The sequence below is a fragment of the Clostridium sp. USBA 49 genome (assembly GCF_900167505.1).
Taxonomy (GTDB): Bacteria; Bacillota; Clostridia; order Clostridiales; family Clostridiaceae; genus Clostridium_AT; species Clostridium_AT prolinivorans.
In genome coordinates, this window is record NZ_FUYD01000001.1 from 230687 (window position 1) to 288357 (window position 57671).

At 27.8% G+C, this 57671-nt stretch carries 50 protein-coding genes, 2 riboswitches and 1 other annotated feature (2 of these 53 running past the window's edge); of the genes, 4 read left to right on the plus strand and 46 right to left on the minus strand.

Going from position 1 to position 57671, the window contains the following annotated elements:
- The 14 genes from B5D11_RS01035 to B5D11_RS01100 all read right to left on the minus strand — a co-directional run.
- On the minus strand, nt 1-707 hold the 5' portion of the coding sequence (locus B5D11_RS01035) for an aldo/keto reductase (protein WP_078681186.1). Its footprint begins 208 nt before the window's first position; the window shows 707 of its 915 coding nt (coding positions 1-707); it begins with the start codon at nt 705-707; the stop codon falls past the left edge of the window.
- 63 nt (nt 708-770) lie between these two features.
- Nucleotides 771-953: an MBL fold metallo-hydrolase gene (locus tag B5D11_RS12790; RefSeq protein ID WP_347476664.1), complete on the minus strand. Its 183-nt coding sequence runs from the start codon at nt 951-953 to the stop codon at nt 771-773.
- A 175-nt stretch (nt 954-1128) separates the two neighbouring features.
- A complete protein-coding gene (locus tag B5D11_RS01045; RefSeq protein WP_078681187.1) occupies nt 1129-1743 on the minus strand; it encodes a V-type ATP synthase subunit D in 615 nt (204 codons plus the stop codon).
- Between the two features lies 1 nt (nt 1744).
- Nucleotides 1745-3127 carry a V-type ATP synthase subunit B gene (locus B5D11_RS01050; protein ID WP_078681188.1) on the minus strand — a complete coding sequence of 461 codons (1383 nt, stop codon included), beginning with the start codon at nt 3125-3127 and terminating at the stop codon, nt 1745-1747.
- A gap of 5 nt (nt 3128-3132) precedes the next feature.
- On the minus strand, nt 3133-4893 hold the full coding sequence (locus tag B5D11_RS01055) for a V-type ATP synthase subunit A (protein WP_078681189.1): 1761 nt from the start codon (nt 4891-4893) through the stop codon (nt 3133-3135).
- 12 nt (nt 4894-4905) lie between these two features.
- Complete coding sequence (locus B5D11_RS01060; RefSeq protein ID WP_078681190.1) at nt 4906-5517, minus strand: V-type ATP synthase subunit E; 612 nt, start codon at nt 5515-5517, stop codon at nt 4906-4908.
- Nucleotides 5518-5584: 67 nt separating this feature from the next.
- A complete protein-coding gene (locus B5D11_RS01065; protein ID WP_078681191.1) occupies nt 5585-5893 on the minus strand; it encodes a V-type ATP synthase subunit F in 309 nt (102 codons plus the stop codon).
- An 18-nt stretch (nt 5894-5911) separates the two neighbouring features.
- Nucleotides 5912-6337 carry an ATP synthase subunit C gene (locus tag B5D11_RS01070; RefSeq protein WP_078681192.1) on the minus strand — a complete coding sequence of 142 codons (426 nt, stop codon included), beginning with the start codon at nt 6335-6337 and terminating at the stop codon, nt 5912-5914.
- A gap of 25 nt (nt 6338-6362) precedes the next feature.
- The gene (locus B5D11_RS01075; protein ID WP_078681193.1) at nt 6363-8330 is read right to left on the minus strand and encodes a V-type ATP synthase subunit I; all 1968 of its coding nucleotides are present in this window, start codon (nt 8328-8330) and stop codon (nt 6363-6365) included.
- A 24-nt stretch (nt 8331-8354) separates the two neighbouring features.
- Nucleotides 8355-9377, minus strand: coding sequence for a V-type ATPase subunit (locus tag B5D11_RS01080; protein ID WP_078681194.1), 1023 nt, complete (start codon nt 9375-9377; stop codon nt 8355-8357).
- A 12-nt stretch (nt 9378-9389) separates the two neighbouring features.
- Nucleotides 9390-9704 carry a hypothetical protein gene (locus tag B5D11_RS01085; RefSeq protein ID WP_078681195.1) on the minus strand — a complete coding sequence of 105 codons (315 nt, stop codon included), beginning with the start codon at nt 9702-9704 and terminating at the stop codon, nt 9390-9392.
- A gap of 233 nt (nt 9705-9937) precedes the next feature.
- Nucleotides 9938-11740, minus strand: a complete 1803-nt coding sequence (locus tag B5D11_RS01090) for an ABC transporter ATP-binding protein (protein WP_242942241.1) — start codon at nt 11738-11740, stop codon at nt 9938-9940.
- Between the two features lie 37 nt (nt 11741-11777).
- On the minus strand, nt 11778-13505 hold the full coding sequence (locus B5D11_RS01095) for an ABC transporter ATP-binding protein (RefSeq protein ID WP_078681197.1): 1728 nt from the start codon (nt 13503-13505) through the stop codon (nt 11778-11780).
- Nucleotides 13506-13673: 168 nt separating this feature from the next.
- Entirely contained in the window at nt 13674-14240 is a 567-nt protein-coding gene (locus B5D11_RS01100) for a DUF4231 domain-containing protein (protein WP_078681198.1), read from the minus strand.
- Nucleotides 14241-14394: 154 nt separating this feature from the next.
- Here B5D11_RS01100 and cax point away from each other — a divergent pair, with 154 nt between their 5' ends.
- On the plus strand, nt 14395-15441 hold the full coding sequence (cax, locus tag B5D11_RS01105; RefSeq protein ID WP_078681199.1) for a calcium/proton exchanger: 1047 nt from the start codon (nt 14395-14397) through the stop codon (nt 15439-15441).
- 212 nt (nt 15442-15653) lie between these two features.
- Here cax and zupT read toward each other — a convergent pair whose 3' ends face one another.
- The 6 genes from zupT to B5D11_RS01135 form a co-directional block, all read right to left on the minus strand.
- Nucleotides 15654-16454, minus strand: coding sequence for a zinc transporter ZupT (gene zupT / locus B5D11_RS01110; protein ID WP_078681200.1), 801 nt, complete (start codon nt 16452-16454; stop codon nt 15654-15656).
- 217 nt (nt 16455-16671) lie between these two features.
- A complete protein-coding gene (locus B5D11_RS01115) occupies nt 16672-17883 on the minus strand; it encodes an MFS transporter (RefSeq protein WP_078681201.1) in 1212 nt (403 codons plus the stop codon).
- A gap of 86 nt (nt 17884-17969) precedes the next feature.
- Nucleotides 17970-18827, minus strand: a complete 858-nt coding sequence (locus B5D11_RS01120) for a DUF368 domain-containing protein (protein ID WP_078681202.1) — start codon at nt 18825-18827, stop codon at nt 17970-17972.
- Nucleotides 18828-19107: 280 nt separating this feature from the next.
- On the minus strand, nt 19108-20757 hold the full coding sequence (hcp, locus tag B5D11_RS01125; RefSeq protein ID WP_078681203.1) for a hydroxylamine reductase: 1650 nt from the start codon (nt 20755-20757) through the stop codon (nt 19108-19110).
- A gap of 336 nt (nt 20758-21093) precedes the next feature.
- A complete protein-coding gene (gene lysA, locus B5D11_RS01130; protein WP_078681204.1) occupies nt 21094-22389 on the minus strand; it encodes a diaminopimelate decarboxylase in 1296 nt (431 codons plus the stop codon).
- A gap of 234 nt (nt 22390-22623) precedes the next feature.
- Nucleotides 22624-22794: riboswitch (Lysine riboswitch) on the minus strand.
- Between the two features lie 66 nt (nt 22795-22860).
- Nucleotides 22861-24162, minus strand: a complete 1302-nt coding sequence (locus B5D11_RS01135) for a M18 family aminopeptidase (RefSeq protein ID WP_078681205.1) — start codon at nt 24160-24162, stop codon at nt 22861-22863.
- Nucleotides 24163-24500: 338 nt separating this feature from the next.
- On the opposite strand from B5D11_RS01135, the gene B5D11_RS01140 reads away from it, so the two are divergent.
- Complete coding sequence (locus B5D11_RS01140) at nt 24501-25685, plus strand: cation diffusion facilitator family transporter (protein ID WP_078681206.1); 1185 nt, start codon at nt 24501-24503, stop codon at nt 25683-25685.
- Between the two features lie 117 nt (nt 25686-25802).
- Here B5D11_RS01140 and xylB read toward each other — a convergent pair whose 3' ends face one another.
- The 4 genes from xylB to B5D11_RS01160 all read right to left on the minus strand — a co-directional run bounded on the left by xylB (nt 25803) and on the right by B5D11_RS01160 (nt 31286).
- On the minus strand, nt 25803-27302 hold the full coding sequence (gene xylB / locus B5D11_RS01145) for a xylulokinase (RefSeq protein WP_078681207.1): 1500 nt from the start codon (nt 27300-27302) through the stop codon (nt 25803-25805).
- A gap of 33 nt (nt 27303-27335) precedes the next feature.
- Complete coding sequence (locus B5D11_RS01150; protein WP_078681208.1) at nt 27336-28487, minus strand: ROK family transcriptional regulator; 1152 nt, start codon at nt 28485-28487, stop codon at nt 27336-27338.
- Nucleotides 28488-28549: 62 nt separating this feature from the next.
- Nucleotides 28550-29869 (minus strand): xylose isomerase, encoded by a 1320-nt coding sequence (gene xylA, locus B5D11_RS01155; RefSeq protein ID WP_078681209.1) that lies wholly within the window; start codon nt 29867-29869, stop codon nt 28550-28552.
- Nucleotides 29870-30107: 238 nt separating this feature from the next.
- A complete protein-coding gene (locus B5D11_RS01160) occupies nt 30108-31286 on the minus strand; it encodes an iron-containing alcohol dehydrogenase (protein ID WP_078681210.1) in 1179 nt (392 codons plus the stop codon).
- A gap of 268 nt (nt 31287-31554) precedes the next feature.
- Here B5D11_RS01160 and B5D11_RS01165 point away from each other — a divergent pair, with 268 nt between their 5' ends.
- Entirely contained in the window at nt 31555-32655 is a 1101-nt protein-coding gene (locus B5D11_RS01165; protein WP_078681211.1) for a PRK06851 family protein, read from the plus strand.
- Nucleotides 32656-32826: 171 nt separating this feature from the next.
- Here the strand turns inward: B5D11_RS01165 and B5D11_RS01170 are convergent, their stop codons facing one another.
- The 5 genes from B5D11_RS01170 to B5D11_RS01190 form a co-directional block, all read right to left on the minus strand.
- Nucleotides 32827-34611: a methyl-accepting chemotaxis protein gene (locus B5D11_RS01170; RefSeq protein ID WP_078681212.1), complete on the minus strand. Its 1785-nt coding sequence runs from the start codon at nt 34609-34611 to the stop codon at nt 32827-32829.
- A 408-nt stretch (nt 34612-35019) separates the two neighbouring features.
- Nucleotides 35020-35250 (minus strand): hypothetical protein, encoded by a 231-nt coding sequence (locus B5D11_RS01175; RefSeq protein ID WP_143327664.1) that lies wholly within the window; start codon nt 35248-35250, stop codon nt 35020-35022.
- Nucleotides 35243-35419 (minus strand): YjfB family protein, encoded by a 177-nt coding sequence (locus B5D11_RS01180; RefSeq protein WP_078681214.1) that lies wholly within the window; start codon nt 35417-35419, stop codon nt 35243-35245. Before B5D11_RS01180 ends, B5D11_RS01175 begins: the two co-directional genes overlap by 8 nt.
- 177 nt (nt 35420-35596) lie before the next feature.
- A complete protein-coding gene (locus B5D11_RS01185; RefSeq protein ID WP_078681215.1) occupies nt 35597-35773 on the minus strand; it encodes a DUF3606 domain-containing protein in 177 nt (58 codons plus the stop codon).
- Between the two features lie 225 nt (nt 35774-35998).
- The gene (locus tag B5D11_RS01190; RefSeq protein WP_078681216.1) at nt 35999-37603 is read right to left on the minus strand and encodes a flagellin N-terminal helical domain-containing protein; all 1605 of its coding nucleotides are present in this window, start codon (nt 37601-37603) and stop codon (nt 35999-36001) included.
- Between the two features lie 244 nt (nt 37604-37847).
- A riboswitch (cyclic di-AMP (ydaO/yuaA leader) is annotated at nt 37848-37970 on the plus strand.
- A 3-nt stretch (nt 37971-37973) separates the two neighbouring features.
- Here B5D11_RS01190 and B5D11_RS01195 point away from each other — a divergent pair.
- Complete coding sequence (locus B5D11_RS01195) at nt 37974-39029, plus strand: M23 family metallopeptidase (RefSeq protein WP_078681217.1); 1056 nt, start codon at nt 37974-37976, stop codon at nt 39027-39029.
- 107 nt (nt 39030-39136) lie between these two features.
- Here B5D11_RS01195 and B5D11_RS01200 read toward each other — a convergent pair whose 3' ends face one another.
- The 17 genes from B5D11_RS01200 to B5D11_RS01275 form a co-directional block, all read right to left on the minus strand.
- Complete coding sequence (locus B5D11_RS01200; RefSeq protein ID WP_078681218.1) at nt 39137-39841, minus strand: ABC transporter ATP-binding protein; 705 nt, start codon at nt 39839-39841, stop codon at nt 39137-39139.
- Nucleotides 39842-39891: 50 nt separating this feature from the next.
- Nucleotides 39892-40707 (minus strand): ABC transporter ATP-binding protein, encoded by an 816-nt coding sequence (locus B5D11_RS01205; protein WP_078681219.1) that lies wholly within the window; start codon nt 40705-40707, stop codon nt 39892-39894.
- Nucleotides 40685-41638, minus strand: a complete 954-nt coding sequence (locus B5D11_RS01210; RefSeq protein ID WP_078681220.1) for a branched-chain amino acid ABC transporter permease — start codon at nt 41636-41638, stop codon at nt 40685-40687. Before B5D11_RS01210 ends, B5D11_RS01205 begins: the two co-directional genes overlap by 23 nt.
- Nucleotides 41639-41649: 11 nt before the next feature.
- A complete protein-coding gene (locus tag B5D11_RS01215; protein ID WP_078681221.1) occupies nt 41650-42534 on the minus strand; it encodes a branched-chain amino acid ABC transporter permease in 885 nt (294 codons plus the stop codon).
- Nucleotides 42535-42629: 95 nt separating this feature from the next.
- Entirely contained in the window at nt 42630-43784 is a 1155-nt protein-coding gene (locus tag B5D11_RS01220) for an ABC transporter substrate-binding protein (protein ID WP_078681222.1), read from the minus strand.
- A gap of 147 nt (nt 43785-43931) precedes the next feature.
- Nucleotides 43932-44190: a binding site (T-box leader), on the minus strand.
- Between the two features lie 206 nt (nt 44191-44396).
- Nucleotides 44397-45248, minus strand: coding sequence for a 4-hydroxy-3-methylbut-2-enyl diphosphate reductase (gene ispH, locus B5D11_RS01225; protein ID WP_078681223.1), 852 nt, complete (start codon nt 45246-45248; stop codon nt 44397-44399).
- A gap of 108 nt (nt 45249-45356) precedes the next feature.
- On the minus strand, nt 45357-45938 hold the full coding sequence (locus tag B5D11_RS01230; protein WP_078681224.1) for a 5-formyltetrahydrofolate cyclo-ligase: 582 nt from the start codon (nt 45936-45938) through the stop codon (nt 45357-45359).
- 66 nt (nt 45939-46004) lie between these two features.
- Complete coding sequence (locus B5D11_RS01235; protein ID WP_078681225.1) at nt 46005-47021, minus strand: SDR family oxidoreductase; 1017 nt, start codon at nt 47019-47021, stop codon at nt 46005-46007.
- 189 nt (nt 47022-47210) lie between these two features.
- Nucleotides 47211-47363 (minus strand): hypothetical protein, encoded by a 153-nt coding sequence (locus B5D11_RS12605; protein WP_164850165.1) that lies wholly within the window; start codon nt 47361-47363, stop codon nt 47211-47213.
- A 41-nt stretch (nt 47364-47404) separates the two neighbouring features.
- Complete coding sequence (gene purD / locus B5D11_RS01240) at nt 47405-48664, minus strand: phosphoribosylamine--glycine ligase (RefSeq protein WP_078681226.1); 1260 nt, start codon at nt 48662-48664, stop codon at nt 47405-47407.
- A gap of 24 nt (nt 48665-48688) precedes the next feature.
- Nucleotides 48689-50188, minus strand: coding sequence for a bifunctional phosphoribosylaminoimidazolecarboxamide formyltransferase/IMP cyclohydrolase (gene purH / locus B5D11_RS01245; RefSeq protein WP_078681227.1), 1500 nt, complete (start codon nt 50186-50188; stop codon nt 48689-48691).
- Nucleotides 50189-50350: 162 nt separating this feature from the next.
- Nucleotides 50351-50959 (minus strand): phosphoribosylglycinamide formyltransferase, encoded by a 609-nt coding sequence (gene purN, locus B5D11_RS01250; protein WP_078681228.1) that lies wholly within the window; start codon nt 50957-50959, stop codon nt 50351-50353.
- Nucleotides 50947-51942 carry a phosphoribosylformylglycinamidine cyclo-ligase gene (gene purM / locus B5D11_RS01255; RefSeq protein ID WP_078681229.1) on the minus strand — a complete coding sequence of 332 codons (996 nt, stop codon included), beginning with the start codon at nt 51940-51942 and terminating at the stop codon, nt 50947-50949. Before purM ends, purN begins: the two co-directional genes overlap by 13 nt.
- A gap of 65 nt (nt 51943-52007) precedes the next feature.
- Nucleotides 52008-53429, minus strand: coding sequence for an amidophosphoribosyltransferase (gene purF / locus B5D11_RS01260; protein WP_347476661.1), 1422 nt, complete (start codon nt 53427-53429; stop codon nt 52008-52010).
- 26 nt (nt 53430-53455) lie between these two features.
- Nucleotides 53456-54169, minus strand: a complete 714-nt coding sequence (gene purC, locus B5D11_RS01265) for a phosphoribosylaminoimidazolesuccinocarboxamide synthase (protein ID WP_078681231.1) — start codon at nt 54167-54169, stop codon at nt 53456-53458.
- Complete coding sequence (gene purE, locus B5D11_RS01270) at nt 54169-54648, minus strand: 5-(carboxyamino)imidazole ribonucleotide mutase (protein WP_078681232.1); 480 nt, start codon at nt 54646-54648, stop codon at nt 54169-54171. The genes purC and purE overlap by 1 nt, the downstream gene beginning before the upstream one ends.
- Nucleotides 54649-54659: 11 nt before the next feature.
- Nucleotides 54660-57671, minus strand: partial view of a phosphoribosylformylglycinamidine synthase gene (locus B5D11_RS01275; protein ID WP_078681233.1) — the 3' portion only. Its footprint extends 753 nt past the window's final position; only the last 3012 of its 3765 coding nucleotides appear in the window; the start codon falls outside the window, past its right edge — the gene reads right to left on this strand; the stop codon is at nt 54660-54662.

The following is a 57671-nucleotide window of genomic DNA, read 5'->3' on the forward strand; positions in this document are numbered from 1 at the left end:
TTATTAAGCTCTGAAAATTTTTCATTATCTAAAAATACACCTTCAAAGAATCCATACTGAAAAGGCGACCAAGCTTGAATTGTTATATCTTTTAATCTGCAGTATTCTAATACACTTCCATCTCTATCTATAGAAGAATCTACTTTCATATTTACATTAATTCCAGAATCTATCATGCCAGTATGCATTATACCAAATTGAAGCTGATTTATTATAATTTTTTGATTTAAATATTTACTTAAAAGTTCAATTTGCATTGGATTTTGATTGCTCACTCCAAAATATTTAACCTTACCACTTCTATGCAATAAATCAAAAGCTTCTGCTACTTCTTCTGGTTCCATTAATGTATCTGGTCTATGAAGAAGTAATATATCTATATAATCAGTTTTTAATCTTTTTAAACTTCCATCTACAGAATTTAATATATGTTCCTTTGAAAAATCATAAAATCCCTTTCTTATCCCGCATTTCGTTTGAATTATAAGTTTTTCTCTTATATTTGAATTCATGCCTAAAGCATCAGCAAAAATTTCTTCTGATTTGCCACCACCATAAATATCTGCATGATCAAAAAAATTTATTCCTTCCTCTAAAGCAGTATTAATAAGTTTAGCTGCTTCATTTTTAGAAAGCTCTGCAATTCTCATACATCCTAATGAAATTTCTGGAGCCTTTAATATTCCTCCAATATTTATATTTTTCATATAGCCACCTCTTTTTATGTATTTATATATTTATTTTACCATATTAATTTATAACCGGTTAACTTATGGAATTCTTTTTTTATTTTTTAATATTTCTTCATTTAAAATCTTTGGAAGTGCTCCACTATGAGCCATATGAGCATGACTTAGTATAATTGCATCTAATCCGCCAATTTCTTGAATAGTCCTAAAATCGGGAAGTATATCCTTAGAATTTCCTTGTCTTATACCACAATCTAAAATTATTTTTTATCTTGAATTTTTAAAAGTATACAACTTGCTCCTACTTCTTTTGCCCCTCCTAAAAAGCTTATGTTCATTTAATTCACCTAATTTCTGTATTTCTGTTATATAAACATATCAAAATATTAATTCTTATAATAAATAATTTGCAATAACTTATTATAGCACAAAATATTAATTATTTTTTATATTTCTTCTTTACTACTTTTAACCTGAAAAAATCTTCTCTTTCCTTTTCTTCAAGAACTTCAGTAACAAATTTTACTATTTCCTCAAATTTAGGTATTTGAATATTTGAAAGTGCATTAGTTCTTTTTTGAGTTTTCTTAACTTCCATAGCAAGTCTATATACTGCATTTTCTACTTCTGCCAATTCATAAGTTAAATATTTTACTTTATTAAATTCAACCATAGCCTCATCTATAGCAGCATTAGTCCTATAAAAGCCATATCTAGGCTCTATTTCTTTTTCTTTAAAAATTACTTTTGGTACTTCTACCCCCATAACGCTTTTAAATAAAATATCATAATCATTACTTTCTTCTATAGTCATAGCTATATCTTCTACATTAATAATTCCCGTAGTTATATTAGCATTTTCTAAAGCCTTATAAGCTTTAGAAAAAGTTACAAAAATTTCTTCCTGAAGCTTATGTGCCTTTGATACATAAGACATCATCTCTTTTATAAGAACATTTCTTTTTTTATCTAAAAGTTCATATCCTTTTTTAGAAAATTCTAAAGAACTTTTCGCTGATAATAAAGTAGATTTGGTTGGTGCTATATTATCCATATCATTTCACCACTTCATTATAATATTTATCTAATGTTTCTTTAGATATTCTATCTAACTCATTTTTAGGCAATATACTTAAAACATCCCAAGCTAAATCTAAAGTTTCATTTATGGTTCTATTTTCATCATAAGACTGTTTTAAAAATTTTTCATCAAACGCTCTTCCAAATTCTAAATATATTTTATCTATATTTGATAGTTCATCTTCACCTATAACTTGAGAAAGTGCCAATACTTCTTGTACTCTAGAATATGCAGCAAATATTTGATTTGAAACTTCAGCATGATCTTCTCTTGTAAAACCTTTACCAATTCCATCTTTCATAAGTCTTGAAAGAGAAGGAAGTATATTTACTGGAGGATAAATTCCTTTTTGTTCTATTCCCCTGCTTAAAACTATCTGTCCCTCTGTTATAAAACCTGTTAAATCTGGCACAGGATGGGTTATATCATCATTAGGCATAGTAAGTATAGGCATTTGAGTTATACTGCCTTCTTTTTTATGCATCATTCCTGCTCTTTCATAAAGAGAAGCTAAATCTGAATATAAATATCCTGGATATCCTTTTCTGCTTGGAACCTCTTCTTTTAATGAAGATAATTCTCTTAATGCTTCACAATAGCTTGTCATATCAGTAAGTATAACTAACACATGCATTCCTTCTTCAAAGGCTAAATATTCTGCAGCAGTCAATGCACATCTTGGAGTTATAATTCTTTCAACTATTGGATCATCTGCCAAATTTGTAAACATTACAACCTTTTCTAATGCACCTGCTTCTTCAAAGCTCTTTTTAAAAAAGTTATAATCATCATATTTAATTCCCATAGCTCCAAATACTATGCAAAACTTTCCTTCTTCATCTCCTGAAATTTTTGCTTGCCTTATAATTTGTGCAGTTAATTCATTATGGGACATACCGCTTCCAGAAAATATAGGAAGTTTTTGTCCTCTAATTAATGTAGAAAGACAATCTATAGAAGATATCCCTGTTTGTATATAGTTCCTTGGATATTTTCTAGCTACAGGATTTATTGGTCTTCCATTTACATCATATTTCTTTAGAGAATAAACTTCTCCTCCATTATCTCTTGGTTCACCTATACCATTAAATTCTCTTCCTAAAATATCTTTACAAAGAGGTATTTTAAAAGGTTCTCCTCTAAATTGTACAGAAGTATTATTTACAGACATTCCAGTAGTAGATTCAAAAACCTGAATTATAGCCTTATCTTTATATATTTGAACAACTTTACCCTTTTTTCTTATATTTTCATCTACAATTATATCTACAATTTCATCATAAGCAGCATTTTCAACATCAGAAAGTATAATTAAAGGTCCTTGTATTTTATCTAGCATTAAATATTCTTTTTTCATTTAAATCACTTCCTATATTTTTCTATAAGCTTGTCAAAAAACTCTGCTATATCTTTCTTTAAATCATCTATAAGAGAAAAATCATTATTAGGAACGTTATATTTCATTTTATAAATTTTTTCTAATATATCTTTGTTAGCTACAACTGAAATTGGAACACCAATCTTTACAGCTTCACTTCCTTTATCATAAAAGCTTTCAATAACTTTAAGCATTTTATATTGTTTATTTAAAGGTACATAAGTATCCAAATCATTATAAGCATTTTGCTGAAGAAAAGCTGATTTTAAACATTTAGCTGTTTCTATAATAAGTCTTTGATCATCTGGTAAAACATCTTCTCCTACAAGCTTAACTATTTCTAAAAGTTCGTTTTCTTCATATAAAAGCTTTAACATTTTTTCTCTTAAAATAATTACATCTTCAGCCACATTTTCTTCATACCACTCTTTTAAAAGAGGCAAATAGCCGCTATAACTTGAAAGCCAATTTATAGCAGGATAGTGCCTTGCATAAGCTAAATTTTTATCTAATCCTAAAAATGCAGAAACAAATCTTTTAGTATTTTGAGTAACAGGTTCTGAAAAATCGCCTCCTGCTGGAGAAACTGCACCAATTACAGTAACAGAGCCTTCTGTACCATTTAAATTTGTAGAGTAACCTGCTCTTTCATAAAATTCAGCAATTCTTGAAGGAAGATACGCAGGATATCCTTCTTCTGCTGGCATTTCTTCAAGTCTTCCCGAAATTTCTCTAAGTGCTTCTGCCCATCTTGAAGTTGAATCTGCCATTATAGCCACATGATATCCCATATCTCTAAAATATTCAGCAATAGTTATACCTGTATAAATACTTGCTTCTCTTGCAGCAACTGGCATATTTGATGTATTAGCTATAAGAACAGTTCTGTTCATAAGAGGCAGATTAGTTCTAGGATCTATAAGTTTAGGAAAATCTTCAAGAACTTCTGTCATTTCATTTCCTCTTTCTCCACATCCTATGTAAACTATAATATCCGCATCAGACCATTTTGCAAGTTGATGCTGAGTCATTGTCTTTCCTGTGCCAAATCCCCCTGGAATGGCACAAGTTCCACCTTTAGCTAATGGAAAAAATATATCTATTATTCTTTGTCCAGTAACAAGAGGCTTAAATATAGTTTTCTTTTCTTTTACAGGTCTTGGATTTCTTACAGGCCAATATTGATAAAGCTTAAGCTCATAAATTTTATTTTCTTGTTTTAAAGTAACTATTGTTGTTTCTATATTATAAAAACCATTTTCTTTTACATCAATTACAGTACCAAATACATTTGGAGGAACCATTATTTTATGGACTATTGCATCAGTCTCTTGAACACTTGCATAAATATCCCCTTCTTTAAGTTCATCTCCAATATTAACTTTAATTTCTACATTCCAAAGTTTTTCTTCATCTAAAGAAATAAGGCCTATACCTTCAGGTATGAAGCCATAAGATATTTCATTAATTTTTTTTAGAGGTCTTTCAATTCCATCAAATATTCCTCCAAGTATTCCAGGACCAAGTTTTAAGGAAAGAGGACTACCCGTAGAAACTATAGGTTCTCCTATTTTAAGCCCACTCGTTTCTTCATAAACTTGAATTGTGGCAAAATCGCCTTCTAATATTATTATTTCTCCTATGAGTTTTTTAAAGCCAACCATAACCATTTCCCTCATCTTAAAGCCCTCCATGTGCAGAGCTTTAATAACAGGACCGTTTATTAAAACTATTTTTCCTTCCATGCTTCTATCCCCCTAAGCAAGCATTTCCATAACTCTAATACCAAATAATTCTTCGCTTTCTTTTAATTTTTTCGCTATACTGCAATCTATTTTAAATTTACCTTCTGCATCTTTTAAAATTATTCCACCAATAAAATCCTCTTCAGATATAACTACATTTATTTTTTTATTTTTGTAATTAGAAATTATATCTTCAATGTTATTTTTAAATTTTTCATAATCATCTTTTAAAACCGTAATATAATAGCTTCCATCTTCAATATCTTCTAAAACTCTTTCTAAAGTATCAAAAAGATAATTTTTATATTCTTCTTTTGTTGTATAAATCTTTAACTTTTTCTTAACTTCTCCCATAGTAAATTTTACAAGATTGTCTTTAAGAGTTAAAATTTCTCTTTGTTTATTAATTTTCTCTTTTGCAATTATTTCGTTTGCTTTTATATTAGCTTTTTTAGTAGTCTCTATTATAGTATTTTTCTTAAGTTCTTCTAATTTTTCTTTTTCTTTATTTATTTTATCTAATGCCTCATTTTCATAAGTTTTAAGTTTTTCTTCTTTTTCTTCATTTAATTTATCATATATTATCTTAGAAAATAAGTTTATCTTATCTTCAATGGTTGTCATATAAACCTCTCCTTATATAATAAGTTTATAGTTAAATTGCCTCTATAAACTTAAAATTTATTTATTCCTAAATTTTAAGACCTATGGATTCTTTAACATACTTAACTATATAGTCCCCTTCTTTTATTGAGCCATGTCTATCTGGTATTTCAACTAAAAGAGGTCTTTCCTTAGAAAGCTTAATTTGCCTTACTTCATCTTCTATTAAAAGTCCTATTTTTTCTGTAATTATTATTATTCCTATATTTTTATCTTTTTTTAATTCATCTATTTTTTTTAACACATCTTCCTTTTTATGAAGAACTATTCCATTAATTCCTGCCATCTTCATACCTACATAAGTATCTATATTATCACTTATCAAGTAACTAACCATAAATTTTCTCCTTTTATTTTAAATTCTTGAAAGTATCATTATAGATATTATAAGACCATATATAGCAATTCCTTCTCCAAGTCCAACAAATATAAGTGTTTTTCCAAGTATTTTAGAATCTTCAGATACAGCTCCTAAAGCTGCCGAACCAACAGCACCAACAGCATATCCTGCTCCAATAGTTGCAAGACCAGTTGAAAGTCCTGCTGCTATATATCCAAGTCCTGCTGCTGGATTAGAAACAGCTTCTCCTGCAGCTTTTGCCACAGTTGGAATATTCATTATTAACCCTATTGTTATAACAGGCACAAATGTTCCTAAATTTATCTTTAAAGCTTTTTTTACCTTCTCTTTCCCTAATATTTCTTCTTTTGCTCTTTGAGTAAATCCATAAGTTAAAGTAATTATAACAATACAAAAAGTTAACGCTAAAATTATAATCATATTAACACTCCTCTATTTTAATTTATTAATAAATGTTGATTTTTACGGGTTCAAAAGGGATACCCATTCCTTCATAATATTTGCTGAATAATTCATAATATTGAAGTCTTAATCCTTGAATAAAAACTATTAATCCTTCAAGTCCTATAATTATCAAATTACCAAGTATTAATATAAAAACTGAAGCACTCTCATTTTGGCTCATATTTGCCATAGCTGAAAAAGCAACAAATAACCCAACATGATTTAAAGCAAAGGCTCCTACTCTTATAAAAGAAAGAGTATTTGAAAACATAGATAATATAGTTTCTACTACTTCAAAACCAGACTCTATAAAATAATCTTTAGGGCCTTCATCAAAAAGAACTTTTTTACCTAATATAATATTAGCTAAAGGCTGTTTTAAAAGAATAATAATTAAAAAGAAAATTAAATATATTATCCATAAACTTACAGGCATTATTTTTTTGTCAAAAGCTATAGAAGCTACTAAAGTTAATGCTCCAATGTAGAACATAAATCCTGCCAAACCTTCTTTTCCAAAAAGTCCTCTCTCTAAATCTTTTCTTCTTAAACTATTTATAATTCCAAGTATAAATCCTAAAATCATAAATACACAACCAAAAACTACAGCTCCAATTAATACATCATTTATATCTTCCATAGGTCTTATAAGTATGGCTCCTATTAAATCTTCAAATCCAAATACACTCCCATATAAAAATCCAAATATTACAGAACTTATGCCTAATCTTTCTAATACTCCCCCTAAATTAATTCTACGCATTTTATGATTTAATAAAAAACCAGCTAAGAAAAGTACAGCTCCTTGTCCTACATCACCAAACATAGCACCAAACATTAATGTATAAGTTATAGCTAAAAAAGCTGTAGGATCTATTTCGTTATAACTTGGTATACCATACATCCCAACCAAACTTTGAAATGGTTTAAAAAGTTTATTATTTTTTAAAAGCGTTGGTGGAACTATAGATTTATTTACTATTTCATCTGGATTTTTATAAATAAAAATAATTCTATCTTCAAAATTTTTAATAATTTTTTCAAGCTTTTTAATAAAATTTTGAGGGACCCACCCTGAAATATAAAAAAAATCATTAGTATACGCTGCTGTCTTTTTAATTTCTTCTGCTTTTTCTTCTAATTTATAACTATTATATAGTATTTGTATAGATTTAGAATTTTTTATTAAAAAATCTTTAATTTCTACAGTAACTTTTTCAATAGAATTATGTATTTTATCAATTTCTTCTTTAATAAATTTTAAAACTTCTTTTGGAGTACCTTTATAATTATTAGGAAGATTTACATATTCACAATTTGCAGATTTAAAAATTTTTTCTGTTTCTCCAATTAAAAGCACAGGCGTAAAAGATATAAATATTACAAAATCTTTTTCTTTATATACGATTTGTATAACTGAAGGTATATTTTCATAATTAGCCTTTAATTTAATCATATTTTCTTTAGATACTTTATAAATTTCTGATTTAAAATTTTTCATACATTGTATATCTTCTATATTAATAGATATATCTTTTATAAATTGCAAAGCTTCATAAGCATTTTTTAGCTGCATTTTTGTTTCATTTAAATTTTCAAGATTTTTGTTTAAAGTTTTATATTCTTTATAAATTAAAGATAAATTTTCTTCCATTATATTAAAATCAAAAATTATATCTTTTATATTTTCTTTAGGTATTTCAAAACTTTTTTGAGCTTTTATAAGCTTTTCAATGTGCTTTATACTTAAACTATAATCTCTATTTGAAGTATAAGGTCTTATAAAATTTACATCCATTAAAGCTTCAATATTATCTTTAGATGTTTTTAACATAAAATTTGAAGAATTTATTTCCTGCAGAGCACTCACAGGCTGCATAATTCCCTCTAATGCTATAAGTTTTGTAAGCTTATCAAAATCATAAAAATCTCCAACTAAATTAACCATATTCATTTTTTCTATGGCCACATCGTCACCCCCATAAAGTATAGATTAAACTATACTTTTACTCATATCTATAATGTATCTTTTTTGCTCTAATATAGATATGATATCTTTTATTTCTATACCATATAAAATAAAATAACTCATTACTACACTTAAATTATTTTTATTTTCTTTAATAATTCTAGAAAAATATTCTCTTTCAAATTCTCTTTCTCTTTTTTCAATAAAACTTAAATTGTCATTTTGATATATAAATGAATATTTACTATCTTTCAAAAGTTTTTGAAACTCTTCATTACTATTTACATAGCAAAGATTTTTTATAGTATCTTTTGAAAGTTTAAAACTATCATATATAGTATAATTAAATAATTCCTCAGGAGGTATTTTGTAAAAAAATTTTCCTCTATATATCCAGTTTAAATTTAATAAATCTGCCTCTATGCCTATTATTGAATAAACAGCCTCTTTATTTTCTTTGTCAAGATGCTTAATTTCTTTTCTTATAGAAGAAAAATAAAGAAAATCAAGTTCTGTTTCCAATCTAAATAATCCTTTTTTATCTATATCTTTAACTAAATTTTTAAGGGGCTTATAATAAATAGTTTCTTTTAAAGCTTCCAAAATTTCTTCTGCATCTTTTAAAGGCAGAAGATAATCATAATTTATGGTATTTAAATTACTCTTTGCTATTAATCTATTTTCTATTTCATCTCTGCTCTTTTTTAAATACTTTCCACGTATAATTATTTTTAAATCTTCTATTTCCCATCTTAAAAATAAATTTTTTATAACTTTTCTATACTCACCGCTGAAATAATTTAAAAACTTACTATAAATATTTATATAATATCTATCTAAAATAATTTCTAAATCTTCTCTATGGATAGTATCTAAATTATAATCACTTAAAATTCTGCCATAATATGTTTCTTCTTTTAAAACATTTACAGCATCTTTAAAATTTTTACTCTGCTGAAGTTTTAAATATTGTTCTTTGTTTAGCATTTTACCCTTCAAAGCTTTAACTTTAGAATTTACAGCACTAAATTTAACAATGCTTCCCATAATAATTTTCTCCTAAACAACTCCTATTATTTTTTCAAATACTTCATTTATTATTTTTTCTTTGCTGCTTTCATATTTGTTATTAATTTGGTTTATTTGTAATTCTTTTTCTTTTCTAATTTCTTTAGCTCTTTCTTCTGCTTCTTCTAACTTAGATTTTAATATATTTTCTTTTAACATTTTTATTTCATTTTGATAAGTATTCCTTAATTCATCTATTTTTTTTTCTGTATATTTTTGCTTTTCTTGAAGTAATATATCAATACTTTTTCTATAATTTTCAGCATCTTTATCAATGCTCATTATTTTATTAATTACAAACTCCACATATATCCCCCCAATACTCATTTATAAATACTTTATAAATTTTCTAAATATTCTTTAATTATAATCCTAAAATTTTATATTGTCTAAATCTGTTTTTGCTTATTAACAAACACTTATTCTAAATTTTGTTATTTTTTAAATTGTTTTCTTGTTTTACTTTATATTTATTAATTATATTAAGCTATACTTAAAAATATTTTTTAATGGCAAAAAAATATTAAAGCAGCAGGAACTTAAAATTCTTGCTGCATTTCAATATTTTTAAATTGACTATAATACATATTATAATAAACTCCTTTTTTCTTAATAAGGCTTTGGTGATTTCCTTTTTCTACTATTTTACCTTTATCTATAACCATAATTATGTCTGAATCTTTTATAGTACTTAATCTATGAGCTATAATAAAGCTAGTTCTTCCTTTCATTAATTTTAGCATAGCTTCTTGAATATGAAGTTCTGTCCTAGTATCAACACTGCTTGTTGCTTCATCTAAAATCAATATAGAAGGGTTAGCAAGTATTGCTCGGGCGATAGCTAAAAGTTGTCTCTGTCCCTGGCTTAAATTACTTCCGCTTTCTGTAAGAATAGTTTCATATCCTTTAGGAAGTTTTTTTATAAATGCATCTGCATTTGCCATTTTAGCTGCTTCTTCTATTTCTTTATCAGAAGCTTCCAATCTTCCATATCTTATATTTTCTTTTATAGTTCCAGAAAAAAGATAAGTATCTTGAAGTACTATTCCAAAACATTTCCTTAAATAATCTCTTTCATAATTTCTGATATCGCAGCCGTCTAACAAAATTCTACCTTCTGTTACATCATAAAATCTAGTAAGTAAATTTACAATAGTAGTTTTACCAGACCCTGTAGGGCCAACAAGGGCAATACTTTCTCCAGCTTTCACTTCAAAATTTATATTTTTAAGCACAGGTATATCTTTATTATAACCAAAACTTACATTTTGGAAAACTACATGTCCTTTTGGATTTTTTAATGTTTTAGCATTATCAATGTCTTCTGCTTCTTCTTCTTCATCTAACACTTCAAAAACTCTTTCAGCTCCTGCAATAGCTGATTGAAGTGTGTTAAATATAGTTGCAACTTCATTTAACGGCCTTGAAAACTGCCTTGAATAACTTATAAAACTTGCTATTGTACCTACTGTTATTAAATCTTTTACAGCTAAAATTCCTCCAACTCCTGCTACAGCTGCAAATCCTATATTATTTATAACATTCATAAGGGGCATCATATATCCTGATAAAATTTGAGCCTTAATTCCTACTTCTTTAAGTTTAGAATTTGTTTGTTCAAAATCTTTTATAATTTTATCCTCACGATTAAAAGCTTTAATAATTTGAATACCTGAAATAGTTTCTTCTATCTGACCATTAAGCTCTCCAAGAACAGCCTGCTGCTTTTTAAAAAGTGGTTTTGTTTTTTTAGCTATACCTTTTGTAAGAATAAAAACCATAGGTATTGTAATTACACTAGCCAATGTTAATATAGGACTTTTTATAAGCATCATAATAAAAGAACCTGTTATCATTATAATATTTGACATCAATTGAGTTGTAGATTGAGATATAGTAGAACTTATATTATCTATATCATTAGACAATCTGCTCATTATATCTCCATGTGTATGAGTATCAAAAAAAGAAATTGGAAGTTTTTGAAGCTTACCAAATAATGAACTTCTAATATTTTTAACTATTCTTTGCGATACTCCTGCCATAAAATATCCTTGAAGAAAAACTATAAAAGCATCTACAATATAAGATACTAAAAGTACTACAACAACTACATTTAGTGCATAAAAATTAACTTTTGATTTATTTAATGACATTGTATCTATAGCTTTTCCTATAAGTAAAGGTACAATTAAAGCAATAATATTGCTTATAACAAGAAAAATAAAAATGATACTAATCATTCTCTTTTCATTCTTAAAATACTTCCAAAGTCTTTTTATAGTTTTTTTAAAATCTTTAGGCTTTGCAACAGGAGCAAATCTATGCATTCCTCCTGGCATTTTATTAGCCCCTTGACCAAATTTTTTATTTTCCATGCTACATAAACTCCTTTCCCATTTGGGAAGCAAAAATATCTTGATAAATCTTACATTTTTTCATAAGATTGTCGTGAGTATCAACTGCTGCAACCTTCCCATTATCTAAAACTATAATTTTATCTGCTCTCATTACAGAAGTTATTCTTTGAGCTATTATAATAGTTGTAAGATTCATTGAATATTTTTTTAAACCTTCTCTAATTTTAGCTTCTGTATTTACATCTACCGCACTGGTGCTATCATCTAAAATAAGTATTTCAGGTTTCTTAACAAGTGCTCTGGCTATAGCTATTCTTTGTTTTTGTCCTCCAGAAAGATTTACTCCTCCTTGACCAAGCTCTGTATTATAACCTTCTTTAAAATTAACTATAAACTCATGAGCCATAGAAATTTTAGATGCAAAAATAACTTCTTCTAAAGTTGCATCTTCTTTTCCCCATTTAATATTATCTAAAATAGTTCCTGAAAAAAGGACAGATTTTTGAGGTACAATAGCTATTTTTTCTCTTAATTTCTTAATATTATATTCTTTTACGTCTATTCCATCTACTTTTATTTTTCCAGATAAAGTATCATAAAACCTAAGTATTAAATTTACCAATGTACTTTTACCTGAACCCGTAGCTCCTATAATCCCTACGGTTTCTGAAGGATTAATAACTAAATTTATATCTTTAAGTACGGGCTCACTACTTTCATTATTATAAGAAAAACTTACATTCTCAAATTCTATACTTCCTTTTATATTAAAATTCTCTATATATTTTTCCGAAGATTTAATAGTATTTTCTTCTAAGAATATAGAACTAATTCTTTCTGCAGAAGCTTTTGCTCTTATAAACATCATAAAAACATTTGAAATAGTCATTAATGAGAATAAAATTTGAGTCATATAATTGACAAAGGCTATAATCTGACCTACTTGTACTTCTCCTTTGTTTACTTTTATTCCTCCAAGCCATAAAACAGCTGCTATTCCAATATTTACGACAAACGTTATAAAAGGATTAAATAATGCCATAACTCTCATAGCCTTTATGTTTTGATCTGCAAGTTCTTTATTTTTCTCTTCAAAGCGGTCAGTTTCATAATTAAATCTATTAAAAGCTTTAACTACCCTTACTCCAGATAAATACTCTCTCATAACTTCATTTAATTTATCTAACGCTTTTTGAACTTTTGTAAAATATGGATATCCAGTTTTCATACTAAAATAAATAATTATACTAACTATAGGTACAACTATAAAAAGTATTACAGCCATTTTGGGATTAAGAATTGAAGCCATTACAATGCTTCCAACACATACTATAGGTGATTTAACAAATACTCTCATCATGCCATGCACAAATCCTTGAATTTGTGTAACATCATTAGTAAGTCTAGTTATAATAGAGGCAGGTTCAAGTTTATCTATATTTTCAAAAGAAAGGCTTTGAACTTTTTTAAAAAGATCTAATCTTAAATCTGAACCAAAACTTTGTGATACATTGCTTGATATTATATTTCTTCCAACAGCCCCAATTGCACCAATTGCAGTTATTATAAGCATTAAACTTCCATATTTAATAACATTGTCCATATTTTTGTAATATACACCATCATCTATAAGTTTAGACATTATAGTAGGCTGCATCAAATCAGCAAAAGCCTCAATTACTAAAAAGCATAAAGCTATTAAAAAAGGCTTCCAATATTTTTTTATATATTTTTTAAATGCATACATAATTTTTTACATTCCTCCAATAACATAAAAATAAAATGGATAAAAAATTTATCCACTTTATTTATTATATCACCAAATATTTATAACAACTAATAATTAACATAATTATAATTTTCATTTTGGAAATTTATACATAAAACGAATTACCTTCATGTTTAATATAATTTCTTAATTATTATTTTCACTACTTGTCTCTTTATTTAATATTTTTTTATTTCTAAAACTATTTACATCTATATTTAATTGGTCTGCATTTTCAGAATTTGAAGTTTGTTTATTTTGTTCTGTAGAATCTACCTTTTGCCTTATTCTAAGCCATTGCTTTATATCATCTTTTAATATTTGCTGCATTTTATTTAAATACTCATCTAATTTAGTTTGTGAAATATCATTACTTTCAGAACCTGCAGCATAAAAATCTAATTCTCTTTTAAGTTCCCTAAGTCTAGCTAATGTTACTGTATTTTTTACCCATAAAGCACCAAAATTATAAAATGCATCTATGGCATTTATTATAGTAACCACTGCCCCTAATAAAATTGCAATCATTCTAAAAGTTTCTGCTAAATCGCCGCTATTTAAACCTAAAACTACAGTAATAAGAGCACTAAATGTTACAGATGTAAATTTAACAGCATTAGCCCTTTTTTTAGTTTTCTTCTGTTTCTTTTCAAAATAATCTATTGTACAAGCAAGCTCATTTCTTAAAGTGTTAAGTTTAAGCTTTAAATCCATTCTTTCTTCCCCTTAATAATACTTTTTATTATTAACTATTATATGAAATTAATTTTTAAACTGATACTAATTAGCATATACTTCTGTTCCGTAACATTTTATTATTTTTTGAATAATCTATTAAAGAGATTAATAATAACAAGGTGTAGCCTGTATGAAAAAATTTTATATTTTTATATCAATATCATTAATTTTTACTATAATTAAAACTTCTTCAATTTTATTAAATTCTTTATTGTATTCCATTGCTATAGTTTTAATTGCTATTTTACTTGGTGATTTTACTTATGATATATCTGAATTAATAGGAGAAAAAAAAGGAGGACTTTTAACAGCTACTATTGGAAATCTTCCTGAACTTATGATGGGACTTCTTTCCATTCAATATGGAATGATTCCAATGGTAAAAGCATCTGTTATTGGTTCAATAATAGGGAATATACTTCTTGTTTTAGGAATTTCTATATTTTTTGGAGGAATTAAATATAAAGAACAAGTATTTAATAAATTAACAGCTAGGACAAATTTTAATATGCTTCTTCTTGCTATGTCTGCTATAATAGTCATGACTTCATTAAATAAATATAGTACATTAACAATAACATCTGCATCTAAAATAAGCGTAAAGGTAGCAATAGTACTTATATTAGTCTATATTTTAGGTCTTATATTTTCACTTTATACCCATAGCAATTTATTTATAGTTAGTGACACAAAAGAAATTAAAGAAACAAAAAAAGGCAAAAATATAAAGATATTATTTTTAGGTATAATAATAGAATCTATACTACTTTATATAATAAGTGAAAAACTTATTGTAAATGTTAAATATATAGTTAACACCTATAATATTTCTCAAGAATTTTTAGGAATTATACTTATACCTATACTTGGAAATATTGGTGAAAATATTTCTGCAATAATGAGTTCTCTTAAAAATAAAATAAATTTAAGTTTAGAGATAGCCATAGGTTCCAGCATACAAATGGCTCTTTTTGTAACTCCAGTATTAGTTATATATGCTTTTTTTACTGCAGTACCTATTACACTTATATTTACTACATTTCAAATTATTATTGCACTTATTGCAGTAGGTATGTCTTATTTTGTATTCCAAGATGGAAAAACTTATTGGTTAGAAGGTGCTATACTTATTGCCATTTATATTATGATTACACTTGCATATTATCATATTTCATAATTAATTATTAATGTGAACTTACCTAACCTAAAAGTAAATTGGGCTTAACAGATATTGCGTCTATAGACATTTTTTTTGATTTTTAATGCCATTTAAAACTATACATTCAAAATTAAAAGTTAGTGTAATATTAAGTTAGGGGAGTATAGAACTCCCCTAACTTAAAAAATTTACATTCTCGACCACAAGGGTATGAAGTTTTACAATCTAAATTATAAAATTATTAAACTTATTGCCATAACAATCATTCCTGATATAACTCCATATATAGATAAATGATGCTCTCCATATTTTTCTGCTGCTGGTAAAAGTTCGTCTAATGATATATAAACCATAATTCCAGCCACCATTGCAAAAACAATTCCTAAAGTAAAATCATTGAAAAATCTCATAAATATTAAAAACCCTACTAAAGCTCCTATAGGTTCTGAAAGTCCTGAAATAAAAGAATATAAAAATGCCTTTTTTCTATTACCTGTAGCATAATAAATAGGAATAGAAACAGCTATACCTTCTGGTATATTATGAATAGCTATAGCAGCTGCAATTGGTATACCAAGACTTGGATCTTTTAATGATGCTGTAAATGTTGCCAATCCTTCTGGAAAATTATGAATTCCAATAGCAAGTGCAGACATAACTCCCATTCTTAATAAATTATTATTTTTTTGTATATCTTCTAAATCTTCTACACTTTGCATAGAATGTGGGTTTTCAAAATCTGGAACTAATTTATCTATAATTGCAATAATAAACATACCACCAAAAAAAGCAAGTACAGTATAAATATTTCCTATTTTTTCTCCTGCTTGCATTGATAAAGATTTTTGAGCTGTAGAAAAAATTTCAACAAATGAAACATAAATCATAACTCCTGCTGAAAATCCTAATGCTATTGATAAAAATTTTGTATTTGTTTTTTTAGCAACGAAAGCTATTAAACTTCCAATCCCCGTAGATAACCCTGCTAAAAGAGTTGTAGCAAAAGCAAATAAAATAGTTTGTGTTGACATATATTCCCTCCTTTATATATTATATAAATATCTAGCATATAAACTAAATATAACAAAATGATAATTCTATAATACTATGAGTTTGTTTTTAAAAATAATTTTATTTATATATAATATATTTGATAATAATTATTGTTAAATATATTATACTTTATATTTATAAAAAAATAAACTTCCTATAAATTTAATAATTAAATTTATAGGAAGTTTATATAATTTATTTTTTATTTATTTTTTCGCATTGATGTATACATTTACCATATAAAACATGTTTTAATTTAGATAAAAAGTATCCAGATATCAAAGGAAGTATACATATAAATACTAAATATATTCTAAGTACAGATATATTCTTAAATATAATTAAAAGTACTATTAATATTACAGCACTAATAGCTCTACCACTGTTTATAGCAATATCTTTATTAATCATATATTCTATTCTCATATCTTCATCATGATTACTATTTATAACATTAAAAGTTGAAGAAGATAGCTGTATTAAAAAAAATGGAAGAAAAAATGCATCCATAATAACATAAAAGAACAAAGTACTATAAGTTATCTTAAAAGTTATACCTAAAATTGATATAAAAGATCCAATAGTGCCTAAGAATATAGCAAATTTTCTTTTAGGCGGCTTTATTATCTTTTGTACAAGTATATAAGATGCTGAAGTTAAAAGTGAAGCAATAAAAGTAAGTTTTCCAAGAGAAAGTTCACTTTTTGTTGTTTCTATTATTAATATATTCACTATAAAAGCTATTATAACATCTCTAAATCCCCAAAAAAAAGTAGATTTTCTTATTATATTCCATTCTTCACAATTTCGTGAAAAAGCTTTTTTCATATTAAGTTTATCGCCATAACTTTTACATTTTAAAGTAAAGCTAATAAATATTAATATTATAAATAATGATAATGTACATATAAATACAAAATTATACCCTTTTGTACCATTAAATCTGCTTATAATATAAGCAGCAGTTATAGGAGCTACAGCTGCAGCTGCTCCTGTACAACTCCCATTGAAACCATTAAAAGTATCTCTATTATCCATGCAAGTAAAATCAAAACTTAATGTATTAAAAGCAAGCCAATAAAATCCTGCTGCCATACCTAAAAGCATGCCTACAAGATAAATATAAATGCCGCCGTTTTTACCTAAAAATAAAATAAATGCATAAGAAACAGCATATATAAAAAGGCCTATCCTTAAACACCAAATGCCATTTTTCTTTTTAGCTATAATTCCTCCTGCAATAAAAGCAAAAGGTGTTAAAATATACTGTATTAAATTAAATAATACAATAATTATAAAATTTGATGTTTGTTTCCAAAAAAATACATTAACAAATATAGATGATAATCCTATAGCAAAGGTAAATAGAGTACTTACAACTAGTAGTATCTTTGCTTCTTTACACATAGTTCCTCCTATTTAGTTGGAGCAATATTATTTTTTAATCTATATAAGTTAATATATCTTACTTTTTAAATATTATACTTAAATTTTTATTTTTCTTCTATTTCCTTTTTACTTAACCAAGTTATTGATAAAAATCCTATTATTAAAACCCCAAGAGAAATTATTAAAGTAAATATGCCTTGCTTTAAAGCTTCAATTGAAGTATTCATATTTAAAATTTCTTTAGGAATGCCAGGAAATACAGGAATTAATGAACCAATTACAAATCCCAATATAAGCATATATGTTTTTCCTGGATATTTAATAAGAAGTTTCTCTATGGCTCTTGCAGTTGCCAAAGTTCCTACAACTACTCCTATACCCAAAGGTACTAAAAAAGGTATATCCCTATTATTAATAGCACTTAATGTAATATTATATAAATTTAAACTTAAAAGCATAAAAGATGCACTTATTCCAGGCAGAATTAAAGCTATTGCTATAATAATTCCTCCAATTAATAAAAAAACAATACTTAAAAATCCTTTAGATGTAGCTAGTGCAGTTGTTGTTTCAGAATCTCCAGACATAATTAAAACAATTATAAATCCTAATATTAAGAAAATAAAATCCTTCCAATCGTTTTTTTGTTCTGTTGCTTTTTTATATAATACAGGCAGACCTCCACATATTATACCTATGAACAAAAATCCCATAATTTCAGGATACTTTTCTATAACATTTTCTAATAATCTACTAAAAAGTAAAAGTGCTAAAAGAGCTCCTAACCCTACTTCAAATAAAAAAATTGTATGCTTTTTTATATCTTTGAAAAAAGAAGCAACAGCATGTATTAAATCATCATATATACCTAATACTATCGCCATTGTTCCTCCACTAACACCAGGTACTAATGTAGCTATTCCTACAACTATACCTTTAAAAAAATTTACTATATGTTTCATTTTCAACTCCTCCAAAACTTATATTTAAATAATACATATAAAAATTATAAAGGTATAAATTTTATTTGTAAAGCTTGTATACTAATTATATACTAATACTTTTACTTTATAAGTATGTTCATATATTAATTACACTTATCTATATATTAATCAATATATAAAAATATAGTTAATATTTTGCTATAAGATAATGTTAAGTTATTAAATTGTATTTTAATAAACATACAAAAAAGACGATTAAAGCAATATAAATTAACTTTAACCGTCTTTTTTAAATTATTTATTCACCCATAAACATTTTAATATCATCTTCAACATTTGTTATTCCAGCAATTCCAAAGTTTTCAACTAAAACTTTAGTTACATTTGGAGATAAAAATCCTGGTAATGTTGGGCCTAAATGGATGTTCTTTACTCCCAAATATAAAAGTGCTAAAAGTACTATAACAGCTTTTTGTTCATACCAAGCAATATTATAGGATATTGGAAGTTCATTTACATCATCAAGTCCAAATACTTCTTTAAGCTTTAATGCTATAATAGCTAAAGAATAAGAGTCGTTACATTGACCAGCATCTAATACTCTTGGTATTCCATTTATATCTCCAAGATTTAATTTATTGTATCTATATTTTGCACATCCAGCTGTTAATATTACTGTATCTTTAGGAAGATTTTCAGCAAATTCTGTATAGTAATTTCTGCTCTTCATTCTTCCATCACATCCAGCCATAACAAAGAATCTTTTTATAGCACCAGTTTTAACTGCCTCTACAATTTTATCTGCAAGTTGTAAAACTTGAGCGTGAGCAAAACCACCTACTATTTCTCCGCTTTCAATTTCTGTTGGAGCTGGTAATGTTTTTGCAAGTTTAATAAGCTCTGAAAAGTCTTTTGTTCCATCTTCTCTCTTTTCTATATGTTTAACTCCAGAAACTCCTGTTGCACCAGTTGTAAACATTCTATTAATATATGAAGCTTTTGGAGGCACTATACAGTTAGTAGTCATTAATATAACGCCGTTAAAACTTTCAAATTCCTTATCTTGATTCCACCAAGCATTACCATAATTACCTGCAAAGTGTGAATATTTTTTGAATTTTGGATAATAATGAGCTGGAAGCATTTCTGAGTGAGTGTATACATCCACTCCAGTTCCTTCTGTTTGTTCGAGGAGCATTTCTAAATCTTTTAAATCGTGTCCACTTACAAGTATTCCTGGATTATTTCTAACTCCTATATTAACTTTAGTTATTTCTGGATTTCCATAAGTAGAAGTATTAGCTTTATCTAAAAGTGCCATAGTATCTACTCCATACTTGCCGCACTCTAATACCATAGATACATATTCATTAACACCTAAATTGTCATCAGTTGTTGCTGCAAGTCCTCTTTGCATAAATTCATATATATTTTTATCTTCAAATCCTAAATTAAATGCATGTTCTGCATAAGCAGCCATACCTTTTATTCCGTAAGTTAAAAGTTCTCTTAAACTTCTTATATCCTCATCTTTTGTTTGAAGAATACTTACATCTCCTGATTCAGCTTTAGCTTCTAATTCTGCATCTGTTTCTCCAGTCCAAGTTAAACCTTCATAGTTACTTTCTATAACTCCTCCTGCACTTTTAACTGCAGCTATTATTTCATCTCTTAATTTAATACCTTCTCTAATTTCATTTAAAAATCTTGACTTATCCCAATTTGCATTTGTAATAGTCATAAACAATCCATTAAACACAAACTTATCTGTAAAAGGTTTATTAACTCCAAGCTCTCTTGCTTTTACATTGGCAACAGATATACCTTTTAATATATACATTAATAAATCCTGCATATTTGCTAAATCTGAAGTTTTACCGCAAACTCCTTTAAATGTACAGCCCTTTCCTCCAGCTGTTTCTTGACATTGATAACAAAACATACTCATTTTTATCTCCTCCTCATATTTATGTAATAAAATTTTTAACCTTTAAATAATTTCTGTAACTTACATAATATATATTATCAAATAGCTAAAAATTTATCCGTAACATATATTACAGATTTTATATTTTTATATAAATATTTTTAAAATTAATATTAACAATATGATTAATCTGTAATAAGCTGTAAATTAATTTTAACCATTCAATTTATAATGTTTCTAAATTTGCATTATTTTATATATAGTAGTCATCATTTAATAAAAAGGCCTTTTGTAAGATAATCATAATATAGTAAAATAATAATTTTACATAAAAAAAGACAAGGTATTTCCTTGCCTTTATAATAATTCATTATTTATTATATCTTCATAGCTTTGTCTTTTGCATACTAATCTGGATTTCCCATCTTTTACAAATACTACTGCCGCTTTTGGTATTTTATTATAGTTGCTTGACATAGAATATCCATAAGCACCTGTAGATAAAACTGCAAGAATATCTCCGCTTTTTACTTTTGGTATATTAACATCATTTAACAATATATCTCCAGATTCACAGCATTTTCCTGAAATTGTTACTTTTTCTTTTAAATCATCTTCAACTCTATTTGCTATAATACATTCATACTCTGCTTTGTAAAGAGCTGGTCTTATATTATCTGTCATACCTCCATCTACTGAAACATATTTTCTTATTTGAGGAATTTCCTTTATAGAACCTACTGTATATAAAGTAGTTCCTGCCTTACCTATTATAGATCTTCCTGGTTCTATAGTTAAAATAGGAATATTAATATTTAAATTTTCAGCCATTTCATCTACTTTATTTATTATTGCTGAGCAAAAATCTTCTATGCTTTTTGGATTATCGCCGCTTCTATAATGAATTCCAAAACCTCCACCTAAATCTAATTCTTTAAGTTCATAGCCTAAATCCTTTTTTATGTTTGCTATTAAAGACATCATTATTTCTGCTGCATCTTCATAAGGTTTTATATCAAAAATTTGAGAACCTATATGACAATGAAGACCTACAAGTTCTATATTAGGAAGCTCAATTGATTTCTTTACTGCATTTAAAGTATTATCATTTAAAATAGTAAAACCAAACTTTGAATCTATTTGTCCTGTTTTTATATACTCGTGAGTATGAGCTTCAATTCCTGGAGTAACTCTAAGAAGTATTTTTTGTACTTTATTATATTTAGCTGCAATTTCATTTATTTTTTCTATTTCATAAAAATTATCTACAACAAATCTGCCTACTTCATTTTTTATTCCCATATCAATTTCTTCTAATGTTTTATTATTACCATGGAAATAAACCTTAGAAAGTGGAAAACCTGCTTTAATTGCAGTATAAAGCTCTCCTCCAGATACTACATCAAGGCAAAGCCCTTCCTCATTTATAAGCTGACACATAGCTAATATTAAAAAAGCCTTACCTGCGTAAGCAACTCTATTACCTCTTTCCTTAACTTTAAAAGATTTAAAATATCTTTGACATTTTCTTCTTACAAAAGCTTCATCTATAACATAAAGCGGTGTACCATATTTTTTCGCAAGTTCAACTGTACTTATTCCGCCTATATAAAGCTCATTATTTTTTATTTCACTAGTTCCAAAAAGTTCCATAAATATTACCTCTCCTATATTTAAATTTTTATATAAGTATGATTAACCCACAATAAGCTGTAAATTAATTTTTACTATTTATAATGTTTTTAAATTTCTATTATATCCATATATAATGGGTAAATCTTTAATAAAAAGATTTTTATAATATAATCATTTATAATTAAATATATTATAAATGCAGCAAAGGGACACCTTTGCTGCATAAAAAAGTATTTATACGCAACCTTTCGTGTACCTTGTAGCTCTCCATCATTTTCATGATGACAGCATTGTATATATTTTATACAATGCCAGGGAAAACTCTTGCGGATATTTTCCCTTCGGCTATAACTCCTTTCCCTATGCTTCTTTGCCCGCCGGCTCAGCATAGATACTATTAGTTACAGCACCTCTACCCTAGGTAAAGCTATAAACTTTATTAAATTAAAGTAAGTTTAACACAATATAATAAATATTTCAATAATTTTTTTATAATTTATAAAATTCTTCAAAAGATTTAGATACATAAGTGTGATCTAAAACTCCTCCTAATTCTCTTATAGAATGCATAGCAAGTATAGGCGTTCCCATATCCACACAACGAAGGTTTATATGTGTCGAAGATATTGGACCTATAGTTGATCCTCCCCGAGCATCAGAACGATTTACAAATTTTTGAACAGGAACTTCTGCCTTTTTACAAATTTGCTCATAAACTGCTAATGAATCAGCATCAGTAGTATAACTTTGATTGGCAGCTAACTTTATAACTGGTCCTTTATTTATAATTGGTCTATTTATAGGATCAGCTTTTTCTCCTGCATTGGGATGAACAGCGTGGGCTAAATCAGAAGATATCATAAAACTTCTTGCAATTGTTCTAAAAAAGTCCTCTCTATCTCCTCCTAAGTTTAAAACTATTCTCTCTAAAATATTGGCAAGAATTTCTGAATTTGCTCCCTGCTTTGTTGAGCTTCCTACTTCTTCGTTATCAAAACAAGCAAGCACATTAAAATTTTGGCTCTCTTTAGTATTTACAAGTGCATAAAGAGCAGCATGAACCATAGCTAAATCGTCTAATCTTGAACTTGATATAAACTCATCATTTGGTCCTATAATTTTTCCTTTTTCATATTCATATAAGAAAATATCAAAATCTAAAATATCTTCTACATTTATTTTAAGCTCAGATGCTATAATATTTAATAAATAATTTTCTTTTTCAAGCTCATTATTTATAACTGAAACAAGAGGAAGTGTGTCCTTTTGAGTATTAATTTCCATACCCTTATTAACATCTTTATTCATATGTATTGCAAGATTAGGAATTATTAAAATTGGTTTATTTATATTAACAAGCTTTGTCTTTGGATAAAATATATTTTCTCCCTTTACTATAACTCTTCCAGCAATAGATAAAGGTCTATCAAACCAAGTATTTAATATAGGTCCTCCATAAACTTCTGTGTTAAGCTTTATATATGCATTTTCTGAAATAATCTCTGGATTAGGTTTTATTCTAAAGCTTGGAGAGTCTGTATGTGCTCCTATAATTCTAAAGCCTTTTTTAGTAATACTTCCACTTCCAAGTATAAAGGCAAATAAAGCAGAATCATTTTTAGTTACAAAATATTTTCCATTCTTCTCAAACTTCCATCTTTCTTCTTCTTTAAGTTCTTTAAAACCATTATCTAAAAGAACTTTTTTTACACTTTCTACCGCATGAAAAGCAGTTGGACTTTCATAAATAAAGTCTATTAAATTTTGTGCAAATTTTATTTCATTTGTCATATATTTTTCCTCCTGATATAGTGAATATAAAATAACTTAATTTATACTTTAGCACATTTATAGATTAAATTGTTTTAATATTATTAATTACACATTAAAATACATTAAAGCATTTAATATTATAAAAACTTTTTATAATATTATTTTACTAATCTATATTTAGTTTTAATTATTAATATCTAAAAGTTATTCAATTACATATAATATATATAAATAATAAAATACATTTAAAGTATATCAAAATTCCATAATATTTTTCCAGTATTTTGTTTAATAATATTGAAATATTTGTATTATATGATATATTAAAAATATTATAATTTTTAGGAGTGTTAAAAATGCTGTCTCAATTTTTAGTATCAAAATACATTAAAGATTATAAAAATACAAAAGATGAAAAAGTTAGAACTGCCTATGCTTATTTAGGTGGAATAATAGGCATTATAGTTAATGTTATTTTATTTACTATAAAGCTTTCAGTAGGTATTATTTCTAAAAGTATAGCTGTAACTGCTGATGCTTTTAATAATCTTTCTGATGCTGCATCTTCAGTTATAACTATAGTTGGTTTTAAACTTGCAAATAAACCTGCTGACCAAGAGCATCCTTTTGGCCATGGAAGAATTGAATATTTATCTGCACTTATAGTTTCTTTTATGGTAATGCTTGTTGGTTTTCAATTTATTAAATCTTCCTTTGATAGAATAATTAATCCTAGTTATGTAAAATTTGAGTTAATTCCTTTTATACTTATACTAATATCTATATTAGGTAAAATATGGTTAAGTAAATTTAATAAATTTATAGGTAAAGCTATTAATTCTGGAGCTCTTGAAGCATCTTCTTTGGATGCTCTTGGAGATGTTTTTACTTCTAGCTGTGTAGCTTTTTCTCTTTTAATATCCAAATGGACTACTTTACCTATTGATGGCTATATAGGAATTTTAGTTGCTTTATTTATACTATATTCAGGTTTTTCACTTACTAAAAATACTTTAAATCCTTTACTTGGAGAAGCACCAGATCCAGAACTTGTTGAAAATATAAAAAAAGGAGTTTTAAGTTATAATCACATAAGTGGTGTTCATGATTTAGTTATACACAACTATGGTCCAGGACGCTGTATGGCTTCTATTCATGCAGAAGTACCTTGTAATATTTCTATAGTTGAAATACACGAAATAATAGATAAAGCTGAAAAGGAGCTCTCTAAAAAACTTAACATATTTTTAGTTATACACATGGATCCTATAAATACAAATAGTGAAGAAATAAATAAAGCTAAAGAAGAATTAGAAAATATAATTAAAAAAATTCCTATGGTTAAATCTCTTCATGATTTTAGAGTAGTTGGAGATGGTGATTATAAAAATTTAATTTTTGATGTTGTTGTACAGCATACAAAAGGTTTTAAAGATGAAGATGAAGAAAATATTAAAAATAAAATAAATTCAGAACTAAAAAAAATTCATCCAAAATATAATGCATTAATAACTATTGATAAAGAATTTACTGTATTATAAATGCGCACTAAATAAAGCCTCTATAATATATTATAGAAGCTTTATTTATATTATTGAAGTTTTAACCAATCATCAAGATAAAAAAATTTTATTTGAATTATAGAGGCTTTATTTATATTATTGAAGCTTACTTATTTCTTTAAAAGATTCTTTTAATGATGGATATAGTTTTTTATATATATCATAATATTTATTATATTTTTCAACATTTTCTAAAATTGGATCTATTGAGTCTGTAACTTTAATAAGTTTTTCACAGGCTTCATCTACTGTAGAGTACAATCCACAGCCAACTGCTGCTAATATAGCTGCCCCATAAGCAGGACCTTCTTTAGAACTTATAAGTTGAACCTTTACTCCAAATATATCAGCTAAAATTTGTCTCCATAAAGGACTTTTTGCTCCTCCTCCACTTACTCTAACAGCTTCAATTGGAACATTTAAGCTTTTTAATATTTCAAGAGAATCTCTAAGTCCAAAACAAACTCCCTCTAAAACTGCTCTTGTCATATCTCCTCTAGTGTTTGTCATATTAAGTCCAAAGAAAACTCCCTTAGCATCAGGATCGCTATATGGAGTTCTTTCTCCCATTAAATACGGAAGGAAAATAACTCCATTACTTCCAACTGGTGATTTTTCAGCTTCATTTAAAAGGTTATCAAAAGAATCACTCTCTAATTTTTTATTTATGTTTTCTATCCACCACTTCAAGCAAGAAGCTGCTGAAAGCATAACTCCCATTTGATGCCATTTTCCATTTGAATGGCAAAAAGAATGTAATCTATTTTCATCATCTACTTCGTAATTATCACTGCTTGCAAATACTACTCCAGAAGTCCCAAGAGTAATTAATAAATTCCCACTTTTTACAACTCCAGTTCCTACTGCACCTGCTGCATTATCCCCAGCTCCAGCAACTACTATAGTATCTTCCGTAAGTCCAGTATATTCTGCTACTTCCTTAGTAATATTACCTGTAGGTTCCCAAGATTCATAAACTTTAGGCAGAACTTCTTCTTTTATTCCAAGTATGTCAAGCATTTCTTTTGACCATTTTCTTTCTTTTACATCAAGCATAAGCATTCCTGATGCATCTGATGCATCTGTTGCAAATTGTCCTGTTAATTTATATCTTATATAATCTTTAGGTAATAGTATATGTGCTATCTTATTAAATATCTCTTTTTCATGTTTTTTTACCCATAAAAGCTTTGGTGCAGTAAAACCTGTTAAAGCTTTATTACCCGTATAAAGAGATATATTTTTTTGACCAATTTCATAATTTAAATAATCACATTCTTCTTGTGTTCTTTGATCACACCAAAGAATAGCTGGTCTTAAAACATTACCATATTTATCTAAAAGCACAAGTCCATGCATTTGTCCGCTGAAACCTACTCCTTTAATGCTTTTCCCATCTGTATTTGAATTTTTAATAACCTCTCTTATTCCATCTTTTGTAGCATTCCACCAGTCTTCTGGTCTTTGCTCAGCCCAGCCTACCTTTTTATAAATTACATCATAATCTTTTGAAACTGATGCTGTTACTTGACCTTGTTCATTCATAATAACTATTTTAACCGATGAAGTTCCTAAATCTATTCCTAAAAAATTCATAATTAACCTCCACCCATATAATTCCATTTTTATTTAAAACCCAAATTTATCTAAAATAGGTATAAGTGCTGCTCCTAATATATTTGAATCATCTCCTAAAGAAGAAAATAATATATTTACATCTCCTTCTTTATAGAATTCATTACTGTTAAAAACTTTATTTGAAAGTTTTTTACTAAATATATCTGAATACTTGCTAATTTCTCCTCCGATTACTATATAATCTGGATTAAATATAAAAATAAGATTTTGTATTCCTTCTGCTAAATTATCTATATATTCTTCTATTACATAAATAGCATTTTCTTCTCCAAGATTATATCTTTTAATTATTTCATTTATACTTTTTACAGTTTCACTTGATTTTTTATTATAATCTTTTATTAAAGCACGATTAGATGCATAAGTTTCCCAACATCCTTTTCTTCCACAGTTGCATTGCCTTCCATTTTTAATAATACACATATGTCCAATTTCGCCAGCTCTTTTATCTTTGCCTTTATACATACCATTATCTATAAATATACCTCCGCCAACTCCTTCGGTAATAGATACATATATAAGATTTTTAAGATCTTTTGCTATACCAAGCTTAGATTCTGCAATAGCTCCTGCATTTGCTTCATTTTCTAAAAATATTGGAATATTAAAATAAGAATTAAGCTCTTTAAATGATATATTTTTAAGTCTAAAATTAGTTGCAACTTCAAGCGTAAGTTCATCTTCATTTATAATACCAGGCAAAGAAATTCCTATACCTAAAAGCTTATCTTTTATATCTTCTTTAAAATTCATTAAATGTTCTATTAACATTTTCATAATATCTAAAATTTCATCTTCTGTAAGTACAGTTAACTCTTTTTTTGTTTCTTCAATTATTTTGCTATCTAAATTAGTAAGAACAGCTCTTATATAATCTTTTTCTAAATTTATACCAATACTATATCTTGAATCAGGTAAAAATCTTATTATAACAGGCTTTCTTCCACCTGTAGATGTTGCAACTCCAGCTTCTTCAACAATGCCTTCTTCTATAAGTTCTCCTACAATGGTTGTTACAGTTGGAACACTTATATCTAATTTTCTTGATATATCAAGTTTTGTAAGTTCTCTTTCTTTTGATAAAAGATTTATTATTCTTTTTTTATTGTTTGTTTTAATATCACTATGATCTAAAGCTATCATTTCATCACCACTTATAAATATAATGTAGAGACACTTTTGCCTCTACATTATATTATACTATTTTATTCATTCAATATATATTGATTTAATTTAGATTCTAAAAATTCTTGTCTACCAGATTTATTCTTAATAACAGGATTATTTAATGCATATTTTTCTAATGACTCAAAATCAGCTTTTCCTTCAATAATATCTTTACCAATTCCTTCACTAAAGCTTTTGTATCTTTCTTTAACTGTATTTTCAAATTCACCTTCTGATAACATTTTATATGCAATTTTTAAACCTTTAGCTAAAGTATCCATACCTGCGATATATCCAAAGAATAAATCTTCTACTTCAAATGAAGCTCTTCTAACTTTAGCATCAAAGTTTAATCCACCTGGAGCTATACCACCATTTTTTAAAACTTCATACATAAGTAAAGTTGCATCATAAATATTAGTTGGGAATTGATCTGTATCCCATCCTAAATTTGGATCTCCTTGATTTATGTCTAAGCTTCCAAGCATTCCATTTATTCTTGCTAAAGCTACTTCATGCTGGAAAGTATGTCCTGCTAATGTAGCATGGTTAGCTTCTATATTTACTTTAAAATATTTATCTAAATCATATTTTTGTAAGAAAGACATTACAGTAGCTACATCAAAATCATATTGATGTTTTGTTGGTTCCTTTGGTTTTGGTTCTATTAAGAACTGTCCAGTAAATCCTATCTTTTTAGCATAATCTACAGCCATATGGAAAAATCTAGCTAAATTATCTTGTTCAAGTTTTAAATCAGTATTTAATAAAGTTTCGTAACCTTCTCTTCCTCCCCAGAATACATAGTTTTCTCCACCAAGTTCTTTAGTTACTTCTAAAGCTTTTTTAACTTGAGCTGCTGCATAAGCATAAACATCAGCATTACAAGTTGTAGCAGCACCATGTACAAATCTTGGATTAGTAAACATGTTTGCAGTGCCCCATAGAAGTTTTTTATTATTTTTTGCCATTAATTCTTTGCAATATGCAACTATTTCATCTAAATTTGCATTAGTTTCAGCTAAATCTTTTCCTTCTGGAGCAATATCTCTATCATGAAAAGCAAAATAATCTATGCCTAGTTTATTCATAAATTCAAAAGCAGCTTCCATTCTCATTTTAGCTACTTTCATTGGATCAGTTTCTCCATCCCAAGGTTTTTCGTAAGTCCCTACTCCAAATGGATCAGAACCATTGGCAGTTAAAGTATGCCAATAAGACATTGTAAACCTTAAATGCTCTCTCATAGTCTTTCCACCCACAACTTCTTCTGGGTTGTAATACTTAAAAGCAAAAGGATTTTTAGAATCTTTCCCTTCGTATTTTATTGTAGGTACATTTTTAAAATATTCGTTCATGTTTAAACCCTCCATATCGTAATTTGAAATTGTTTTCACTCTTTATATTTTTATATTACTATATTCTAAATATTTTTTCAATAGTTTTTAAAAATATTTTTAAAAGTATTTTTAAAAATATTTTTAAAAAATTGCAATAGCCACAAATCTTAATGTTTTTCGTTTGTTTAATATTTAATAAGTTTAACGAAAACACTTGATTTGTGGCTACTTTAAATAATATAAGGCTAAAATAAAATTATTTATATGCTTTAGTCATAATTTCTATAGTTTCTTCTAATGATAATTTATATGGATCTATTTCAAATAATCCTCCCATAGTACTACGTGCATTTTCAGCTAAATTAGCAATTTCATCTTTTGAAATATCATAATCAGACATTTTAATATTTTCTACTTTGCAGTCTTTTTGAAGCTTAACTAATGCTTTTACAAATGACATTGGACGGTCTTCTTCTTTAATAGCATCTACATCAACACCCATAGCCTTTGCCATATTAATAAATCTTTCAGGAACTTTAGATGCAAAGAATGTATAATATGATTCAGATAACATAATAAGCCCTGCGCCATGAGGAAGATTAGGATGATTTGCACTAAGAGCATGTTCCATAGAATGCTCAGATGTACAACTTGATATTGACTCTACCAAACCAGATAAAGTATTAGCTAAAGCTACTTGAGTACGTGCTTCAATATTATTACCGTCTCTTACACATATAGGAAGATATTTTGCTATTAATTCTATACTTTTAAGAGCAAAAGCATCACTAATTGGATTAGCTATTTTTGCAATATATCCTTCTGTTGAATGAAAAAGAGCATCAAACCCTTGATAAGCTGTAAGATGACTTGGAACTGTAAGCATAAGTTCTGGATCTACTACTGATAATGTTGGAAAAGTACTTGGTATACCAAAACCTATTTTCTCATTTGTATCTTCTTTTGTTATAACAGTCCAAGGATCTGCCTCAGTACCTGTTCCAGCTGTTGTTGTTATTGCAACAATAGGAAGTACCTCATTTTTTACAGGAAGTCCTTTTCCTGAACCCCCACTTACATAATCCCAATAATCTCCTGGATTTTTTACCATAACAGCTATACTCTTTGCTGAATCAATACTACTGCCTCCTCCAAGTCCTATTACAAAATCGCAATGTTCTTTTTTTGCAATTTCTGCACCTTCCATAACATGACTTTTGATAGGATTAGGTAATATTTTATCGAAAATAACATATTCAATTCCTTTTTTATTTAATATTTGTATTAAACGATCAAGATATCCATTTTTCTTCATAGAATTTCCTGAAGAAATAACTATTAAAGCTTTTCTTCCAGGGAGTGTTTCTTTTTCAAGTTCATTTAATTTTCCAGGACCAAATAGTATTTTTGTTGGTATATAATAATTAAAATTCATAAAATTTGCCTCCTTTAGTATTTAACTTTTATTTATCAGAAAAATCCCTCCTATTTTTCATTAAACGAATACATTCAAGGAAAAACTTTCCACAGTTTTATTATACTTATTGTTTTTTATTTATTCAATATTTTTTATATATTTTTTTAAATAAGTTTTAAAATCAATTTAAAAAATAAGTTATTTATTAATATTGAAAATTTTTCCATGCACACTTTTTTCATATATTCATATAATATAATGATTTGATTTTTAGGAGTGTGATTTTATGAAAGGTAAAACTGTTGATTATTTTGCAGGAGGCAACACTTCCAAGGGTTTTTATTCTTTTTACAGGTATATACTAAGTCAAGAAGAAGCCAGAAGAATTATATGCATAAAAGGTGGCCCAGGTACAGGTAAATCTTCACTTATGAAAAAACTTGCAGTTTATTTTAATGAAAAAGGATATGATATAGAATTACATCATTGTTCTTCAGACAATAATTCTTTAGATGGAGTTGTTGTTAAAGGCTTAAATGTAGCAATACTAGATGGAACTTCTCCTCATGTAGTAGATCCAATAAATCCTGGTGCAGTAGATGAAATACTTAATATGGGACAATATTGGAATGAAGAAGGTTTTAAAAAATACAGAAATAATATTATAGAAATAAATAAAGAAATTGGAAAAACATTTAAAAGAGCTTATAGATTTATAGCTGCTGCAAAATCAGTTCATGATGATTGGACTTCATTCAATAATGAAGCTTTAAATATTGTTAAACTTAATAAACTTAAAGATGAACTTAAAGATAAAATTTTTACAGATTCAAAAAATATATATGGTTTTGATAGACATTTATTTATAACAGCATTTACTCCTAATGGTATAGTAACTTACATTGATAATATATTAAAATATTACCAAAATATTTATGTTTTAAATGGAGGCCCTGGAACTGGGAAAACTAAAATACTTGATTTTATTTCTAAAGAAGCATTAAAAAGAGGTTATGATGTTCAATTTTTCCACGATCCTCTTATTCCTGAAAGAATTGAACATATATTTATTCCTGAGATTAGTACAGCAGTTGTAACATCAAACGAAATAAATAACAAAAAACTTGAAGGCCATCAAATATATATGGATAATTACTTAAATTCAACAATATTAATTAATAACAAAAATGAAATAAAAGAAGTTTCAGATACATTTTATGAACTTCTTAATAAAGGTCTTAAAATAATATCTTCTGCAAAAGTTCTTCATGATGAGATGGAAAAATACTATATTCCTAATATGGATTTTGATAAACTTAATAAACTTACAGATGAAATGATAAATAAATTTTTATCTTACGAAAAAGACTATTTAAATCAAAAATAAATATCTTTTACCTATTTATTTTAATGATTTTTATTATTTTTTTAATATTATATAATAAAAAAAGGAGAACAATAAATAAATTGCTCTCCTTTTTTTATAAGCAAAATTCTAATCATTGAATTTAAAGGCTTTCAAATACTGTAACACCATTTTGCAATAGTCTATTATAAATTAGTCTAGTTTAAATTCATTAATAAGTTTATTTAATGTATCAGACATTTCAGCTTGATTTATAGCTGTTTTAGATATTTCATTTAAAGCTTTTGCAGTTTCTGAAATGCTTGAAGATATAAGCTCTGAATTTTTCAAATCTTCTTCAGTAGTAGATGAAACATTTTGCATAGCATTTCCTATTTGTTCTATTGATAAAGCAATTTCAGAAGCTGATTTTGCAATTTCATTAGATACATTACTTATAAGTTTAGCATCTTCAGCATATTGATTACTTGAATTTACAAATAACTTATAATCTGTCATTATATCCTCTGTTATATATTTTAATATATCATTTGAAGCATTAGCCAAATTATCAAATGCACTTTGAACTCTTTCAACTATACTTTGAATTTGAATAACAGTTTTAGAGGATTGATCTGCAAGCTTTCTAACCTCATCAGCCACTACTGCAAATCCTCTTCCTTGTTCTCCTGCACGAGCTGCTTCTATAGCTGCATTTAATGATAATAAATTAGTTTGTTTTGCAATCTGTCCTATGGTATCTGCCATCATCTTAACTTCACTAACTATTTTACCTTCATTAATAGCATCTATTATTTTTTGTTGATTTACTTTATATAAGTTATCTGCAACATTTAAAGATTCATTTGTCTTTTCTTTAATATCTATTGCTCTTTTTTCAATATCTTTAGATATTTTGTTTCCAAGCTGTGATTTTTCAGATAATTTATTTATAATTTCTTTAGATTCTAAAGTTGATGCAGTTACTTCTTCTGTTAAAGCATTTAGTTCCTCAGAACCTTTTACTATTGTTTGAGTATTTATATTTATTTCATCCATTTTAGAAGTTATTTCCTCAATTGTTGCTGATAATTCTTCGCTTGAAGCCCCCATCTCTTGAGAAGTACTAATAACATTTTCTATAATATCTTTAATACTTTTCTTAGTTTCTAATAAGGCTTCTAAAATTTTTGAAAATTCATCTTTTCCATTAATTTCAATGTCTTTGCTTAAATCCTTTTCTTTTAATACATTAGCAAAATTTAAAGTCTTTTTAAGCTGTGAATTAATGTTATTTGAAATAACAATTAATATAACAATTAATAATATTATTGATCCAAATAGTACTATAAAAGATACTCTTATTACATTATTATAAATTTCATTATTATATTTATTAGCTGCATCTGCCTGCTTTTGATTGTAATTTATTATACTTTCTAATGTTAAGTCTATCTGATTTGCATAACTTTTTAACATTGATACTTTTATAGCGTTATTATCACTATTTTTACAGTTTTCAATAAATTCTTTTTTACTTTCTTTATATGGATTAAAACTTTCAATAAGTAAATTTAATAATTTCTTATTTGCCTCATCTTCTGAAAGAATTTGAAACTCTTTTATAAGTTCATCTAACTTTTCTTCGCTTTTCTTTAATTTATCTATATTTATATCGCTTTGATATATAACCAAATTATCCATTACACTTAAATCTAAAAAAATACTTTCTCTTATGCTGTGTAATATATCAATACTTTTTAAATTTTTTTCATACATTTTTTTTGACTGCATATTTATTTTATTAATATTTGATATACCTATAGAATTTATTATAATGCTGCAGATTATAGATATTGCAAAAGCTGTATAAAGCTTTGACTTTAAAGTCATAGAATTTATGCCTTTAAATTTAAATTTTTTAAAATTTAAATGAGTTTTAGATTTTGTTTTAGTTTTAGCTTTATTGTTTTTTTGCTTAAAAATCTTTATGCTCACTGTTCCTTCCCCCTAAATAGTAAATTTGACACTTTTAAGTCATTTTATTTTGCAAACATTTACTTTATTTATAATTCGACACATATTCTTAAAAACCTTTTTATATTTTAAATTTTTAATTTAATTTTTTATAAAGTAGCATAGCCATTACCTCAACATCCGTCTATATCAAAAAAATATTTTATTCACAAAAATATTTTAACATAAATTTTAAAAATTAAATAAAATTTTCCCTTATTATATTCTATACATCCACCCATTTTCCTTCTTTTGCTAACACTTTTTTGCATCATATTCCCCTCGCATCCAAGTAAATTTCTGGTACAAAAACAAAAACCCTGATTTCTCAAGGCTTCTATCTATCGTATCAATATGTTGTTTAAATTTGGTGGATGAGAGTGGGATTTATTATACTTCCCTACTTTCCTCATCTAATGAGTTTATCTCATTAACTAACTTTTCTATCCTTTGATTTATTTCTCTTATTTTATTTTCATTTAATTTATTATCTCTTACAACTTCAGCTAATTGCCTCATAATTAATAGTCGCTCCTCTATCATATCAAGGATTTGTATTCTATATTTTACTCTTTGAAGCTCTTGTATTAATTCTTCTTTTTCATCCATATATTCACACACTTACATCTATTATCTTTCCTAAGTTTGGGTCTATACTCTCTTCTATCATCTTTACAGTTTCATTTGCTGTTTGTTTACCTGTATCCATCGCAAGCTTCATTACTGCAAGGCTTGTTTCTTGAGCTACTTTTGCTTGATTTAGGTTAATTGATATAGAAGCTATGTCCATGGTAATGGCCTCCTTCATTTCTTATAATAGCAGCAATTACTTAAGATTTGTTCTAACTCTTTTTCCTATGTTTTAAGTTTGTCACTTGTTACTTGGGTGGCACTATTGTCCCAAAAAGGTCATCACCTTGTGGTTTTATAAACTCGCAAAGGTAATGACCTTTACACTTTTGATAATTTATTTTTCCAAATATTCTCTAATTGCTTTTGCTGATGTGCCAACTGCTCTAACAGCTGCTTTTAACTCTGATTCTGTACATCCTAATGCTTTACACCAATTTTTTACTTCAGATAGATCATTAATATCTATTCTTTTTGCATCCAATGGATGTGTTATACTTTTATTATCTGGCATTATTACACCCCCTTCCTAATTATACTTTATTCCATATAATTCTTTTCAAATCTCCAAGAATCTCTGCCAATGTTAAGTAAATCTTTCTAAACTGTCTAACCAATTGATTCAAGACTTAATTAATCAAAAATCGAATTTTAAGATAAATACAATTACTATATAATATAAATATACATTTTAAGAAAAGAGCCAGAGAGTATCTCCCCTGACTCCTAATTATACTTATTATCTTAATAATTGTAAAACACCTTGTGGTTGTTGATTAGCTTGTGCTAGCATTGCTTGTGCAGCTTGTGCAAGGATGTTGTTCTTTGAGAAGCTCATCATTTCCTTAGCCATGTCTACGTCTCTAACTCTTGATTCAGCTGCTGTTAAGTTTTCACTTGATGTTCCAAGGTTAGCTATTGTATGTTCAAGTCTGTTTTGAACAGCACCAAGTTTTGCTCTCTCATCTGATACTTTCTTTATTGCTGCGTCTATAGTTGTAATAGCATTGTTTGCACCATCTTTTGTTGATATATCAACATCTGCTATTTCAAGCCCTGATGATGTCATATTGTTAATTTGTAAATTTATGCTTTGTCCTTTATTTGCACCTATATGGAAATCTAATCCTCCTTGATTACCTGATGCAACACTTGATAAACCTAATTTGTCCGCTACACCGTTCTCATCATTAAATATTTCAAATGAAACTGTGTCTGAATTGCTTGATGTAATTTTTATTTTTCCATCTTCAACAGTCACATCTACAGTTCCAAAATCTTTTCCTGTTAAAGTCTTATATTGATCTAGTGCATCGTTTATATCAGTTTTTAATTTTTCCGCAAGGGTTTTAATATCATCACCTTCATTATATGTTCCTGTACCTGTGTCAGCTAACTTAACATCTATTGCGTTTCCATTAAAGCTCATCTTTAATATACTTGAATTTGTTAAACCTGTTAAGTCTTTAGAAAATTTACCATCTGAACCTAATGTTGGAGTAGCACCATCTGTCAATAGATGTTGCATATCAGTAGGTCCCTGAGCAGTAGTGTTACTATTATCTTCAAGTGGAGTTATTGAAATTTCAGACTTTGAACCAGTTGTCCCGCTTGTTATCTTGAAATTCATATTGGTAGCATCTGTAACAATTATTTCAAATTTAGCATATTCAACCTTATCATTTGGGTTGCTTGTATTATGTGCATCTATTGCAGTTTTTAACTTACTTTCTAAATCATTAAAAAATGCAAAACTATCTGTACTATCAACTCCCATTAAATTAAAAGTATGTCCATCTAGTTTAACTTGAAAATTTGTTGTTGAACCTGAAGTAAAGTTTGCTGGGTTAAAATCACCAGTTTCAATTGAAGCTGATGTTGCGTTTCCAAGTGATTTACCTTCGCCCCCACTAGCGCTTCCTGATAAGCTTCCATTTAATAACTTCTTCGTATTAAATTCAGTGTTATTTCCAATTCTGTCAATTTCATTTTTTAATTGTGAAATTTCATTTTGTAATGCATTTCTATCCTCATCAGTATTTGTAGCATTAGCTGATTGAACAGAAAGTTCTCTCATTCTTTGAAGAATAGCATGAGTTTCATTTAAGCCACCTTCTGCTGTTTGAATCATTGATATTGCATCTTGTGCGTTTCTCACACCTTGGTCAAGACCTCTGATTTGTGCTCTCATCTTTTCTGAGATTGCAAGTCCTGCTGCATCATCTCCTGCTCTATTTATTCTAAGACCTGATGAAAGTTTTTCCATAGACTTTCCAGCATTTACAGTGTTCATGCCCAACTGACGGTGAGCATTCATTGCATTCATATTGTGGTTAATTATCATTTTATTTACCTCCCTTTAATCCTTTATGAACTTCCTTGTTCATTTTTATTGTATTGTTTTATATTTCATTTATCGAAGAGTTTTTTTAATACTTTATATATTTTAAAAAATTTTTTTAATTTTTTATAGTTAATTGTATTAAATCTGCTTTAATAATAAATTTTATATTTGTATAAATTTACAAATTTAAAAAATTGCAAACTTTTTGTTTGCATAAAAGTAAATATTAATTTATAATATATAATGTTTATATTTGCTGAATCTACTTATTTGTAGAACGGGGGATAAAATTTGGGGTGAATCTTAATGAAGGGAACTCTATGCCCTAACCCGTCAACTAACCTCGTAAGCATAATAGAGGAGGATTTTTATGTTTAACAAAAGAGTATATAAGTATACAGCACTTTCTGCAGCTGTAATTGTGCTTGTTACGGCGACTGCAATAACAAGCAGTAAAAATAAAATTTCAAATACTTCAGTAAATAATGTTGTACTAACTGATAAAAAATCAGAAGAAAAAGATACCGCAAATAAAGAAAATAATTCAAATGTAAATAATAATGTTTCATCTGATGTTTTAGATACTTCAAATACAGAAGAATTAAAAAAAGACACTGAAGTTAAAATTAACACATATACTGTTAAATCTGGAGATACATTAGATAGTATTGCAGCTATTTATAATGTAAAAGTTAACACTATAAGTGAATCAAATGGTTTGTCTTTAAATGCTTCACTTAAAGATGGACAAGTTTTGGAATTTCCTTCTATAGACGGAGTATTATACAAAATAAAAGAAGGCGAAACATTATGGGATTTGGCTTTATTGAATAAAGTTGATATAAATAAAATAATAAAAGTAAATAATTTAGAAAATCCTGAAAAATTAAAATTAAATCAAAAGATAATAATACCAGATATTAGTAGTGTAAAATCCCCAGCTTTAAATGCTTCTTTAGAAAAAAGCTCATCTTCTAATGTAAGCAAAAAAACTGTAAATCGTGGAGGTTCAGGATTATCTTCGGTAAGCTTAGGTTCTTCTTCAACTAATAATAGCTCATTTAAAGGTTCCCTTCCTGTAAGTGGATCAATTAGTTCAAAATTTGGTGAGCGTTGGGGAAAGTTTCATAAAGGTATAGATATCGCTGCTTCAACTGGAACTAATGTTTATGCATTTGCAGATGGAAAAGTTATTTTCAGTGGCTTACAAAATTCATATGGCAACCTTTTAATAATAGATCACGGTAACGGTTTTAAAACTTATTATGCACATAATTCAAAACTTTTAGTTTCTGAGGGGCAAGTTGTTGAAAAAGGCGATCATATTGCAGAGGTGGGAAGTACCGGAAATTCTACTGGTTCTCATTGTCATTTTGAAATCAGAAAAAATGATTCACCTGTAAATCCTTTAAATTATATAAAGTAAAATACATATAAAATACATAAAAACTATTTTATATATAAATATTTTGATAGATAAAAAAGCCAAGCATAAATTATGGGAAAATCCTTTTTATGCCTGGCTTTTATATTTTATCCTCCTAAATATGCATTTTTTATTTCTTCATTCTGCATTAAGTCTTCTGCCTTTCCTTCCATTTCTATTTCTCCATTTCTAATAATATAGGCTCTATCTGCAGCTTGAAGTGCCATGTATGCATTTTGTTCTACTAGTAATATAGTTGTTCCTTCTTTATTAATATCTTTAATAATTGAAAAAATTTCTTTAACAATAATAGGTGCAAGTCCCATAGATGGTTCATCTAAAAGAAGAAGCTTTGGTTTTGACATAAGAGCCCTTCCTATTGCAAGCATCTGTTGCTCTCCACCTGAAAGAGTTCCAGCTAATTGTTCTTTTCTCTCTAAAAGTCTTGGAAAAATAGAAAAAACTTTATCATAATCTTTCTTTACTTCAGCTTTATCTTTTCTTGTATAAGCTCCAAGCTCAAGATTTTCCATAACAGTCATAGAGGAAAAAATTCTTCTGCCTTCTGGGACATGTGATACTCCAAGTTTTACAATTTGCTCTGCTTGTAAAGCAGTAATATCTTTATCATATAATTTTATTTTACCGCTTTTTATTTTTTCTATTCCTGATATAGCTTTTAATGTACTGCTTTTGCCTGCACCATTAGCTCCAATAAGAGTAACTATTTCTCCTTCTTCTACTTTAAGGCTTATATTTTTTAAAGCGTGGATACCTCCATAAAATAAATTAACACCATTTAACTCTAACATTATTTCTCCTCTCCTATATTCCGTATAATATTCCAAAGTAAACTTAATTTTTATTTAGCAATTTCTATTTTTTCATCATTTGCGCTGTCATCTAAATTAGTATCCCCTAAATAAGCCTTAATTACTTTTTCATTATTTTGTATTTCTTCAGGTGTTCCGCTGGCAATTAATTTTCCATAATCAAATACAAATATATTTTCACAAATCCCCATAACAAGAGACATATCGTGTTCTATAAGAATAATTGTTAAATTAAAAGTTTCTCTAATCCATTTAATCATTTCTGTAAGTTCTTTAGTTTCATTTGGATTCATACCTGCAGCTGGTTCATCTAAAAGTAAAAGTTTTGGTTTAGAAGCTAATGCTCTTGCAATTTCAACTCTTCTTTGATCTCCATAAGAAAGATTTTTAGCAAGTTCATCTTTTTTATCTGATAAATTAAATTTATCAAGAAGCATTAAGGCTTCTTCATAAACTTTTTTTTCTTCTTTATAAAAAGAAGGAAGTCTAAATAATGATGATATAATTCCATATTTTAAGCTGTTATGAAATCCAAGAAGAACATTGTCAAGTACTGACATATTTTGAAAAAGCCTTATATTTTGAAAAGTTCTTGCAACACCGTAATGTGCCATTTTAGATGGTTTTAAATTTTTAGAAGTAACTTTTTTATTTAGTTCATAAATAATTTCTCCTGAAGTAGGAGTATATATACCTGTTAAAAGATTAAAAAAAGTAGTCTTACCAGCACCATTAGGACCAATTACTCCAACAATTTGTCCATCTTCTACAGTTAAACTTATATCTGTAACAGCTTTTATACCACCAAATGATTTTGAAAGATTATTTACTTTCAGAATTGACATAAGCCTTCCCTCCTTTTTTCTTAAGGAATTTAAATCCTTGATTTCCGAAAAGCCCTTGAGGCCTATAAACCATTATTACAAATAAAATTATAGCATAAATTACCATTCTAAGTTCAGGTATTTGTTGAAGGAATACTGAAATAAGAGATAATAACACTGCTCCTGCTATGGATCCTCCTATACTTCCAATACCTCCAAAAACCACAATAACTAAAATATCTATGGATTTCATAAATCCAAAAGAATCTGGTTTTATAAAATAAAAATAGTTAGCATATAAAGCTCCCGCAATGCCTGCAAAAAATGCCCCTAATGCAAAGGCAAGCACCTTATAATATGTTGTATTAACTCCTATTGCCTCTGATGCTATTTCATCTTCTCTAATTGAAATACAAGCTCTTCCATGATAGGACTTAGTAAAATTTTTTATAATTATAACTGTTGCTGTTGTCATAAGAAAAAGCCAAGTCCAATTTGTGTACTGTGGAATATCATTAAATCCAGTAGCACCACCTATATAATCTATATTTAACCCAACAATACTTATAATTTCTCCAAATCCAAGAGTTGCTATTGCAAGATAATCTCCTTTAAGTCTAAGAGTAGGAATACCAATAAAAATTCCTGCAACTGCAGCAAAACAGCCTGCACATAATAAGGCTATTATAAATGGATACCCAAACTTTGCTGTAACAATAGCTGAAGTATAAGCACCAATTGACATAAAAGCAGCATGCCCCAATGAAAACTGCCCTGTAAAACCTGTAATTAAATTTAAACTTACAGCCAATATAATATTAATTCCTATAAGTACAATATTTAAAAATATATATGAGTCAATAACCCCCGAATTTACCATTAATTGTACCAAAATATAAACTATTATTAATATAACAAAACTTACTATATTCTTTTTATTGATAAGCTTCATGGCATATCCTCCTATACTTTTTCCTGGATCTTTTTACCCAAAATTCCATTAGGTCTTATTAGTAGAACAATTATGAGTATAGCAAATGCAACTGCATCTTTAAACATTGAACCTCCAAGAGCACTAACAACTGTTTCTATCATTCCTAAGAAAAATCCACCAATTACTGCTCCTGGTATTATCCCTATTCCACCTATAACAGCTGCAACAAAAGCCTTTATTCCTGGAGTAACTCCCATAAGTGGGTTTATAGAATTATAATATATTCCAACAAGTACTCCAGCTGCTCCTGCTAAAGCTGAACCTATTGCAAAAGTATAGGATATAGTTTTATTAACATTTATTCCCATAAGCTGTGCAGCCTCTTTATCTATTGATACAGCTCTCATAGATTTACCTATTTTTGTTTTACTAACTACATATTGAAGTAAAATCATCAAAACTATAGTAATTATAATTATATATATATTTTTAGAATCCATAACTACTTTTCCATTAAAAAAAGTTACACTTTTCTCTGGCAGTACATTAGGAAAAGTTCTTGTATCAGGTTTAACAAAGTACACCATTATATATTCTAAAAATAAAGATACACTTATTGCTGTAATAAGTGCTGCAATTCTTGTAGAATTTCTTACAGGTTTATATGCAATCTTTTCAATAATTACACCTAAAATACCACAAGCAATCATTGATATAAGTAAAGAAGGAAAAAAGCCTAAGTGTAAAAATGTAGTCATTGCAAAGCCTACATATGCCCCCATCATATAAATATCGCCATGTGCGAAATTTATTAAATTTATAATTCCATATACCATCGTATAACCTAAAGCAATCAATGCATATATACTGCCAAGTGATATTCCGTTAATTAACTGCTGAAATAACTGCTCCATTTATTTTCCCCTTTCTACTTATATATAAATTTATTATAGACAGCCATCTACTTTTTAGAGGCTGTCTTTTTATTTTAAATATATTTAATTTAATATTAAGGATTTAATTTCTTTAAGAATGTTGCTTCTCCATTTTTCATTTCTATTATAGTTACTGATTTTATTGGATTATGATTTTTGTCCATTGAAAAAGTTCCTGTAATACCAGTGAAATTTTTAGTAGATGCAAGTGCATCTTTTAATTTTTCTCTATCAGCTTCTCCTGCTCTCTTTAATCCATCTGCAAGGAAGTATCCTAAATCATATCCTAATGCACCAAAAGCATCTGGCTCTTTTCCGTATTTTTCTTTATATGCATTTATAAATTTAACAACATTTGGATCTTTTGAAGAATAATGAGTTGTATAGTAAACATTGTTTAAAGCTTCTTTACCAGCTATTTCAGTAAGCTTTGGAGATTCATATCCATCACCGCCGAGAATAGGTATATTTAATCCAAGTTCTCTTGCCTGTCTTATAATAAGCCCAACTTCTTCATAATAACCTGGTACATATAAAACTTCAGGATTTTTAGCTTTTATGCTTGTTAAAACACTCTTAAAATCTGTATCCTTTGCCTTATATGATTCTTCTATTATAACTTTTCCGCCTAATTTTGTATAATTTTCTTTAAAACTATTAGCAAGACCTTTACTATAATCACTTGCAGTATCAGTTAATATTGCTGCATTTTTTAATCCTAAGTCATTGTAAGCAAAATTAGACATCATAATACCTTGGAAAGAATCACTAAAACAAGTTTTAAATATATATTCTCTAACCTTTCCGTTACTATCTACTGTTACATCATCTGCAGTAGCAGAACCTGAAATTAAAGGAACTTTATTTTGAGTTGCTGCAGGAACAGCAGCTTTTGTATTTCCAGATGTTGCTGCTCCAAGTATTGCAACAACTTTATCTCTTGTTATAAGTTTAGTAGCAACATTGGCTGATTCAGCATTTTCCGATTTATTATCTGCTTTAACTACTTTTAATTGTTTTCCAAGAACTCCACCATTTTTATTTATTTCTTCAATAGCAAGCTCTGCTCCATTTGAAAGGCTTGTTCCATAAGATGCTACATTACCTGAAAGCTCATAATTTAAACCTACTTTAATATAATCTTTGTCACTGCCGCTAGATGAAGAACATCCTGCTAAAGCACTTAAACCTAATAAAGAAACTAATAATAAAGATATTTTTTTATTCATATTTTACACCCCTTTTTAAGTACTTGTTTTTAGCTGAAAATAATTTATATGTAGTGGTAAATTTATTTTGTTTAATTATAAATTTTATTAAAAGTCCCCCTTTTTATAAAAATTTATATTAAAAAAGCCTCTATATGTAAAACTACATATAGAGGCGTATAATAACGCTTTACCACTCTATTTTATAATTATCTCACGATAATTAACTCAATAGGTTCATAGGATTTAAATTAAAAATCCAATTTTAAACCTTGGCCTTTTAACGCAGCCTAACGATATGACCTACTAAAGTTCAGCCATACAGCTCCGAAGTGATCGCTTACTATCAAGCCAATACCGGTTCCCAGCTTTCCCGGCTCTCTGCAATTGACTATATTGATAATTAGCTCTTCATCATAGCTTTTATATTAACAATGTTTAACTGATTAATAATATATCACGGTGCAGTGTCATTGTCAATATATTTTTGCAAGTTTTTATTATATTATTGCAATTTAAGTTATATTATTGCAATTTAATATATTATTGAAAATAACAAACTTGTAAGCTACCACTACCTAAGATGTGGATATCTTCGTGGTCAATACTACTGGTGTAGCAAATTTACCCACGCTAAAAATACAGTAATTTATCAATAACTTCATTAATAATCCAATCTGGTGTAGATGCACCTGCTGTTATGCCTATTTTTTTTATATTATTATTTTTAAATATCCAATCTGGTATTTCACTACTGTTTTCTACGAAAATGGTATTATCACAATTTTTTTTAGATATTTCATATAATTTAGTAGTATTAGAACTGCTTTTACTTCCTACAACTATCATTGCGTCAACTATTTTAGCAGTTTCTTCTGCACTCTTTTGTCTTTCTTTTGTAGCATTACAAATAGTATTAAAAATTACAACATTATCGCATAATTTTGAAACTATCTCTTGAACTTTATCTAGATTAGCTTTCTTTTCTGTAGTTTGTGCAACAATACATATTTTATTATGTAAATTTTTAATGTTGCTTCCATCTTTAGTTATAATTGCAGAATTGTCGCAATATCCATTACTTCCAATTACTTCTGGATGATTTTCATCTCCAACAATTATAATTTGATATCCAAGTTCATAGTATTTTTTTATTTTTTTGTGAATTGCTGAAACATAAGGACATGTAGCATCTACAATATTTACTCCTGTTTTTTTTATAAGTTTCATAATATTTGGAGATACTCCATGAGATCTTATTATAACTGTATCTCCTTTTTTTAATTTATCTAAAGTGGAAATATCAACTTCATTTATTCCCTTTTCTTTTAAAAAATTAGTTACATCTTTATTGTGAACTAAAGGTCCAAAAGTATAAATATTTGACTTGTTATCTTTATTATTAATATTTATAGTAGTATCAACCGCTCTTTTTACTCCAAAACAAAATCCAGCATTCTCTGCCATTATTATTTCTTTGCTCATATTTTCACCAACCTTAAAAAATGCTATTATAGATTATTATATAGTAATCTATAATAGCAAACAAGTTTATATAAAGTGGCAAAATTTATTATTTTATATTTTTAAAACTTAATTTTTATTTGTTAGTATAATATCTTCTTCTGTAATAATTCCATCTATTCTTATATCATTTTTATCTTCAGGGACTTTATCTATTACTTGAAATTTATAAGCTAAAGCTATTTTATTTATATCTTTTTTTATAGAGCTTAAAAACCTATCATAAAATCCTGCTCCGTATCCTATTCTTCCTCCATATTTATCAAAAGCTAAGCCCGGCATAAGTATTAAATCTATATTATCCCTGCAAGCTGTCTTGCATCCTTCAACTGGTTCTAATATACCAAAATAACCTTTTTTTAAGTCATTAAATCCTTCTATTTTAAAAATCTCCATTTCCTTTTGTTTTGATTTAACTTTTGGTACATAAATTGTTTTTCCATCATTAAGAGCATATTTAATTATTTTGTGGGTATCTACTTCACTTTTAAAACTTACAAATGAAAATATAGTATTAGAATATTTGTAAAATTTACTATTAATAAAATTATTGAATATATTTTCATCCCATTTTTCTTTAATATCTATACTTAATGAATCTCTATGTTTTATCATTTCTTCTCTTATGGATTTTTTTATTTCATTTATCATATTATTACTCCATATTAAGCATTTATTGTAAATATTTAATGTAAAAACTAAATATAAAATTAATACCTACATATTTTTAAATAATTCTATTGCTTTTTCTTGAGCTTCAATTATATTATCACAGAACTTATCAAATTCTTCATCAATAACTTGAAGTTTAGGATTAGATAATATATATTCGGCACAAATTTTAACTCCTTCATCAAATCTTGTAGTTGCATTAAAATCTGGCACAAGTCTTTTTATCTTACTATTATCAAATACTGCACAATTAGACTTATCTCCTAAAAGAGGCCCCTTAAAATCTGGATTACATTTAATAATAAAATCTGAAGATATATGAACTTTTTTTACTTCAACACCAAAAGCTTCTCCTATGCAATCATAAATTTTATTCCAAGTTAAAGCTTCATCAGAAGTAATGTGTATAGTTTCTCCTATAGCAGCACTATTCCCCATTATTCCAACAAAAGCCTTTGCAAAATCTAAATTATAAGTTAGTGTCCATAAAGAAGTACCATCTCCTGGGATTATGACAGGTTTACCTTTTCTAATACGATCAATAACCTGCCAGCTTCCTTTTTCTCCATGAATAGCAACTGGAATTTTTTCTTTACTATAAGTATGACTAGGGCGAATTATAGTAATAGGAAAATTATTATTTCTATATTCTTTCATTAAAATATCTTCACATGCTATTTTATTTCTTGAGTAATCCCAATAAGGATTAATTAAAGGTGTACTTTCGTTAATTTTATAATATAAAAGTGGTTTTTGATAAGCTGATGCTGAACTAATAAAAATAAATTGTTTTGTATTTTTAGAAAATAATCTTATATCGCGTTCAATATGTGATGGTACAAATGCAATAAAATCAGCAACTACATCAAATTTCATTCCTTTAATAAGCTCTGCAACAGTTTTTTCGTCATTGATATCTGCAGTTATTATATTTGCTCCTTTGGGTATATTATCTTTTTTATTTCCTCTATTAAGTAAATATAATTCCCATCCTTTTTCAACTGCAAGTTGTGATACAGCAGAACTTATAGTCCCTGTTCCTCCAATAAATAGTGCTTTCATTTTAATTCCTCCATTTTATAAAAATTTGTATTAGTAATTTTTATATTTATTATAATATTTTTTAGATTATTTTTCCAATGAAATCCTTTTTATTTAAAAAATATTTACAACGTCTATTTAAATATAAAATTAGGACTCTGCATAAATGAATATTTCATTATGCAAAGTCCTTATTGATTTAATTAAAATTTAATCTTTGTCTTCAAGTTTTCTTTTTGCTTTATTTATATTTCTTTCATCAAGACCTGTAGTATTTGAAATTTCAGCCATACCTATACCTTTGTCAAGCATCTCTTTAGCATGCTCCATAGCAGTTTCATGTTTAAATTTTTTATTTTTCATAAACTTTAACCACCTTCCCTTACAAGGATAGTTTTCCCTTTTTAGATGGTTTTATTCTGTTTACCTATATCCTTTCTATAATATATTTTTTCAAAACTTATTTTGTTAATTTCCTTATAAGCTTTATCTCTTGCCTCTTCTAAACTATCTCCTAATGATGTAACTGCAAGAACTCTACCTCCTGATGTTATAAATTTATTTCCATCATATTCTGCTCCAGCAATAAAAGCTTTATCTTCAAGTTTTTCTAATCCATAAATTGTAAAACCAGTTTCATATTTTAAAGGATATCCTCCTGATGCAGCTACAACAGTACAAGCATGCTTATTTTTCCAGAGAATTTCATTTCCTTCTAATTTTTTATCTAAAGCTTTTAAAATAATGTCCATAAAATCACTTTCCATTAAAGAAAGTACTGCTTGAGTTTCAGGATCTCCCATTCTAACATTATACTCAAGATTGTAAACTCCTTTTTTAGTTATCATAATTCCAAAAAAGATAACTCCTATATAATCCATTTCTTCGCTAATTATACCTTTTAAAGTAGGAAACATTATATCTTTTTTAAATTCTTCTAAAATCTCTTTTGTGCAGTAAGGATTAGGAGAAACTACTCCCATTCCACCTGTATTAGGTCCTTTATTATCTTCATAAATAGTTTTATGATCTTTAGCTGATAAAAGAGGAATTATAGTTTTTCCATCAGTAATAGTTAATATTGAAGCTTCAACACCATCTAAATATTCTTCTATTACTATTTTTTTACCCGCTCCTTTAAATATATCACCTATCATAAAACTTTCTATACACTTTTTAGCTTCTTCAAAGTTTTCACATATAGATACACCTTTACCTGCTGCTAATCCATCTGCTTTTATTACTACTGGATAAGAACATTTATATAAATATTCTATAGCCTTTTCTGGTACTTCAAAAACTTCATAAGCTGCTGTTTTTACTTTATATTTTTTCATAAAATCTTTAGCAAATGATTTACTTCCTTCAAGTACAGCCGCTTTTTTTGAAGGCCCGAATATTTTTAATCCTTCAGCTTTAAATTTATCTGCAATTCCATCAACTAAAGGTATTTCTGGACCAACTACAGTTACATCAATATTATTTTCTTTTGCAAAAGATACAAGTTCATCTGTTTTTGATAGGTTAACATTTTCACATTTATGTTCAGAACTTGTTCCTCCATTGCCTGGAGCACAATATATTTTATCTACTAAACTGCTTTGTGATAGTTTCCATGCTATGGCATGCTCTCTACCGCCATTTCCTATAACTAAAACTTTCATTTGTTCACCACCAACACAATGTATTTAATGTTTAAAATGTCTTATACCTGTAAATACCATAGATATTCCATTCTTGTTACATTCTTCTATAGACTCTTCATCTCTTATAGATCCGCCTGGTTGAATAATTGCTTTTATATTATGTTTAGCAGCTTCTTCTACTACATCTTTAAATGGGAAGAATGCATCTGATGCCAAAACTACTCCATCTTTTGCTCTATCTAAAGCTTGTACTGCTGCCCAGATTCTATTTGTCTGTCCTCCAGCTATTCCTTTAGCCATACCATCTTTTACTACTACAATGGCATTAGATTTAACATATTTAACAACTTTCATTCCAAACAATAAATCTTTAAGTTCATCTTCGCTAGGTTTTTTTTCTGTTACATAATTAAGTTCACCTATAAGCTTATTGTCTCTGCTTTGTATAAGTACTCCTCCATCTACAGAAACAAACTCAAATTTATCTTGTGGAGTTACTTCTCCTTTTATAACTCTCAAATTTTTCTTTTTCTTTAAAATTTCTAAAGCTTCTTCTTCAAAATCAGGAGCTATTACTATTTCTAAGAATATCTTTGTAAGTTCTTCAGCTGTACATTGGTCTAATTTTTTATTAAAAGCAACTATTCCTCCAAAAATAGACATAGGATCGCAGTCATAAGCTTTTTTATAAACTTGTAAAAGATTTTCTCCTACAGCTACTCCACAAGGAGTATTATGTTTAAGAGCACAACAAGCTGTTTCTTCAAATTCATTAACAACTTTCCAAGCTATATCCATATCTTTTATATTATTATAAGAAAGTTCTTTTCCATTTAGCTGAACAAAGTTTTTCATGGCACCTTTACCATGTGCTGCTGTATAATAAGCTGCACTTTGATGAGGATTTTCTCCATATCTTAAATTTATATTCTTTTTATAAGAAAAAGTTAAATATTCAGGATAATCTTCTTCAAGTAAGAAATTACTTATAGCTCCATCATAAGCTGACATAAGATTAAATACTTTTCCTGCAAGATATTTTCTTGTATTTATATCCACTTCACCATTATTTTGCAATTGATTTATCACATTTTCATAGTCTTTAACATCAGATAATACAATTACATCTTTAAAGTTTTTGGCTGCAGCTCTAAGCATTGTTGGTCCGCCTATATCTATAAATTCTATCTTTTCTTCAAAGGATAAATCTTCATCAACCTTTTGAAAAAATGGATATAAATTTACTACTACCATATCAATAGGCTCTATACCTTTTCTTTTTATTGTTTCCATATGTTCTTTGTTATCTCTTATAGCTAATATTCCTCCATGAATAACTGGATGAAGTGTTTTTACTCTTCCATCTAATATTTCTTCAAAACCAGTAACATCAGAAACTTCAGTAACACTTATTCCATTTTCTTTTAAATATTTAAAAGTGCCTCCAGTGGATAATATTTCTACATCTTTGCTTTTTAAAAATTTTGCAAGTTCAAGTAAACCTGTTTTATCATAAACACTTATTAATGCTCTTTTTAACATTTCAAATACCTCCTAAATTTTTTATAAACATATGTAATTACATATGTTTATAAAAATTGACGTTTATATATTTACTTTATCATAGTAAATTAATAAATCAAGCATTTTAACAATTGTTATATCAGGGAAATGTATAATATTTTTTATACTTAAGTTTAATTTTTATAGAATAATAACTTTTCTTCCATCTACTTTTATTCTTTTTTCAGCTATAAGTTTAATTACTTCAGGTAAAAGCTTATGCTCTTGTAAAAGTACTCTTTGCTGAAGAATATCTGCAGTATCTTCAGGATAAACAGGAACTACTCTTTGTGCAATAATAGCTCCTGTATCTGTTCCTTCATCTACAAAATGTACAGTGCATCCTGAATATTTAACCCCATATTCAACAACCTTTTCATGAACTTTAATTCCATACATTTTAGGTCCGCAAAAAGCTGGAATAAGTGAAGGATGAATATTTATTATTTTATTTCTAAAACATTCAATAAAATTTTTATCTAAAATTGATAAAAATCCTGCAAGTACTATTAAATCAACCTTTCCTAAAGTTAAATCTAAAATTTTATCAGAAAGAGTATTTTTATATATTTTTCTATCTACAACATAAGTTTTTATTCCTTTTATTTTTGCTCTTTCAATACCAAATATTCCTTCTCTATCACTTATTACCATTTCAATACTGCAATTTAAATAACCGCTTTCTATACTATCTATAATTGCTTGAAGGTTTGTGCCGTTACCTGAGACTAAAACTGCTATTTTAAGCAAACTCCTGCACCTCCAGCTTCTACATAACCTATCTCATAAGCTTTCTCTCCTAAATTTTCTAAAGCTTTTATTATATTTTCACTATCTTTTTTACTTACACAAAGAACAAATCCTATTCCCATATTGAATGTATTAAACATATGTTCTTCTGTAATTCCTAAAGACATAATATATTTAAAAATTTCTGGAGTTTCGAAACTATTTTTATTTATTACAGCAGTAAAATTGTTTTTAAACATTCTTGGAATATTTTCATAAAATCCTCCACCTGTTATATGTGCCATTCCTTTTATATCAAAACTTTCTAAAAGCTTCAATATAGGCTTTACATATATCTTCGTTGGCGTTAAAAGAACTTCTCCAATAGTTTTGCCTTTAAAATCCATATTTAAGTCTGTTATAAGCTTTCTTACTAAAGAATAACCATTACTGTGTATTCCAGAAGATTTAATACCTATAAGTATATCTCCTTCTTTAATATTTTCTCCGTCTATTATTTTATCTTTTTCAACTATTCCAACTGAAAATCCAGCTATATCATATTCACCATCTCTATAAAATCCAGGCATCTCTGCAGTTTCTCCTCCAATTAATGCACAGCCTGCTTGTATACATCCATTTGAAACTCCCTTAACTAAACTTTCTGCTACCTCTGCTTCAAGCTTGCCACAAGCTAAATAGTCTAAGAAAAAAAGCGGCTTAGCTCCATGGCATAAAATATCATTAACACACATAGCTACACAGTCTATTCCAACAGTATCATATTTTTTCATTTTAAAAGCTATATCAAGCTTTGTACCTACTCCATCTGTTCCAGATACTAAAACTGGATTTTTATAATTTCCTATTTCAAACATACCTGCAAAACTTCCTATATTGTTTATAACTCCTGGTATAAATGTTTTTTTAGCATGTTCTTTAATTAAATTGACAGATTTATAACCTTCTTCTATATTAACTCCAGAATCTTTATAAGTTATCATTTAATTTTCTCCTTTCACTAAACACTAGGCAGTTTAAATTTATTATTATCCACTTTATTTTTTTATTAAATACTATCTAAGTTCTTAATTTCTAAATGATTTTTGTTTGTTTCCATAGGAGCAGCTACAGGATATATACCATTAAAACACCCTAAGCAAAATTTATTAACTGATCCTAAAGTTTTAAGCAAGCCCTTTAAACTTAGATAAGCTAAGCTATCTGCCGCTATTTCTTCCTTTATACTATCTATATCAAGCTGTGCTCCTATAAGTTCTTTTCTGTAGGGAGTATCTATTCCAAAATAGCATGGATATTTTACTACTGGAGAAGCTACCCTAAAATGTACTTCTAATGCCCCTGCTTTTTTTAAAGATTCTACAAGCTTTCTACTTGTAGTTCCTCTAACTATAGAATCATCTATAAGAATTACTCTTTTATTTTCTACATTTATTTTAAGTGGATTTAGTTTTACTGTAACTGCCTTTTCTCTAAGTTCTTGAGAAGGAGTTATAAAAGTTCTCCCTACATATTTATTTTTTATAAATCCTAAACTATAAGGTATACCTGAAGCTTTAGAATATCCCATAGCTGCTGCTATCCCAGAGTCTGGAACACCTATTACTATATCTGCATCTACAGGACTCTCTTTAAAAAGTTCTTCTCCAGCTTTAAACCTTGCTTCATATACATTTATTCCGTCAATTATACTATCAGGTCTTGCAAAATAAATATATTCAAATGAACATATCTCATGTTTTGCTCTTTCATTGAAATCTATAGATTTTAGTCCATTATTATCTATAATAACTATCTCTCCTGGTCTTACATCTCTTATAAATTCTGCACCTACAGCATCTAAAGCACAACTTTCAGAACACAATATAAAATTTTCATCTAACTTTCCTATACAAAGTGGTCTTATTCCATTTGGATCTCTTACTCCAATAAGTTTATCTTCAGTTAATATAACTATTGCATAAGAACCCTTAACTGCAGAAATAGCATCTACAACTGCACTCTCTATTCCTCTTTTTGCACCTCTTGCAATTAAATTTAATATTACTTCGGAATCACTAGAAGTTTGAAATATACATCCTCCATCTTCTAAAAGTTCTCTTATAATATCTGCATTTACTAAGTTACCATTATGTGCTATTGCAATATTCCCTAATTTATATTTTCCTAAAATAGGCTGTGCATTATTTATATCGCTAGACCCTGTAGTAGAATATCTTACATGTCCAATACCTATGTTCCCTTTTAAAGAAATTAAATTATTTCTTTGAAATACTTCAGATACTAGTCCCATATCTTTATAATAATTAATTTCTTTACCATTAGAAACTGCTATACCTGCACTTTCTTGTCCTCTATGCTGAAGAGCATAAAGACCATAATAAATTATTGAAGCTGCATTATCATAATTATTAGTAAAAATTCCAAAAACTCCACATTCTTCTTTTAATTTATCATTTCCTATATCCACGCTGTTTCCCCTTCCTGTTTTTAACCTTATACTCCTTTGCTTATTCTGTTTAATATTTCTTCATAAGCTTCTTTTACACTTCCTAAATCTCTTCTAAATCTATCCTTATCAAGCTTTTCATTAGTCGTAGCATCCCAAAATCTACAGGTATCTGGAGATATTTCATCTGCTAGTACTATTTCTCCATCCTTTGTCTTTCCAAACTCTAATTTAAAATCTACAAGTTTAATATTTTGTTTTATGAAAAAATCTTTTAATATGTTATTAATTTCAGCGGTCATGCTGTATATAGTTTTTAATTCATCGAAAGTAGCAGCTCCTATTGCAACTGCATGATAATCATTTATTAAAGGATCGCCTAATTCATCATTTTTATAGCTTAACTCAAAAACTGTTGTCTGAAGTTTATATCCTTCCTCAAGTCCAAGCCTTTTTGCCATACTTCCAGCAGCAATATTCCTTACAATAACCTCTAATGGAATTATTTCAACTTTTTTACAAAGTTGTTCTCTTTCATTAAGCTTTTTTATAAAATGAGTTTTAACCTGACGGCTTTCAAGAAGCTCAAAAATATAAGAAGCAATAGTATTATTTAAAACTCCTTTATCTTCTATTTCTCCTTTTTTCTCTCCATTAAAAGCAGTAGCATCATCTTTATAGTATATAATTACCTTATCGCTATCTTCTGTTTTGTAAATTTTTTTAGCTTTTCCTTCATATAGCATTTCAAGTTTTTCCATTAAAAATTCACTCCTTCATTATTTTCTTTTATAAATTTGTCTTTCATATTTTGTCTATAATTTTTTAATTTTTCTTTAAGTTCTGGATATTTTAAAGATAAAATTTCAACAGCTAAAATCCCAGCATTATAACTATTATTTATAGCAACTGCAGCAACAGGTATAGATTTTGGCATTTGAACAATTGAAAAAAGTGAATCCAATCCATTTAATGCCGCATTTATAGGAACCCCTATAACAGGGAGAATTGTATGTGATGCAATCACTCCAGGGAGATGTGCAGCAAGTCCTGCTCCTGCAATTATACAATCATATCCCTGCTCTTCTAATTCTTTTATAACTTCCATAAGCTTTTCTGGAACTCTATGAGCTGAGAGTATATATGCTTTGTGTTCTACATTAAATTCTTTTAAAGCGTCTGAAGCTCCTTTCATAACTTGTATATCGGATTTACTTCCAAAAATAATAGCAACCTTCATTTTAATTCCTCCTACCTGAAATAATTAACTCCTGCTTCAAATATTTTTTGGTCTTTTTCACCTTCTATATTTTTTGCTACACCTAATCCAATTCTTTCACTGTGAGCCATTTTGCCTAAAATTCTTCCATCTGGACTTGTAATTGCTTCAACAGCATAAAATGAACCATTAGGGTTATATCTTATATCATAAGTGGCATTACCTTCAAAATCTACGTATTGGCAAGCTACTTGACCATTTGCAATAAGTCTTTTCATTTCTTCTTCACTACATACAAATCTTCCTTCTCCATGAGATACAGGTACAGTATATATATCTCCCAATGAAGCATTATTAAACCAAGGAGAAAGTTTAGATACAACTTTTGTCCTTACCATACAGGATACATGTCTTCCTATTCTGTTATAAGTTAAAGTAGGAGAAGTTTCTTCTAAATCTTTTATTTCTCCATAAGGAACAAGCCCTAATTTTATAAGTGCTTGAAAGCCATTGCATATTCCAAGCATAAGACCATCTCTATTATTTAAAAGATCCATAATTGCTTCTTTTATTTTTTCATTTCTAAATACAGCAGCTATAAATTTTCCCGAACCTTCTGGTTCATCTCCTGCACTAAATCCTCCTGGAATCATCACTATTTGAGAATTTTTTATATTTTTTACCATTTGTTCTATAGAATCTTCTATATCACTTTTATTTAAATTTTTAAATACTAAAGTATTTACCTGCCCTCCAGCTTTTTCAAAAGCTCTTTGAGAATCATATTCACAATTTGTTCCTGGAAATATAGGTATGAAAATTCTAGGTTTTGCAATATGAACTGAAGGTGTTTTTGTACATTTCCCTTCAAATTTTATATTTACAATATTTTCTTTAATTTCTTCTGTTTTTGTAGGAAATACTCCTTCTAAAGGCTTTTCATATCTTGAGTAAGCTTCTTCTAATGAAATATTTACATCATTTATTTCTATATATTGATTTTCTGTAGTATATCCTAAAATTTCATATTCAATTTCATTTAGTAATTCTTCTAAATTTTCACTATCTTTCATTTCTATAATCACTGAACCATAATCAGATTTAAATAAATCTTCATTGTTAAATTTTTTAATAAATTTAATACCTATTTTGTTGCCAAAACACATTTTGCTTATTGCTTCCCCTATTCCACCTAATTTAATAGATGAAGCTGCAAGTATTTTACCTTTTTTTACAAGTTCATTTATTTTGCTAAAATTTTTCTTTAATTTATTAAAATCAGGAATTTCTCTTTCATCTTTAGCTGCTTTTATTAAAACTACCTTACTTCCTGCTTTTTTAAACTCAACAGATATAATATCGTCTATATTAGCAGTAGTAACAGCAAAAGCTACAACTGTAGGAGGCACGCTTAATTCTTTAAAGCTTCCAGACATACTGTCTTTACCTCCAATAGCTGGTATTTCTAATTCTTTTTGAACTTTAAGTGCACCTAAAAGAGCTGCAAATGGTTTACCCCATTTTTCTTTATCGTTTCCTAATTTTTCAAAATATTCTTGAAGAGATAATCTTATATTTTTATAATCTCCTCCCATAGCTACAACTTTTGTAACTGCTTCAACTACAGAATATATTGCCCCATGGAATGGACTCCATTTACCTATATTAGGATTATATCCAAAAGTCATTATTGAAGCTGTTTTTGTATCTCCATTAAGAACTGGTATTTTAGCTGCCATACCTTCCTCTAAAGATGCTTGATATTTCCCTCCAAAAGGCATTAAAACAGTTCCAGCTCCTATTGTACTATCAAATCGTTCAACCAATCCTTTTTGAGAGCATACATTTAATTGTTCTAAATTACAAAGCCAAGCTTCTTTTAAATCATTAGTTTTAAATTCAGGCATATTTTTAAAATAATTATCTTCTAGTGAAGGAGCCTTAACTTTTACACTGGCAAACTGCTTTACTCCATTTGTATCTAAAAATTCTCTGCTTAAATCAACTATTACCTTTTCTCTCCATGTCATTTTAAGTCTTTTCTCTTCTGTAACTTCAGCAACCACAGAAGCTTCTAAGTTTTCTTCCTTTGCAAAATTTATAAAATCTTTGATATTTTCTTTTGCAATAACTACTGCCATACGTTCTTGAGATTCTGATATAGCAAGTTCTGTTCCATCTAATCCTTCATATTTTTTTGGAACTAAATCTAAATTTATATTAAGACCTGAAGCAAGCTCTCCTATGGCTACACAAACGCCTCCAGCCCCAAAATCATTACATCTTTTTATAATTTTGCTTACTTTAGGATTTCTAAATAATCTTTGAATTTTTCTTTCTGTAACAGGATTTCCTTTTTGTACTTCTGCACCACAATTTAATATAGAAGTTTCATCATGTTCTTTAGAAGAACCAGTAGCACCTCCACATCCATCTCTTCCTGTTCTTCCTCCTACAAGTATAACTACATCTTTAGGCTTTGGAGTTTCTCGAACAACATTAGAAGCTGGAGCAGCTCCGATTACTGCACCTAATTCCATTCTTTTAGCTATAAATCCTTCATCATAAATTTCAGCTACCTGACCAGTTGCTAATCCTATTTGATTTCCATAAGAGCTGTATCCTTGAGCCGCTCCTAAAGTTATTTTTCTTTGAGGAAGTTTTCCTTTTAAAGTATCCTTTATACTAGTTCTTGGATCTCCACTCCCCGTAACACGCATAGCTTGATATACATAACTTCTTCCTGATAGTGGATCTCTTATAGCTCCTCCAAGACAAGTAGCTGCACCACCAAAAGGTTCTATCTCTGTAGGATGATTATGTGTTTCATTTTTAAACATTAAAAGCCATTTTTCAATTTTACCATTTACATCTACATCAATTTTTATACTGCATGCATTTATTTCTTCAGAGGAATCTAAATCTTCTAAAAGTCCTCTTTTTTTAAGTTCTTTCATACCAATTGTTGCAATATCCATAAGGCATATATCTTTTTTCTTATCCTCATAAACATAATTTCTACTATTTAAATAATCTTTATAAGC

Bases quoted from the DNA above. Each gene is read 5' to 3' on its own strand.
- B5D11_RS01180 (WP_078681214.1), bottom strand. From the start codon at position 35,419: ATGGACATAGCTTCTATATCAATTAACCTAAATCAAGCAAAAGTAGCT.
- B5D11_RS01205 (WP_078681219.1), bottom strand. From the start codon at position 40,707: ATGTCAATTCTGAAAGTAAATAATCTTTCAAAATCATTTGGTGGTATA.
- xylA (WP_078681209.1), bottom strand. From the start codon at position 29,869: ATGAACGAATATTTTAAAAATGTACCTACAATAAAATACGAAGGGAAA.
- B5D11_RS01160 (WP_078681210.1), bottom strand. From the start codon at position 31,286: ATGAATTTTAATTATTATATACCAACAAAAATACTATTTGGTCCTGGA.
- B5D11_RS01200 (WP_078681218.1), bottom strand. From the start codon at position 39,841: ATGTTAGAGTTAAATGGTGTTAATTTATTTTATGGAGGTATCCACGCT.
- zupT (WP_078681200.1), bottom strand. From the start codon at position 16,454: ATGTCAACACAAACTATTTTATTTGCTTTTGCTACAACTCTTTTAGCA.
- cax (WP_078681199.1), top strand. From the start codon at position 14,395: ATGAAAAAATTTTATATTTTTATATCAATATCATTAATTTTTACTATA.
- B5D11_RS01190 (WP_078681216.1), bottom strand. From the start codon at position 37,603: ATGATAATTAACCACAATATGAATGCAATGAATGCTCACCGTCAGTTG.
- B5D11_RS01065 (WP_078681191.1), bottom strand. From the start codon at position 5,893: ATGGTTAGTTACTTGATAAGTGATAATATAGATACTTATGTAGGTATG.
- hcp (WP_078681203.1), bottom strand. From the start codon at position 20,757: ATGAGTATGTTTTGTTATCAATGTCAAGAAACAGCTGGAGGAAAGGGC.
- B5D11_RS01185 (WP_078681215.1), bottom strand. From the start codon at position 35,773: ATGCCAGATAATAAAAGTATAACACATCCATTGGATGCAAAAAGAATA.
- ispH (WP_078681223.1), bottom strand. From the start codon at position 45,248: ATGAGCAAAGAAATAATAATGGCAGAGAATGCTGGATTTTGTTTTGGA.
- purC (WP_078681231.1), bottom strand. From the start codon at position 54,169: ATGGAAAAACTTGAAATGCTATATGAAGGAAAAGCTAAAAAAATTTAC.
- B5D11_RS01045 (WP_078681187.1), bottom strand. From the start codon at position 1,743: ATGGATAATATAGCACCAACCAAATCTACTTTATTATCAGCGAAAAGT.
- B5D11_RS12605 (WP_164850165.1), bottom strand. From the start codon at position 47,363: ATGAAAAATAAAAAATTTAAACATGAAACTGCTATGGAGCATGCTAAA.
- B5D11_RS01115 (WP_078681201.1), bottom strand. From the start codon at position 17,883: ATGTGTAAAGAAGCAAAGATACTACTAGTTGTAAGTACTCTATTTACC.
- B5D11_RS01165 (WP_078681211.1), top strand. From the start codon at position 31,555: ATGAAAGGTAAAACTGTTGATTATTTTGCAGGAGGCAACACTTCCAAG.
- B5D11_RS01140 (WP_078681206.1), top strand. From the start codon at position 24,501: ATGCTGTCTCAATTTTTAGTATCAAAATACATTAAAGATTATAAAAAT.
- lysA (WP_078681204.1), bottom strand. From the start codon at position 22,389: ATGGAACTTTTTGGAACTAGTGAAATAAAAAATAATGAGCTTTATATA.
- B5D11_RS01210 (WP_078681220.1), bottom strand. From the start codon at position 41,638: ATGAAGCTTATCAATAAAAAGAATATAGTAAGTTTTGTTATATTAATA.
- B5D11_RS01070 (WP_078681192.1), bottom strand. From the start codon at position 6,337: ATGATTATAATTTTAGCGTTAACTTTTTGTATTGTTATAATTACTTTA.
- B5D11_RS01235 (WP_078681225.1), bottom strand. From the start codon at position 47,021: ATGAAAGCACTATTTATTGGAGGAACAGGGACTATAAGTTCTGCTGTA.
- B5D11_RS01220 (WP_078681222.1), bottom strand. From the start codon at position 43,784: ATGAATAAAAAAATATCTTTATTATTAGTTTCTTTATTAGGTTTAAGT.
- B5D11_RS01120 (WP_078681202.1), bottom strand. From the start codon at position 18,827: ATGAAACATATAGTAAATTTTTTTAAAGGTATAGTTGTAGGAATAGCT.
- purD (WP_078681226.1), bottom strand. From the start codon at position 48,664: ATGAAAGTTTTAGTTATAGGAAATGGCGGTAGAGAGCATGCCATAGCA.
- B5D11_RS01050 (WP_078681188.1), bottom strand. From the start codon at position 3,127: ATGAAAAAAGAATATTTAATGCTAGATAAAATACAAGGACCTTTAATT.
- B5D11_RS01090 (WP_242942241.1), bottom strand. From the start codon at position 11,740: ATGCCAGGAGGAATGCATAGATTTGCTCCTGTTGCAAAGCCTAAAGAT.
- purH (WP_078681227.1), bottom strand. From the start codon at position 50,188: ATGTTAAAAAGAGCATTAATAAGTGTTTATGATAAAACAGGTTTACTT.
- B5D11_RS01095 (WP_078681197.1), bottom strand. From the start codon at position 13,505: ATGTATGCATTTAAAAAATATATAAAAAAATATTGGAAGCCTTTTTTA.
- B5D11_RS01060 (WP_078681190.1), bottom strand. From the start codon at position 5,517: ATGACAACCATTGAAGATAAGATAAACTTATTTTCTAAGATAATATAT.
- B5D11_RS01215 (WP_078681221.1), bottom strand. From the start codon at position 42,534: ATGGAGCAGTTATTTCAGCAGTTAATTAACGGAATATCACTTGGCAGT.
- B5D11_RS01135 (WP_078681205.1), bottom strand. From the start codon at position 24,162: ATGACAAATGAAATAAAATTTGCACAAAATTTAATAGACTTTATTTAT.
- purE (WP_078681232.1), bottom strand. From the start codon at position 54,648: ATGAAGGTTGCTATTATTTTTGGAAGTAAATCCGATATACAAGTTATG.
- xylB (WP_078681207.1), bottom strand. From the start codon at position 27,302: ATGAATTTTTTAGGAATAGATTTAGGAACTTCATCGGTTAAAATAGTT.
- B5D11_RS01230 (WP_078681224.1), bottom strand. From the start codon at position 45,938: ATGATAAATGAAATAAAAAAATCCATAAGAGAAGAAATGATAAAACAT.
- purM (WP_078681229.1), bottom strand. From the start codon at position 51,942: ATGATAACTTATAAAGATTCTGGAGTTAATATAGAAGAAGGTTATAAA.
- B5D11_RS01080 (WP_078681194.1), bottom strand. From the start codon at position 9,377: ATGGGAAGCATTGTTAAATTTAGTGCTGTAAATTCTAAAGTTAAAGCT.
- B5D11_RS01150 (WP_078681208.1), bottom strand. From the start codon at position 28,487: ATGATAGCTTTAGATCATAGTGATATTAAAACAAACAATAAAAAAAGA.
- B5D11_RS01055 (WP_078681189.1), bottom strand. From the start codon at position 4,893: ATGGAAGGAAAAATAGTTTTAATAAACGGTCCTGTTATTAAAGCTCTG.
- B5D11_RS01195 (WP_078681217.1), top strand. From the start codon at position 37,974: ATGTTTAACAAAAGAGTATATAAGTATACAGCACTTTCTGCAGCTGTA.
- B5D11_RS01100 (WP_078681198.1), bottom strand. From the start codon at position 14,240: ATGGATTTAAAGCTTAAACTTAACACTTTAAGAAATGAGCTTGCTTGT.